Below are 57671 nucleotides of genomic sequence, written 5' to 3'. Positions count from 1 at the left end.
TCAGGCGCGGGTCTTCTTCGCGCATCGCATCGCGCCGCTGCTCTTCGTCTACCGTACGCTGGCCGAACACTTCGTCGACCAGCAGCGCCACGTTGCCGTTGCCCTGGCGCACGATCAGCAGACGGGTGCGATCGGTAAGCGGCGTGCGCTCGCCGAACAAAAACCGCGCAAAGTCGATCACCGGCACCAGATTGCCGCGCACGTTGGCCACGCCAAGCAGCCACGGCTGCGTACCGGGCACCGGCGTGAGCGCCGGCACCGCCAGCAGCTCGTTGATCTCGTCGATGCCGCTGACCAGCAGGCGTGCGCCGACGCGGAAGCCGATGCCGCGCCACAGGCCCGGCGCTTCGAGCTTGTCGCGCGTGTCGGACGCGTGCGCCAGCGAAAGCCGCTCATAGCGCGCCAGAATCTCGAACGGTGTCAGGTTGACGGCCGGTATGCGATGAGCGGGTTGGTTCATGCCGCACCCGGCAGGAGGTCGTTGATGCAGGTCAGCAGCTCTTTTTCATTCACCGGCTTGGTGATGAACGCACGCGCACCCTGGCGCAGACCCCACACGCGGTCGGTTTCCATCGACTTGGTGGTAATCATGACGATGGGTACAGCCGCCGTAATCGGATCGCGGCTCAGTGTACGCGTAGCCTGAAACCCGTTCATGCCAGGCATGATCACGTCCATGATCACCAGGCTCGGCAGGTCGGCCCGCGCCCGCTCGATGCCTTCTTCGGCGCTGTTGACGGCAACGACCTGATGACCGGCACGCTCCAGCAGCGTGGTGAACACGCGTACGTCGGTCGGTGAGTCGTCGATGATGAGAATATTGGCCACAGGTTCCCCTCAGAATCTGCAGTTAGCGACTTGCAGGCACGGTGCTGACATGACGATGGATGGCACCAAGCAATTCGTCACGTGTGAACGGCTTGGTCAGATATTGCTCGGCGCCTACGATGCGCCCGCGCGCCTTGTCGAACAGGCCGTCTTTCGAACTGAGCATGATCACCGGCGTACCGCGGAACTGCGGGTTGTTCTTGATCAGCGCGCAGGTCTGATAACCATCGAGCCGCGGCATCATGATGTCGACGAAAATGATCGCGGGCTTTTGGTCGGAGATCTTGGCCAGCGCCTCGAATCCGTCAACGGCCGTCACCACGTCGCAACCTTCCTTCGCCAGCAGGGTTTCCGCCGTGCGACGGATGGTTTTTGAGTCGTCGATCACCATGACCTTGAGACCGGTCAAGTCATTAGCACTAACGTTCAAATTCACTACTCCCCCCGGAACTCGCGCGAGCTCAGGTCAATCACGAGTTCAAGCAACTAGTGTGCCGTCATTCGCGCGTATCGGAAATCACGAAACCCAATGTATCGAGGTCCGCTCTGCGGCGGCGCTTGATAAACCATGTTGTGTACTGCCTGCCCCTCGAAACTGTCAAGCAATAATCGCGCAGACTCAACGTTCAGCGCGCACAACGTGACCTATATTGGCACCATCGGGCCGATGGCGACAGCTCCAGCCGGATCGAGCTTGTCGCCATCGATCGTCTCGGCGACCATCGCACCTGTTGATGTCAATCTGACGAATCAGCTCGGCCCGATCGGCCGATACGTCGTCGGACCGTTTTTCGAACCCTGTATTTGAGCACTTACGGAGAATCGCCATGACCCTTTCGGTCGCCGTGCTGATGGACCCCATCGGCGCGATCAAGGTTGCCAAGGACACCAGTCTGGCCATGCTGCTGGAAGCCCAGCGGCGCGGGCACACGCTGCACTATTTCGAGCAGGGCGATCTGGCGCTGCGCGATGGCGAGCCGTGGGCGCGCAGCGCCACGCTCACCGTACGCGACGATCCGAAGGACTGGTACACGCTGGGCGAAGCGCAATGGCGTAACCTGCGCGGGATCGATGTGATCCTGATGCGCAAGGATCCGCCGGTCGATGCCCAGTTCATCTACGACAGCATGGTGCTGGAGCTGGCTCAGCGCAGCGGCGTCATGGTGGTCAACGACCCGCAGTCGCTGCGCGACTGCAACGAAAAACTGTTCGCACTGCAGTTTCCGCAGTGCATCGTGCCCACGCTCGTGTCACGCGACGCGGCCGAACTGCGCCGCTTTACCGCCGAGCACGGCGAAGTGGTGCTGAAGCCGCTGGACGGCATGGGTGGGCGCGGCATTTTCCGGGTCAGGGCCGGCGACAGCAATCTCAACTCGATGCTCGAAACCCTGCTCGCCGGCGGCGCCCACGGCGAGGGGCGGCAGCTGACCATCGCGCAGAAGTACATTCCCGAGATCACGGCCGGCGACAAGCGCATCCTGGTGATCGACGGCGCACCGGTGCCGTATGCCCTGGCACGTATTCCCCAGGGCAACGAATTTCGCGGCAATCTTGCGGCGGGTGGCCGCGGCGAAGGCGTGCCGCTGTCCGACCGCGATCGCTGGATCGTCGAACAGGTGGCACCGGAACTGCGTCGGCGTGGGCTGCTGTTCGTCGGACTGGACGTGATCGGCGATTACCTGACCGAGATCAACGTCACATCGCCGACCTGTGTGCGCGAACTGGATGCTCAGTTCGGGCTTAATATTGCCGGCCAGCTGTTCGACGTCATCGAGCAGCGCGTTTCGGGACATCGCACCGCGTGAGTCAGCCTGCCACTGCCGCTCTCCAGCCGACCAGCTCTACCCGAGTGGTCGGCGAGGCGCCCAACCCGATCAGCGCCACGCTGCTGTTTTCGCTGCTGCTGCACGGCGTGCTGTTGCTCGGTATCACCTTTCATTTCGCCAAGTTGAAACCAAGCCTGCCGACGCTGGACGTGACCCTGGTCAACGTGGCCAACCAGGAGGCCCCGGACAAGGCCGACTTTTTGGCCCAGGCCAACAACAGCGGCGGCGGCCAGAGCGACAAGGCGGCGCGGCCATCAGACCTTTTTTCCGGCCCGCTGCCGCAGCCGAACGAGGGCACCGCAGCCGCGGCGGTTGCGGCGGCCGTCGCGCAGCCTCGGGACGCCACGCCCACCCGTATGGTGACGACCAGCGGCAAGACCGACTTCAGCGTCGACAGCGACACCGCCCGGCAGCAGGTCGATCCGCAGGACGCGGCGACCGCCGCCGAATCGCAGACCGAGCAGGACATCGCCAAGCTCTCCGCCGAAATCAACCGCAAAAAAGTGGCCTATGCCAAGCGACCCAAGATCAAGTTTCTTACCGCCAACACGAAAGAATATGCGTACGCCGCGTACATGCGCGGCTGGGCCGACCGGGTCGAGCGGGTCGGCAACCTCAACTATCCGGAAGAGGCGCGCCGGCGCGGTCTGCATGGCGACGTGCTGCTTACCGTGGTACTGCGGCTCGACGGCAGCATCAAGAGTATCGAAGTGATCCACAGCTCCGGCGAAAAGCTGCTCGACCTGGCCGCCGAACGCATTGTGCGGCTGGCGGCGCCGTTTCCGCCGGCGCCGCAAAGCGGCGAGAAGATCGACGAACTCAATATCACCCGCACCTGGCAGTTCCAGCCCAGCAACGTGTTGCAGACACGCTGAGACAACGAACAGTCTCTGAAGCACGATGTGCGTGAGGTGCTTACAATGAGGCCATGAGCACCGTCGTCCCCCACATCCTCACCGGCCATTTCCTGATTGCCATGCCGGGGCTGGTCGACCCGCCGTTTTCGCGCGGCGTCGCCCTGCTCTGCCAGCACGACGAAGGCGGCGCGGTCGGTCTGCTGGTAAATCAGCTGTCGGAGTATCGCTTCGGCGACGTGCTGGCGCAGATGAAGCTGGAGTGCCCGGACGGCGATCTGGCCGACGCACCCGTGCTGATCGGTGGACCCGTGCAGCAGGAGCGCGGATTCGTGCTCCACCGTGAGCACGGCGCCTGGGAATCGAGCTATCGGATCAACGCAGCATGGTCGGTGACTACCTCGCGCGACATCCTGGTCGCCATGGCCGCTGGCGAAGGGCCGAGTCAGGCCGTGATGGCACTGGGCTACGCCGGCTGGGATGCCGGCCAGCTGGAGCAGGAGCTGATGGCCAACGCCTGGCTCACCGCCGAGGCCAGCGCCAGCATCGTGTTCGACACGCCGCTGGAGAATCGCTGGAGTGCCGCCGCCGGCCTGGTCGGCGTCGACCCGCGGCAGCTTTCCAGCTACGCAGGCCACGCATGAGCTGTGTGCTCGGCTTCGATGTCGGAAGCAAGCTCACCGGCGTGGCCGTCGGCAACCCATTCACCGCCAGCGCACGCGCGCTCACCACGATCACCGTGCGCGACGGCGAGCCCGACTGGCAGCGTATCGACGCGCTGCAGAAGGAGTGGCTGCCGAACACCTTCATCGTCGGCCTGCCGCTGACGCTGGACGGCGGCGAGCAGCCGGCCAGCCGCGCGGCGCGACGCTTTGCCGACCAGTTGCAGAAACGCTACGGGCTGCCGGTGGCCTTCGTCGACGAGCGACACAGCTCGCAGGACGCCGCCCATCGTTTCGCCGAAGCACGCGCGTCCGGCCTCAAGCGCCGACGCGACGCCGCCCACATCGATGCCGAAGCGGCTGCAGTCATTGTCGAGCGCTGGCTGATCGAGTCGCCCGCCCAGCCTGCGATTGATCACTGACACTCCATCTCACTCTCAGAACCGACGCCATGAGCCCACGCCTGCGCCACCTCACTACGCTGGAAACTATGCCGCGCGATACGATCGAGCGTCTGCTCGATCGTGCCGAAGCACTGCGCGACGCCTGCGCACACGGCACGCGCAAGCTCAACGTGCTGACCGGGCGCACGGTGCTGAATCTGTTCTTCGAACCATCCACGCGCACGCGCACCTCGTTCGAGCTGGCAGCGCGCCGCCTCGGCGCGGACGTAGTCAACTTCGATATCGGGTTTTCGTCCACCAGCAAGGGCGAGGAACTGTTCGATACCCTGCACACGCTCGAAGCCATGCACCTGGATGCCATCGTGGTGCGGCACAAGCAGTCGGGCACGCCGGATGAACTGGTACGCCACGCGATGAGCGGCGTATCGGTGATCAACGCCGGCGACGGCAATCGGGCGCATCCGACCCAAGGTCTGCTCGATGTGTTGACGATTCGCCAGCACCGGCCGGATTTCGAGAATCTGATCGTAGCGATCTGCGGCGACATCAAGCACTCGCGCGTGGCGCGCTCGGATATCCACGCACTCAGCGCGCTGGGCACCAAGGAGATCCGCGTCTGTGGCCCCTCCACACTGATGCCTTCGGCCGAGGAATTCCCCAAGGTCCACTACGTCGAAAACTTCGACGAGGCGATTCAGGGCGCCGATGCGGTGATCACCCTGCGCCTGCAGAAGGAGCGCATGGCAGCCATCGACCTGCCCGACGAGGCGGCCTACTTCAACCTCTATGGCCTGGACCAACGCCGCCTCGCCCTGGCGGCGAAGGGTTGCCTGGTCATGCATCCGGGCCCGATCAATCGCGGTATCGAGATCGCTTCGGATGTGGCCGACGGCGCCCAGTCGCGCATCCTAGAGCAGGTTGGCAACGGCGTATTCGTGCGTATGGCCGTGCTCAGCGAGCTGCTGGCGCGCTAGCGGGTTGCTCCATGGACCCAAAGCTCCCCGGCGACCGATCGCAAATTTATCGTTAAATTGCCGCACCGCGGCAACCCGCGACACGGCATAATGTGCCCGCGACACTCAATAAACCATGGGGATGATCATGCGATCGACGACGCGCTTCATCGCGCTGAGCTTGGCTGGCTTTGCGCTGGCAGCTTGCGGACACAAGGACAAGGACGCGCCGCTGGCCTTTGCGCCAGCCGACACACCCTACGTGGTGGCCAATCTTGACGTACTGGACGACGACACGCGCAAGGCGCTGCTGACGCAGGCCGATATGCAGCTGCCTTCGCAGCTGGCGCAGCTCAACGCCGCCGCCGATCAGATGGCCAAGAAAGATCCCGATGGCGCCCGGCTGATGCATGCGCTGGCGGCCGAATTCAACGGCAAGACGATCGAGACCTTCGCGCAGAATGCCGGACTTGATCTCAAAGGCTATTCCGCACTTTACGGTATCGGCCTGTCGCCGGTGCTGCGCATCGGCCTGAGCGATCCGAAAGCGTTCGACGGCTTTGTCGGCCGGCTGGAAACCGCCTACGGCAAGAAACTCGACGTCGTCAGCATCGGTACGCAAAGCTACCGCAAGTACACGTTCGCCGCCTCCGGCACCGAGGCCATTCTGGCCATGGTCGGCAAGCAGGCCGTACTGGCACTGCTGCCGGCCGACGCCGCGCCGGCGCTGCTGCGTCAGACGCTCGGCCTGGACCGACCTGAAAAGAGCCTGCAGGACGACGGCCGCCTGGTCACGCTGGCCAAGGCCAAGGGCTACCAGAACTGGGTGGTCGGCGATCTCGATCTGACCCGCGCGCTGCCACTGGCCATCAGCGGCAGCGACCCGCTGTTCGCCTCGATCATCAAGGCGCACGCCGCGGTCGAATCGGCCAAGACCGGCGAGCCGGTCGCTAACCAACTGCAGACCTCGCCCAGCTGCGCGCCCGAAGCGACCCGCATTGCGGCGCGTGTCCCGACGATCAGCTTCGGTTACACCCAGCTCGATACCGGTCACCAGAGCGTGCGCTTCGACATCGCGCTGGCCGACGACATCAGCAAGGCCTTCTCCGATCTGAAGGTGGATCTGCCCGGCCTCGGCAGCGCCGGCACCGCGCCGTTCGACGTCAGCATCGCGCTGCCGGTGGCACAGCTGCGCACGTTCTGGTCGGCACAGGCAGACGCCGTCGCCGCCAAGCCATTCACCTGCCCGGCGCTCACCGATCTGAATGACGGCTTCGCCAAAATCGGCCCGGCGATGCAGAAGGCGGCGATTCCGCCATTCGGCGACATGCTGGGACTGCGCATCGTGCTAGACACGCTGGCCCCCGCAAAAGACGGCGGCATGCCGGTCTTCACCGGCCGCATCGTGCTGGGTACCAACAACCCGACCGGCCTGCTGGCGATGAGCCAGATGATGGTGCCGGCGCTGGCCCAGCTGAAGCTCACGCCCAATGGCCCACCCGCCGCGCTGCCAAAGGACATGGCCGGCATGCTCGGTCAGCCGGCCTGGATCGCGCTGGGGGATAAGGCCGTTGCCATTGGCATAGGCGCCGGAGAAGACGCTCAGCTGGCCGATACGCTGAAAGCGCCAACCGGCGATGCCGGCCGCACCGGCCGCATGCACCTGACCGGTGCGATGTACATGACCTGGCTGCAGCTGATGGAGGCAAAGACCGACAGCCTCTCCGCCACGGCGACCGCACTGGCCAAGAACAACGATGAACCGTCTCTCGACGGTGCCGACAATGGCTCGGACGACCCCGCCCAGATCGCTGCCGACGCGGCACGCTCGAAGGCGCAATTCGCTGCGATGAAAGCTCAGGCCGCGCGCGTTGACAGCATCGACGCGCAGACGCATGTGGAAGCCGACGGTATGGTGATCACCAGCCAGACCACATTGAAATAAGCGTGCCCTAGGCCATGACGCGAAAACCGGAGTGCTCATGCACTCCGGTTTTTTTTGCCGTTTTTCCAAGCTGGATTGCCAACCATAAGCAAGCGGGCCGATGCATCGGTCGAGCCATGCGCGCGGCATCACAGGCCCCGCCACTTGCTGAACAGAAGTGGCGCACCGCCACATCATTTTCACGCATCGACTGTTGCCATACGCGTCACGGAAGCCGATGACAACGGCATCCCACTGTCGTTCCGACAGACTTTTACCACCAAGGAGATAGCCATGCGTAAACATTCACTGATTCGTAGCAGCCTCATTGCCGCCGGCCTGATGGTCGCCTTCGCAGCTGTTCCGGTTAGCCAGGTCATGGCCCAGGATTCGGCGACCTCCAACCAGACGGTGCCGGAAAAGGCCGCTGACGGCCTGATCACCACCAAGATCAAATCCGTCCTGGCTACCACCAAGGGCATCAAGTCCACCGATATCTCGGTGACCACGGTCGACGGCGCCGTCACCCTGACCGGTACCGCTACCAGCAGCAAGGAAAAGGCGCACGTAGTTCGTGTGACCAAGAAAGTGAAGGGCGTAAAGAGCGTCGACGCTTCGGGCGTGACGGTTGCCGCGGCCCCGGCCTCGAGCTCCAGCAGCGGCATGTAATGGCGCTGACGTCGCGCTCATACCGACGCGATAGATCAAAGAAAAAGGAGCCGCAAGGCTCCTTTTTGTGATGTGCCGGACGAAATCAGCGGTTGAGCAGGTTGCTACCGCCGCCAAAGTTCTGCGAGCTGCGCGTCTCTTCCAGCTCCACGCCGTCCAGTCCCTGCGACAGGGTGTGCGCGTCGCCACCCTGGGCCAGCTTGATGCGCAAGCGCACTTCGTTGGAGCTGTCGGCGTAACGCAGCGCGTCCTCGTAGGAGATCTCGCCGGCGTGATACAACTCGACCAGGGACTGGTCGAACGTTTTCATGCCGAGCAAGGTCGACTCCTTCATCACGTCCTTGAGCTTGTGCAGATCGCCTTGGCGGATGTAATCCTGCACCAGCGGCGTGCCCAGCAAGACTTCCACGGCGACGCGACGCGCCTTGCCATCCGGCGTGGGGATCAGCATCTGCGCCACGATACCCTTGAGGTTCAAGGACAGATCCATCAGCAGCTGTTCGCGACGATCCTCGGCGAAAAAGTGCAGGATGCGGTCCATCGCCTGGTTGGCGTTGTTCGCATGCAGCGTGCACAGGCAGAGATGGCCCGTTTCGGAAAAGTTGATCGCGTGTTCCATCGTCTCGCGCGTGCGCACCTCGCCGATCATGATGACGTCGGGGGCTTGGCGCAGCGTGTTCTTGAGGGCGTTTTCCCAACTGTCGGTATCGATGCCGAGTTCGCGCTGCGTGATGATGCAGCCCTCGTGCTTGTGCACGTACTCGATCGGGTCTTCGATGGTGATGATGTGCCCGGTCGAGTTCTGGTTGCGGTAGCCGATCATCGACGCCAGCGAGCTCGATTTACCGCTGCCGGTGGCGCCAACGAAGATGATGATGCCGCGCTTGGTCATCGCCAGCTGCTTGATCACCGGCGGCAGGTTCAGCTCTTCGGGCGTGGGAATCTTCGACTCGATCCGACGCAGCACCATGCCCACGCAATTGCGCTGATAGAAGCACGATACGCGGAAGCGCCCCACGCCCTGCGCGGAAATCGCGAACTGACATTCGTGGGTTTTCTCGAACTCCTCACGCTGCCCGGGCGTCATCACGTTGAGCACCATGTCGCGCGATTGCTGCACGCTGAGCGGGCTCTGGGTGATCGGCACGATGCGGCCCTGCACCTTCATCGAGGGCGCCACGCCTGCCGTGATGAACAGATCGGACGCCTTCTTGTGCACCATCAACTTCAGGAACGAGGTGAAATCAAAATCGCTCATGGCGACGCTCCGCGAAAACAGTAAGTGCAACTAGGAAACGGGGGACAAAATAGGCAATCAGAGCGCCAGAGCTGTCAGTACCCTGACTCTACCTTCGTTTTGCTTACTTGAACGTGTCCTTGTTCTTCGCATAGGTCGAGGCTTCCTGGCGCGACACCAGGCCACGCTTGACCAGATCCTGCAGGCACTGATCCAGCGTCTGCATGCCGAACTGCTGGCCGGTCTGGATCGACGAATACATCTGCGCCACCTTGTCCTCCCGGATCAGGTTACGGATCGCCGGAATGCCGACCATGATCTCGTGCGCCGCAATGCGGCCACCGCCCACCTTCTTCAGCAGCGACTGCGACACCACCGCGCGCAGCGACTCGGACAGCATCGAGCGCACCATCGGCTTTTCGCCGGCGGGGAACACGTCGATGATGCGGTCGATCGTCTTCGCGGCGGAACTCGTGTGCACGGTGCCGAACACCAGATGGCCGGTTTCCGCGGCGGTCAGCGCCAGACGAATGGTTTCCAGATCGCGCAGCTCGCCGACCAGAATGTAATCGGGATCTTCGCGCAGCGCCGAACGCAGCGCTTCGTTGAAGCCCAGCGTATCGCGATGCACTTCGCGCTGATTGACCAGGCACTTCTGCGAGGTATGCACGAATTCGATCGGGTCTTCGACCGTCAGCATGTGGCCGTATTCGTTCTTGTTGATGTGATCGACCATCGCCGCCAGCGTGGTCGACTTGCCCGAACCGGTCGGGCCGGTCACCAGTATAAGACCCTGCGGCTGCTCGATCAGCTGCTTGAACACCGGCGGGCAGCCCAGGTCTTCCAGCGTCAGCACTTCCGACGGAATGGTTCGGAACACCGCACCGGCGCCGCGGTTCTGGTTGAACGCGTTGACGCGGAAGCGCGCCAGGCCCGGAATCTCGAAGGAGAAGTCGGTTTCGTAGAATTCTTCGTAATCGCGGCGCTGCTTGTCCGACATGATGTCGTACACCAGCGAATGCACCTGCTTGTGCTCCAGCGCGGGAATGTTGATGCGGCGCACATCGCCGTCGACGCGGATCATCGGCGGCAGTCCGGCGGAAAGGTGCAAATCCGAGGCCTTGTTCTTTACCGAGAAGGCAAGCAGTTCGGCAATGTCCATCTATCTGTTCCCCTGAACCAATCGTCTGGATGACTTGAATTTATGGCGGTATCGGCGCCGCATCGCGCATGCATGACGAGGATGTTCGCACGGATAGGCCACCGTCGCGCATGCGGCACGCGCCGCTTGTCTGTAAACGAAGAACCCCCGGCCCCCTTGCAGCTCGTTCGATACTACTCGCGCAACAGGCTGTACGGCCAGTCTTTTTCCGCACCGGAAAGGTGAAGTAAACAGACGCTCTTTGCAGGATTTTCGCAAAACCGGAGCGATCGCTGCGGACTCGTCGAAGCCAACCGGCCAAAGCGGCTCCGTCGCGATTGCCGACGGCAACAAGGAGGCATCGCCAAAGGCTCGGCTCCGGTAAGGTAGCGGCCTGGACAAATGCTCTTTGAGGAAAACCTGCATGGCACGACTAGCCTTTATCGGCGGCGGCAACATGGCGCGCAGCCTGATCGGCGGCCTGCTGAAAACCGGCATGCCGGCCGCCGCCATCAGCGTGGCCGAACCGCTGGCCGAGGCGCGTCAGGCGCTGGGCCGCGAATTCGCCGTCGCCTGCTACGCCGAAAACCACCTCGCCGTCGCCAAAGCCGAGGTTATCGTGCTGGCGGTGAAGCCGCAGATCATGCCGGCCATCCACACCGAGTTGCGCGACACCTTGCAGCGCAATCGCCCGCTGCTGATCTCCATCGCCGCCGGCGTGCGGCTGGATCAGCTGGAGCGCTGGTTTGGCGCGCACCTGCCGATCGTGCGCTGCATGCCCAACACACCCGCCCTGATCGGCGCCGGCGCCACCGGCCTGTGCGCCAACCACCGGGTCAGCCCGCCGCAGAAAGCACAGGCCCAGCACATTCTTGACGCTGTCGGCCTCACCCGCTGGATCGATGACGAAACGCTGATGGACACCGTCACCGCGCTGTCCGGCTCCGGTCCCGCGTATTTTTTTATGCTGGTCGAAGCGCTCGAGGCCGCCGCCGTCGCGCAGGGCCTGCCGCGCGACGTCGCCCGCGCGCTGGCCGCGCAGACCTGCCTCGGCGCCGGCCGCATGCTGGTCGAGGGCGGTGAAGACCCCGGCGTGCTGCGCCAGCGCGTCACCTCGCCCAACGGCACCACCCAGGCCGCGCTGGAAAGCTTCAGCGCCGACGAACTTCCACGTATCGTGGCCCGCGCCGTTGCCGCCGCCACCCACCGTGGCACTGAACTGGCCGCCAATCTGGACACCATCTCGTGAGCTATCTGCTGAACGCCGTTTCCCTGCTGATCGAACTGGCTTTCGATGCGGTCATCACTTTGCTCGTCGTGCGCTTGCTCGCCGAAGCCTGCCGCGCCGATTTCAACAACCCGCTCAGCCAGTTCGTCTACCGCTATACCAACCCGGTGCTGGCGCCGGTGCGTCGCGTCATTCTCAACTGGCGCCGCATCAACCTCGCCGCGCTGCTGCTTGCGTGGCTGGCCATGCTGCTGAAGCGGCTCGTGCTGTTTCTGATTATCGGCGTGATGCCGCACCCGCTCGGCCTGGTGCTGCTGGCCTTCGCCGAGCTGCTCGATTTTCTGCTGCTGTTCTATCTGGTGCTGATCTTCGCCTGGTCGCTGATGAGCATGCTGGCCGTGGATCGGCGCCAGCCGGCGCTGCGCCTGGCAGGCTCCATCGTCGAACCCTTGCTGCGGCCGCTGCGCGGCAAGCTGACGGCGGGGAATATCGATTTTTCGCCGACGGTGGTGATGGTGGGCCTGCTACTGGCGCGCATGTTGATCGCGGCTCCGTTGCTGGATCTCGGAACACGGTTGGCTTTGGTCGCCTAGAGCCTGTTTAAGGTCTCCGTGTGGCCCACATCGGGTTGCCTTGCCGTGGCCGCCGAGCGGCAGCGCGAGCTAGTCGGAGACTTGCTCTTTGAAAACCAACCGGCCCTGTCGGCAGGGGCGCGCGCTCAGTAAACCCCGCACAGATTCATTAACCGTCAACCGGCCTTCAGCGCGAACCTTCAAGCGACGGATCGGCTGCTGCCGGACCGGGGATATGGCTGACGCTGCCGTCGTCGGCGAACGTAAGCACAATGCGATTGCTGCTGCGCAGTTCGATGGCACTGACATGATCCACGCTCAGCAGCTGGGCCATCGCGGTCATGGAAGCTGGCGGCCGTCCGCGCCGGCGATCCAGCTTGTGAAAGCGCTTCCAGTTGTAGGCTGACCACGATGAAATGACCAACGCGCAGCCCAGGGCCAACCAGAGCAGGTAGAGCAACTGGCCCCACCCTGCGGTATGGTCACGCTGGAACAGCTCCACGTAGCTGGTATGCAAACCGAACCACCACGCCAGCGCGGTAATCAATGGCAGCCACAGGGACACCCACGCTATCCACGCAACCAGCGTGAGCAGTCCGAATATCGCCCGACTCGCTCGCCGCTGCCGATGAGGCCTATGGATCAAAATAGCTTCGGCTTTCATCGCACGCCCCGATCTGGACTGGTCCAGATGGCACGGGTACCCTTGCGCTTCAACAAGGCCTTGGGCAGAGCGACGATGCTGGTGAATGTGTTGATCAACCAGTACGCCAGCGGATACCAGATCATCCAGTAGTAATTGCGGCCAATGGCCGTCTCGTAGCGACGATCAATCATCAGGCTGACCAGGAATTGGGTGAGGCACACCAGTCCCAGTACAACACCGTTCCATTGCGGCAACATGGTGGCTATATACAAGCCAGGCGGCATCGGCAGAAACAGTCCGAGCACCCACAGCGTCAGCACACAAAGCATCACATACGCCCAAAGCATGCTCAGCATGTATTCCAGGACGACCAGCCAATTGCGGCGCAGGCGCCAATGCAACATGTCGCGGGTGTAACGCAGGATCACCTCGGCACCGCCCTGCGCCCAGCGCAGACGCTGCTTCCACAAGCCGCCAATCGTCTCGGGCATCAATATCCAGCAAAGCGCGTTGGGCTCGTAGCGGATATCCCAGTGCTTCATCTGCAGGCGCCAGCTGATGTCGATGTCCTCGGTCACCATGTCGGTGCTCCAGTACCCGACATCATGCAAGGCGCTCTTACGGAAGCCGGCGATCACGCCCGATATCGTGAACACGCTGCCGTACACCCGCTGCGCTCGCTTGATCAACCCGATGATCGAAGAAAATTCGCCGACCTGCAGCTTGCCCAGCAAGGTGGAGCGATTGCGTATGCGCGGGTTGCCCGTGACCGCCGCCACGCGCGGACTGCTGATCAAGTGCGTCATCAGCCAGTGAGTAGCGTAGTCGTCCAGCAAGGCATCGCCATCGATGCACACCAGATACTCGCCGCGCGCCGCCATGGTCGCCATGCGCAGTCCCATCGCCTTGCCCTGATTACTGGACAGGTGAATCACCCGCAGTTGCGGAATGTGCTGCTGCAGCTCATCCAGCAATGCGCCGGTGTTATCGGTGGAGCCGTCGTTGACGGCAATGATCTCGAATGCCGGGTAGCGTTGCGCGGTCAGTTGCAGGATCGTTTCGCGCACCTGCTCGCCTTCGTTATGACATGGCACGATCAGGCTGACGAGGGGATATTCGGCAAGCGCCGGCGGCTTCACCCGGGATGGGCTGGTGCGTTCCCAGCGCAGAAAATACAATACGCTGCCGATCATCCAGATGATCGACATCGTCAACGGATAAAAAAACGCAAAGTCGAGCAAAACGCGCAGAGTGCTGTCCATGCTCAAGACCTCAGCGTGACTTGTACGGAAAGTCGGACCCAGAAATGAACGGGCGAATGGCCTCAAGCGCCGGCTGTCCATTGACGAAGTCATCGGGGTAATAGCCGACATCTCGCGCGCCGCGCTCCTGCAGCAGACGTATCTGTTCGCCCAGCACCTGCGCCGGAATCGGCTGGCCGTTTCGCCAGTCCTTGCTCGCCAGCTCGAACACCGTGTGATCGAGGCCGCTTTTTTCGCGAGCTACCGCATCGACCAACTGCTGGAACCACTGATCGGTTGGCGAACGCTTGTCCAATTGCGGCATGGCCATCAGGCCGACGTAGTCATAAGCCCTCAGAAAGGCCGGAAGACTCTGTGCGAACCACGCTTCCGCCTCTGGCCGAAGCACTGGCGTGGCGTACAGATTGCGTGCCGTCCTGATCTGCGATCGCCACTGTTTCACGCGCGCCGTCAGCGCGGTGGTGAAGTCGATCAGATCTTGCGTGCGCTGCGCGGGCGTGTGCGCCGCCCAGGGGCCCAGATGGTCGCCATCGCGCATCAACGCATCATCGGAAAACAGCACGCCGGAAAAATTGGCGTGCTGTGCCAGATCTTCGTAGACATCGCCGATCATACGGCGCACGCGGGGGTCCCAGGGGGCCAGCCGGTACACGTCGTCGCCGGCTTTTGGCATGGCGGCCCCAAGGCTGGGCAGGCCCGGCGCCTCCTTGAAACGATAAGCCAGCACCGGCAGCCAGGCATACACCCTCACCCCACAGCGGGTCTGCAGTTGCCAGGCCACGCGCGAAAACAGGTCGGCCCGCATCGGCAGATGCCGGTTGGGAAAGTACACCGACTCCGCGACGCCGTTGCCATCCGGGTCGGCGTAGGCCTGCAGCCATATCTGGGTCGGCGCCATCCGCTTGATGCGATCCAGCAGAGCGGACAGGTTTCGTTCCTGCTGCGCCGGGTTCGGGTCGTAGACGTAATCCAGATCGACCTGCACCACTCGCTGCGGTTGCACCTCGTGCCGGTCGTAGATGAGCGCCGCCAAGCCATCCACACCGATATTGTCGGGAATGAGCACGCGTGGGATGGTCTTGTCCGGCGCCAGCGAAGGACTGGCGTCATCCAGACTCAGCGAAAACGCCAGCCCCACCGAATCGGCGACCTGCTTCGCCACTTGGTTAAAGGTGCCGTATGGCCACACCACCGCCCGCGGTCGCCGGCCCGTCTGGCGCTGTATTTCATCGGCGCTGTGCTTCAAATCGGCGTACAGGCGAGCGCGATAAGTCGCGGCGTCCTCGTATTTTGCGGCGGCGGCATCGTAGGCCGACGTCACAGCCGCCGGCATCACGTTACCCTGCGGATTGGCGACAATGCCGCGATGGAGATCCCAGGTGTGCGAAGCGATCTCAACCAAACCAGACACCTGGATCTGACGAACCTGCGCCCAATCGAGAAAGCAATGGCGATCGCAGCGCTTGCCGTTGTAGTCGAACGATTTTCCTTCCGGCAAGTCCATCCACGAGCCTTCCAGCGCCATCAACGCCGGATAATGGTAGGCACGCAGCAGCGGCAATACGCGGGTGTAGGCGCTCTGCAGTCCGTCATCGAAGGTAAGCAGCACGGCTTTGGGCGGTAACGCGCGCGATCCTTCAACGGCTGCCACCACGTCATTGAAACTGACCATGTGAAAGCCGTTGGTCAGCAGCCAGTCGAAATGCGCAATCAGATGATCGGTGGTGATCGCGGTGCTGTCGTTCGGACCGGCTTCGCGCAGGTCGTCGACCACGTCGTGATAGTTCAGAACGGTAAGCGCCGGCAGCGGGGGCGTAACCCGTATCGGATGCACCATCGCATCCGGCACAGGTCGCGTGGCCGCTACGGCGGCCACCGAAAAGAACAGCAGCGGCAACAGCAGGACTCTGTTCAATCCATACATCTCATTCTCCCCAATGCATGGTCAAATCCAGCGTGACTCGTGAGTCGCGCTTGCCGTCATAAGGCTGGCTGCTCCAGCCCAGCTTCCAGCCAAAGGCCAGGCCGGCACGCGGCTCGATGCTTTGTCCATAGCCTGCGCTAGCCATCCAGCTGGAGCCAAGGCCTCGCTCGTCATAGGTGCCCGCCTGGATATCGATCCTCTGTCGCCACGTTTGCTCGTAGCGCTGGAACAGCAAATTCTGCAGGCGCAAGTCGACCGCCGCCCAGCGAACGTGCCCTGGGCTGTAGTAGGGAACGTCGACATTGCTGTTGTGACTGCTGCCAGCCTCCAGGCCACCGTCGATCGTCATCTGCGGCACGGTGAACAATCGCTGCATCACGTGCGATTGCCAGCCTTTGCTGCTGTTGTTGTCGCTGAAGTGCACGCTGTTGACACCGAAACCTGCCTCGGTGAGCTCGCTGGCGCGCCACTGCACGCTGGCATGCACCGCTTCGGCGGTAATACCGTAATAGCTCGCACGGATCGGCAGATCGGTGTCGCCATGCTTGTTCCAGTCACCGGCAAACACCCAGTGATCGCTCGGTGCCCAGGTGGCGCCAGCCTCCAGCGCCGTGTCCTTCGCCCGGCCGCCAGCTGCGCCCAGCACGTGGGCATAGAACTGCAGATCGCGCATGTAACCCAACAGGCCCAGCCCGGCCCGGTCGCGCTCGATAGGACCTTCCGGAAGGTTCGCCGAGGTCTGGTTGATCAGACCCTCCACGCGCCAGTGGTCGTCCAGCAACGGACTGGCCAACGTCGCCTGCGTCTGATGATCGGAGTCACCCAGGTTGGGCGTACTGCCGCGTCCACGATCATGCTCGATATCGAACTGCCAGCCGCGCTCGCGATCCCACGACTCGCGCTCGCGCTGCACTTCGGGACTGCGCGGCAGCACGGTTTCAATCTTGGTCAGCGTCGGCTGCACCAGCGAATAGTCATGCAGCTGACGCCAGTCATCGAGCACGCCGAGCTTGGTGGACAGGTCGTTGGGATCGATGCCGAGGGCAATGGTCTGGCTGCGCTCGGCGGCGCGCGGCCAGCCCCGGGCTCGCTGCAGAGTGCCGAACTCGCGCCATAGCTGCGCGCTCATCGGCGCCTGCTGCAACAGCGGCTGCAAACGGCTCTGCGCGTCGGGCAGCAGGCCGCTGTACTCACGCACCAGTACCGTATTCAGATCGGCCTGCAGCTTTGCCTGATTGCGCACCGGTAGTGCGATGCCATGACGAGGCTTGAAGGCACTCAGCGAGTCCGCCGTTTTGTCAGCCAGGGCAATCGCCTTGGTGTTGCGGCCTGACTCAAGATAGGCATACATCAGACCGGTACGTGGATCTGTCTCGCCTGAAGCATAAGGCCCCGGCAAATCGTGAATGCTCTGTTCGTAGAGTGTCGCCGCCTCAAATGGATGACGCTGCTGCAACAGCGCATCGGCCGCGGCAGCCTTGGCGTAACTTGGCAAAGGATGGTTGTCGGCCAGCAGCTGGCGATACGTATCGACCGCGGTGGCGCCATGGTCTAACTGATCGTCGACCATCAGGCGATCGGTGCGCGCCCGCACCGCCAACGCGGGCTGATTTTTGTCAGCCTCGGCGATGACTTTATTGATGTCCGCCACAGCCCGATCGACGGAAACATAGGGCTGCCGGGGATCAGCAGGCGTCGCCGTGGCCCAGCGAATTTCATGCGTCGCCAGGTCGGCCTGCAACGTCCTGCTGGTTGCCGCATCGGGTGGTGAAGACATCCCTTGCGCCAATTGCCACGCGCGTGCGGTGGCGCCCAGATCGGACAGAATTTGCCACTGCATGCGGCGCGCAGGTACGTCGTTCGGCCATTGCGCCAACAGTTGTTCGCACGCCGCCAGGGCAGGCAAACGCCGCCCCGCCGCCAGTTCTGTCTGAGCCCGCTGCCATAGTGTCTGGCGCGTTTCGAGGTTTGTGCGGTTGATCGGCAACGGCGCTGCCGTCGTCTCATGATCCGGCGTTGCCGCTGCGCTGGACGACCGCGCCGGGGGCGCCATCGTTTTGTAGGAACGCTTTCGATCGGCAGCATCGGCGGCAGCAAAATGCGCGCTTTGCGCCGCGCCCGACATCGCCGAAGGCGCTGCTGCCACCTGTGCCTGCGGTGATTTCGACGGCGGCTGCTCTGACGGTTTCGTCGTGGCTACCTCGGCCACTGGCGGTGTTTTTCTCTTATCGGCGCGCTCTGCGGCGTGCGTCGCAGACGTGGCTACGCTGGCGGAACGGATCTCCTGGTGGTCACGCCGCAAAGCCTGCGTTTTCGGCGCTGGCGACCGTGTGACGGGGGGCGACGACGCCGTGCGGACGTTTGCGCGCACCGCAACGGGGGCGTCCTGGCCAGCGGCGGAGCGATTTTGTCCGGGCGACGCGGCATCGGGCGCGCTGTATTTGGCGACCAGCGACTGCAGGTCATCGAGCTTTCCGTCACCGACCGACTGCGCGGAGGCTCCGGAAACGAACAAGGCTCCGCTGGTGCCGACAAGCGCTGCCATCAGCAGCTTGTTGCTCGATCCCGACTGTCGCCCATCCGCTGTGCCGGTGGCGCTGCCGTGGCATCGAGATGCCAGTTCCGATGCGACGACCAAAACCCGGCGTGAGCGGCACCAGACGAGACGAAAAATGTGATTCATAGCCGATCCATAACAAAACAGCCACAGATGCGGCTATCGGCAGCAACACCCAGAACACAACACTCGTTCATCCAGCAACTCGCCTTGACTCGCAGCAATTCCATCGCACTACCTTCCGTCAGCGGCCTATGCCGGATTGATGCTGATCAAGCAGATCCAGCGCGCATAACTGACGTGATGCAGGCCAGCCAAACTTTCAATTCTATCTCTATCGCTGCAGGCCTCCAACCTCATGGCCCAAACATCGCTATGCATCCGTCGGCTCGGTATCGGGCAAAACGATTGTTTAGCTTAATGCCCAGGTCGCGATGATCCGATGAATCGCATCCAGCCCATCGAACAGCGCCGCGGGCCCGGGCTGCAGGATGATCGGAGACTTGATCTCGTAAAGATCGCCATGGATCACTGCCGGAATGGTTTCCCAACCGGGACGCACCGCCACCTTCTCCGACCGGAAGCGTTTGCCGCACCACGAGCCGAGGATGATGTCGGGCGCGCGGCGTATCACTTCGTCGCCGTTGGCCAGAATGCGCTGCTTGGCCAACGGTTCGCTCGCGAGTTCGGGGAAACAGTCGTCGCCGCCGGCGATACCGATGATCTCGGCGACCCAGCGGATGCCGGTAATGATCGGCTCGTCCCATTCCTCGAAATAGACCTTGGGTCGGCGCGGCAAGGCAGCCGCCGACGCGCGAATGTCGGCGATATGCCGCTCGGCGCGTTGCGCATACGCCTCGGCTTTCGCCGCGGCACCGACCATTGCGCCGAGGCGGCGAATATAGGCGAGGATGCCGTCGACACTGCGATGGTTGCTGATCCACACTTCGACGCCGCATTTGATCAGCTCGCGCGCGATATCGGCCTGGATATCGGAAAAGCCGATCGCCAGATCCGGCTCCAGCTTCATGATCTCGCCGATCTTGGCGCTGGTGAAGGCGGAGACTTTCGGCTTTTCCTTGCGTGCACGCGCAGGACGCACGGTAAAGCCTGAGATGCCGACGATGCGATGCTCCTCGCCGAGCGCATACAGCACTTCGGTGGGCTCTTCGGTCAGACAGACGATGCGCTGCGGGTAGTGATCGGCACTTTCGCGATCAGCCATATGCCAGGCGTCCCGCGCTCATTGCCCCAGCACCGTCACGGTGACCTTGCGCTGGTGTGGACGAGTGCGATGCTCCCATAGATAAATGCCCTGCCAGGTGCCCAGCTGCAGGCACCCATCGCTGACCGGCACAGTCAGCGTGACACCGCTCAGCGCGCAGCGGACGTGCGCCGGCATATCGTCAGGGCCTTCCGCGTCGTGCTCGAACAGAGCATCGCCATCGGGCACCGCGCGCGCAAACCAGCGCTCCAGATCGCGGCGCACGGCCGGATCGGCGTTTTCGCTGATCAGCAACGAACAGCTGGTATGCGCGGTGAAGATATTGGCGATGCCGGTTTGCACCGTGCTCGCAACAACCAGGTTATCTACCTGCGCCGTGATGTCGGTGAAGCCGCGGCCGCGCGTCGGCACCACCAAGCCGTGCTGTGCAACCTGCTCGACAGGCACCGCCCGACTCATGGATAAAGCAGCCTGCTGGTCCAGGTCTGGCCGTGGCGATTCCAGCGCACGCGCTCGTGCAGGCGGAACTCGGCGCCGTACCAGAATTCGACCATGTCCGGCTCGACCAGGAATCCACCCCAATGCGGCGGACGCATCACATCGCGACCTTCGAATTCCTTTTCGTACTTGGCCACGCGCTGCTCGAACGTGTCGCGATCGGGCAGCGTCTGCGATTGCAGCGAGGCCCACGCACCGATCTGGCTGCCCCGGGGCCGACTGGCAAAATAGGCGTCCGACTCGGCCGGCTGCACTTTACGCGCCACGCCCTCGACACGAACCTGAACCCCGTGGCGAAGCTGCTTCCAGTGGAAGCACAGGGCGACCTGCGGATGCGCATCGAGCTGGCTGCCCTTGTCGCTCTGGTAATTGGTATAAAAGCGGAAGCCGCGTTCGTCGACCTCCTTCAAAAGAACGATGCGCGAGGCGACACGGCCCGAGGCGTCCACGGTGGACAGACTCAGGGCCGTGGGTTCACGGTCGTCGCTGGCTTTGGCTTCATCCAGCAGGCGCACAAACGTACTAAGGATTTCGGGGTTGAGCATGGCGGTCAAAACTTTCCTTTTGCATCGTGGTCAACTCGCGCCATCATGGCGCAGATGAACACTTCCGATGATAGTGCAACGCGTCATCTATCCCGTATCGCCCATGCAGGCGACGTGATGGCGTATTGCCGCGACCCTCTGTTACAGGGCATCCGCCTGGCGGTGGCCAGCGCGGGTTGCAAACCAGGCTTCGCGCCATGACGGCAGTACAGGGCGGCGCGCAAAACGAGGCCCTGGCCGGCCACCTGCTGGATCAGTACGCCGGTCGCATCGCACGCTCGCGCCGGCCGTACATTCTCGGCCTGTCCGGCTTGCAGGGCAGCGGCAAAAGCACGCTGGCCAAGGTGATGAAGGCGCAGGCCGAAGCGCGCGGCTGGCATACCGAGGTGCTGTCGCTGGATGATTTCTACTACTCGCGCAGCGATCGCGAGGCGCTGGCGCATCAGGTGCATCCGCTGCTGCGCACTCGCGGCGTGCCGGGCACGCACGAGATCGAGCTGATGATGTCGGTGCTCGCCGCGCTGCCGAAGGCCTCGGACAAGCTGCCGGTCGCGCACCCGCGTTTCGACAAGGGCCGCGATACGCGCATTCCGCCCTCGCGCTGGCCGCGCTCGACCAAGCCGCCCAAGCTGGTCATCGTGGAAGGCTGGGCGCTTGGCATTCGTCCCCAGAGCGAAGCGGCGCTGGCCGAACCGATGAACGAACTGGAGCGCGTCGAGGATCCCGACGGCAGCTGGCGCCATTGGGTCAACAAGCAGTTGCGCGGCTATCAGCCGCTGTGGCGCAAATTCGATGCGCTGATCGTGCTGCAGGCGCCGAGCTGGGACATCGTGCGCCGCTGGCGCAGCGAACAAGAAGAGAATCTACTGGCCCGGCATGCGCCGCTGGCCATGGAGGCCGAGGCGATGGTGCGCTTTCTGGCGCACTACGAGCGCCTGAGCCGGCATGCGCTGGCGACGCTGCCCGCGCTGGCCGACAGCTGCGTCGAATATGACGACGACCGCCACGTGATCGCGCTCAATCACGGCTGATCGAATCGTCGCGCTGCAATCAGCGATGCTATTCCACCAGCACCGCCGTTCCGTACGCCAGCACCTCGGTCACACCTTCCGCCACATCGTTGGCGTCATAGCGCATCGCCACCACCGCGTTGGCGCCGAGCGCCGCCGCATGCTGCAGCATCAGTTCGAACGCGTCCTCACGCGCCTTCTCGCACAGCTCGGCATAGATCGAGATATTGCCGCCTACAAGGGTCTGCAGGGCCGCACCGAAATTGCCGATCACGCTGCGCGAGCGCACGGTAATGCCGCGCACGATGCCGAATGATCGAACGATCCGACGACCGGGAATGTCGTTGGTGGTACTGACTTGGTGATGCGCAATGCTATTGGCCATGATGCTTCTCCTGCTGCATTAGTTGAGCGTGTTCAGGTGGATGAGCTGGCTACCGCGGCAGCATAACCCTCGCGCGAATCCGGCCAGCGCGGCACGAAGCCGCTGGCGCGCAGTCGCGCGTTGCTGAGCCGTTTGCTGCCGATGCCGGCGGGCGGCGGTCCGTCCTGCGGCGGATCAACCCCCATCAGCGCCGCCAGCGCGTCGTACAAAACGTCGAGCGGCAGCGGCGTGTCGTCGGCGCCCAGATAGAGCGAAAGGGGACAGTCGAGCTGCAGCAGATGCACGATCGCCGCGGCGGCGTCGTCGGTATGGATACGGTTGGCCCAATGTTTCGTCTGGCGCGGCACGCGAACCTGGCCGGCGCGCAGGCGATCGAGCAGGTGCAACTGGCCTGGACCATACAGGCCGGCCAGCCGCAGAGTGATCGAGCTGACCGGCTGCGTCGACAGCCACTGCTCCGCGTCCAGGAGCACCTTGCCATTGAAGCCGTACGGTGCTGTCGGCGTCGCTTCATCCACCCAGCCACCGTCGTGATCGCCGTAAACCGCACTGGAAGAGACGAACAACACGCGGTACAGCGTGGCGCGATCAAGCGCCGCCATTACATGACGCAAGCCGTCGACGAACGTGGCGCGATAGGCCGCCTCGTCGCGCCGATCGGGCGTGGGTAGATACACGAGCTGGGTGATGCCGCGGGGCAGCGCGCGCAGGCTATTGGCGTCAGTGAGATCGCCACTCAGCCACCGGATGCCGCTGTCGTCGCTGGGCGGTGGTCGACGGCGTAACGCCCACACCTGATCGCCACGCGCCAGCAACTGCTTCGCCACACGCAGGCCCACGTTGCCACAGCCCGCCACCAATACGCGTTCGCTCATGCAGCCTCCTCCCCAGCAACCTCGCTACAGCCGCCGTCGCGCGCCCTGTTAGCATTTACCCATGAATCCGTCGCACAACCTGTTCATCATCGGCCCGACCGGCGCCGGCAAAACGTCCATCGGACGTCGCCTTGCCGTGCATTATGGACTGCCGTTCGTCGATATCGATCAGGAGATCGAGCGCCACTGCGGCGTCGATGTGAGCACCGTGTTCGAGCTTGAAGGCGAAGTGGGCTTTCGCCAGCGCGAGAGCGCCGCCATCGACGAGTGCAGCCGACGCGGCGGCGTGCTGATGGCGACCGGCGCCGGTGCCGTGCTGGCCGCGCTCAACCGCAGGCACATGATCGAACGCGGCTACGTGGTATGGCTGCAGGCCAGCATCGCGCAGCAGCTTGAGCGGCTCGAGCGCGACCATCATCGCCCACTGCTCGAGGTCGCCGATCGGCACGAGCGGCTGCAGGCGATGGCGCAGATTCGGGAACCCTTGTATCGCGACATCGCCGACCTTGCCGTACCGGGCGAACACGGCAGCGTGACCAGCGCCACCGAACGCAGCATCGCGCTGATCGATCATGACTGGCAGCGCCTTCCGCTCACCTCACAGCAGACCGCATGAACCTTCCTGCCATCGAAACCGTCACCGTTGCGCTCGGCGAGCGCAGCTATCTCGTCTCCATCGGCAGCGGCCTGCTGGCCGATCATGCGCTGTGGCGCGATTCGCTGCGCGGCAAGCACGTGTTGGTCATGAGCAACACCACCGTCGCGCCGCTGTATCTCGATCACGTGGCCAAAGGGCTGGAAGGCCTGTCGTGGTCGTCGCTGCTGCTGGAGGATGGCGAGGCGCACAAGAGCTTCGCCAACATCGGCGTGGCGTTGGACGCGCTGGCCAAGCTCGGTGCCACCCGCGACGCCTGCATCATCGCGCTCGGCGGCGGCGTGATCGGCGACATGGCCGGCTTCACCGCGGCGTGCTGGATGCGCGGCATCGATTTCATCCAGATGCCGACGACCCTGCTGGCGATGGTCGACTCCTCGGTCGGCGGCAAGACCGGCGTCAACTTGCCGGCCGGCAAGAACCTGGTCGGCGCGTTCCATCAGCCGCGCGCGGTGTTTGCCGATATCGATACGCTGATCACCCTGCCCGACCGCGAATACCGCGCCGGGCTGGCCGAAGTAGTGAAAGGTGCGGCGATCGGCGACGAGCCGTTCTTCCACTGGCTGGAACACAACGCCGACCGGCTCGCTGCCCGCGACAGCGCGACCCTGCTCGAAGCCATTGCGCGCAAGGTGCGCTACAAGGCCGGCGTGGTGGCACGCGACGAAACCGAACAGGGCGAGCGCGCCCTGCTCAACCTCGGCCACACCTTCGGCCACGCGCTAGAAACCGCCGGTCACTACACTACCCTGCTGCACGGCGAAGGCGTGGCCGTGGGCATGCTGCTGGCCGCGCAGCTGTCCGAGCGCCTGGGCATGAGCGAACCCGCCGACACCACGCGCCTGCAGGCCCTGCTGCACATGCTCGGGCTGCCGACGGCGATTCCCGCCGGCATGGATCCGCACCAACTGCTGGCGCTGATGCGGCTGGACAAAAAGAACACCGCCGGTTCGCTGCGGCTGATTCTGTGGCACGGGATCGGTCGGGCGGAGATCGTTTCGGGTGTGGATGAAGCGGCTGTGCTGGCGACGCTCGAAGCGGCTATTGCTCGCTGAGTCACTGGGATTTGCATCGCGCTTCATAACCATCGTCGATATGCCTAACCGTGGTGTCCGCTGACCTCGTTTGCCGACTCGCTCGCTACCGAGGCGCCAGCCTTCTAGAATGTCAGGCTTTGCGGAATCTCTCGCCGCATCGCCCCTCGGGAAACCATGCGCCTCTACATGCAAACCGTGCCCGGAAATACCGACGCACCGCGTTATGTCCAGATCACGCTGGAGCAGGATCTGCTCGGGGGCTGGACGCTGTACCGCGAATCAGGCAATCAGGGCGGTCGCGCCTCGCTCAAGCGCGAGCAGTTTCTGGAGCGCGACGAGGCCATGGTCGCGTTCGAAAAGGCCCGCGACGCGCAGCTCAAGCGCGGCTTCCGCGTGATGTTTGCGCAAGGGCAGGAAGGCCCGTACGGGCGCTGAAATGAATACCCTCAAGAACGACCGCTTCCTGCGCGCGCTGCGCCGCGAGCCGACCGACACCACGCCGATCTGGGTGATGCGCCAGGCCGGCCGTTACCTGCCCGAATATCGCGCCACCCGCAGCCGCGCCGGCAGCTTCATGGCGCTGGCGCAGAATCCCGAGCTGGCCTGCGAAGTCACCCTGCAGCCGCTGGAACGCTTCGATCTGGACGCGGCAATTCTGTTTTCCGACATCCTGACCATTCCCGATGCGATGGGCTTGGGCCTGACGTTTGCGCAGGGCGAAGGCCCGCGCTTCGCGCATCCCGTGCGCACGCGCGGCGACATCGAGAAGCTCGCCGTGCCGGATATGGACGCCGAGCTGCGCTACGTGATGGACGCGGTGCGCTTGATTCGAAAAGAACTCGATGGCCGCGTGCCGCTGATCGGCTTTTCCGGCAGCCCGTGGACGCTGGCCTGCTACATGGTCGAGGGCGCCGGCTCGAAGGATTTCGCCACGCTCAAAGCGATGTGCTGGAACGAGCCGAAGCTCGCGCACCAGCTGCTCGACACCCTGGCGCAGGCCGTCGCCGCCTATCTCATCGCCCAGGCCGCCGCCGGTGCGCAGACGCTGATGGTGTTCGACACTTGGGGCGGCCTGCTGGGACCCGCGCCGTTCCGCGAATTCTCGCTACGCTATATGGCCCGCGTCGTCGATGCATTGAAAGCCAGCCCGCACAGCGCCGAGCTGCCGATCGTGCTGTTCTCCAAGGGCGCCGGTCAGCATCTGGGCGCACTGGCCGACACCGGCTGCACCGCGCTTGGCGTCGACTGGACCATCGACTTGGCCGATGCCCGCGCCGCGGTCGGCGGCCGCGTGGCGCTGCAGGGGAATCTGGATCCAGCGATCTTGCGCGCCGGCCCCGACGTGATTCGCCGGGAAGCGCGCGCCGTACTCGACAGCTACGGCCGTCATCCCGGCCACGTGTTCAATCTCGGCCACGGCATCACGCCGGAAGTCGATCCCGAGCATGTAAACGTACTGGTGGATGAAGTGCACGCCTACGGGAAAACGCTGCGCGGCTGATACTTTGCCCCTTCCCCCTTGGGGAGAAGGCCGGGATGAAGAGCTGGTGCTTGCCAGGATGCGCCGGCTTTTCCGCAACACGCCAGTGGCTCCCGTGTTGAGTTCATTCCGATACTCGGATAAGCCATCGGCCTGCGCCGCTTTACGCCGCCATGACCGCGGTCCTGATATACCTCGCACTCTTCGAGCCACTATCGGGACAACCTCATGGATCTGCAGCTTGCCGGCAAACGCGTACTGATCACCGGTGGCTCCAAAGGCATCGGCCAAGCCGTTGCCGAGCTGCTGGCGAGCGAGGGTTGCGATCTTCGCCTGGTCGCCCGCGACGGCGCCGCGCTGGAAGAACTCGCCACCGCGCTGCGCGCTCGTTTTCCGGTGCAGGTGGAAACCATGGCGGCCGACCTGTCGACGGATGCGACCGTGCGTGCGGTCGCCGACTGGGCCGGCGAGATCGACATCTTGGTCAACAACGCCGGCGCGATTCCGCCCGGCACGCTCACGGCCATCGACGACGCGGCCTGGCGCAACGCGTGGGATTTGAAAGTCTTCGGCTATATCTCGCTCAGTCGGGCGGTCTATCCGACGATGGCGAAACGCAAGCAGGGCGTGATCGTCAACGTGATCGGAGCAGCGGGTCAATCGCTGCCGCCGGGCTATATCGCCGGCGCCACGGGCAATGCGGCGCTGATGGCCTTCACCAAGGCGCTTGCGCGCGGCAGCCACGTCGACGGCATTCGCATCGTCGCCATCAATCCGGGCCCGGTTGAAACCAAGCGACTGGAAACCATGCAACGCGCCAATGCGCAGCGCGAGCTGGGCGACGCCGAGCGCTGGAGCGAGATGTTCAATACCATGCCCTTCGGACGCCCCGCCAAGCCGTCGGAGATTGCAGCCGCCGTGGCGTTTCTCGCCAGCCCGCTGTCGGGCTACACGTCTGGCACGGTGTTGACGATCGACGGTGCGGCATAGCCGAAAAATACGACGCTTGGTAGGTTGGCGATGCTTGGTGGGTTGGCGGTGAACGAAGTGAATCCCAACGTCCAGCGACCTGCCAGCGTTTTCGCCGCGTGCCGTTGGGCATCGCTTTGCTCAGCCCAACCTACGGCGTGATCGCGCCCAAACGCACGAACTCTCGCCGTGGAAAATCAGTGCTTGTCGGCACTTGCCTTCGTCCATACCGCCACATAGTCCACCAGCATCGGGTGCCCCGGCTCGGTCTTTTCATTGGGCGTCGGCACGCCGCCCGCCATGGCATACGAAAATCCACCGCCCATCGCGACGTTCAGCAGAAGAAAATAGCCGCCCTGACCGGTAATTTCGTTCCATGTCGCCGCTGGCAGCTGGTTTTGCGATACGTGGTCGTAGAGTTTGCCGTCGACATACCAGCGGATTTGCATGGGCGATACGCTGCGATCCCATTCGAACGTGTAGACATGGAACGCCGCCTGGCAGGTGGTGGCATCGCATGACGCGCGACGACCCAGGCCATTCGGCTCACCGCATGGGCCGCCGGGATAAACGCCACAGTGCAGGATGCCCCAGACACTGTTGATGCCGTTGACGTTTTCCATGATGTCGAATTCGCCCGCCTTGGGCCACAGACCATCCTTTCGATAGCTCTGACCAAGCGCCCAGAACGCCGGCCAGTAACCCTGGGCCGCCTGGTCGGCGACATAAGGCATCTGGATGCGCGCTTCGATGCGCAGCACGCCGTGTACGGGCGGCTTGAAGTTGCCTTGCCGGGTCTCGAGGCGGGCCGAGGTCCAGTTGCCGGATTTATCGCGAAGCGGCGTAATGCGTAAATGACCCTGCCCGTCCAGACCGACATTCGCCTTATTGGCGGTATAGGTCTGGATCTCCCCCGTGCCCCACTGTGGCGGCCCCGAGGGATATCGATGCCCGGTGTCGAGCAGCCAGCGCGTGCGCGAGGGCAGCCTGTCGGCGGCGCCATTGAAATCATCGCCGAACTGCAGCGTCCAGCCCGCAGGCTTGGGGATGGTGGCGTGTGCGCTCGGGATGCCCATCGCCGTGCCGATGCCGATGGCACCGCCGACCAGTATCCGCAGCACACGCTGCCTGGGCCAGCGACAACATAACTCCATGGTTTCCAGCAAATAATTGGGGGTCGATCGCACGCAAAAACCTTTTTGAAATCGAAATCTTTTTGCTCGCACCACACCCCGATCCAGCCGAAGCCCGTATCGGGATGTTATTGCCACATACGGCGACCTCAAGATTGAGGACGCGCGATAGCTCTATGCCTGCCTATAGTCCCGGCTCAAAACATAGCCTCGGGTGAACGCCGATCTCCCGAGCGCTTGCCAACGCGCCGACCGATCACGCTGGCATGCCCTCGACGAAGGCTTTGGCAGCCCTATCCGCGCCCCGTACAATGGGGTTTTGCCGTTGCCTACCCGTGCGCCTTCGACGAGGCGCCATTGCGAGTCCCCATGGAAAAGAGTTTCGAACCCGCCCAGATCGAGTCCAAATGGTACGCACACTGGGAAGCCAGCGGTGCGTTCAAGCCTGCGGCTCCTGACGACAAGAGCCGGGGCGAGCCGTATTGCATTCTGCTGCCGCCACCGAACGTCACCGGCACCCTGCATATGGGTCATGCGTTTCAGCAAACGGTGATGGACATGCTGGTGCGCTATCAGCGCATGCGCGGCATGAACACGCTGTGGCAGGTGGGCACCGACCACGCCGGCATCGCCACGCAGAAGATCGTCGAAAACCAGCTTGCGGTGGAAAATCAGACCCGCCACGACCTCGGCCGCGAGGCTTTCGTCGAACGCGTATGGAAGTGGAAGGAAGAATCCGGCTCCACCATCACCCACCAGATGCGCCGCATCGGCACCGCAGCCGACTGGTCGCGTGAGCGCTTCACCATGGACGAGGGTTTGTCCGCCGCGGTGCGCAAGGTGTTCGTCGAATGGTATCGCGCGGGCCTGATCTATCGCGGCAACCGGCTGGTGAACTGGGACCCGGTGCTGGGCACGGCGGTGTCCGATCTGGAAGTAAACAACGTCGAGCGCGATGGGTCGATGTGGTACGTCCGCTATAAAACCGTTGACGGCAACAATGAAGTAGTTATTGCCACTACTCGGCCCGAGACCATGCTCGGCGATGCAGCCGTTGCCATCCATCCTGAAGATGCACGCTACAAGCACTTGCATGGCAAGCGATTGCGCTTACCTATCACCGGTCGAGAAATTCCGGTCATTTTGGACGAATACGTTGATCCAGAATTCGGTACAGGCGCTGTAAAAATTACTCCTGCACACGATTTCAATGATTACGCCATCGGAAAGCGCCACAACCTACCGCAGTTCAACATCTTTAATTTGGCGGCAAAGGTTGTCAGCGACATAGATTGGATGGACAGAGTTGGTAAACCGGGCGGCGCCGGTAAAGTCCGCACGAACTATATCGATATGGCCGTAGATATTGGCATCCCTGAAAAATATCAGGGTTTAGACCGCTACGACGCGCGCAAGCTCATAATCGCCGAGCTAGATTCGCTCGGTCTTTTGGTAGAGATCAAACCGCACAAGCTGCAGGTACCGGTGAGCGATCGCTCCGACGCGGTGATCGAGCCGATGCTGACCGACCAGTGGTTTATCGACCTCACGACGGACGTCCAGACGGATGGACGTCCGGGCGGCCGCAAGGCGATCACTGAACCGGCGCTCGACGCCGTGCGTTCGGGTGACATCAAATTTGTGCCGGAGAACTGGACCAGCACCTATACCCAGTGGCTGGACAACATCCAGGACTGGTGCATCAGCCGCCAGCTCTGGTGGGGCCATCGCATTCCGGCCTGGTACGACGAAGCGGGCAACATCTTCGTCGGCGAAGACGAAGCCGATGCGCGCGCCAACGCCGACACGCCGCCGGTCGGCGCGCTGCGCCAGGACGAGGACGTGCTGGATACGTGGTTCAGTTCGGCGCTGTGGCCCTTTTCCACGCTCGGCTGGCCGGCCGACGGACCGGTGAAAAACGAGCGCGGCGAGGTCATCGCCAACTGGGCGGAGGACAAGATTTTCCTGCCCAGCGCGGTGCTGGTGACCGGCTTCGACATCATCTTTTTCTGGGTCGCGCGCATGGTGATGGCGACCAAGTACTTCACCGGCCAGATTCCGTTTCGCGAGGTGTACATCAACGCCATCGTGCGCGACGCGGAAGGCAAGAAGATGTCCAAGTCCAAGGGCAATACGCTGGACCCGCTCGATCTGATCGACGGCATCGAGCTGCAGCCGCTGCTGGAGAAATCGACCAAGTCGCTGTTGATTCCTCAGGTGCGCGAAAAAGTCGAAAAGCGCATCCGCAAGGATTACCCCGACGGCATTCCGTCGATCGGCACCGATGCGCTGCGCTTCACCTTTGCCGCGCTGGCCAGCTACAGCCGCACCATCAACTTCGACATCAAGCGTGCCGAGGGCTACAAGGCGTTCTGCAACAAGCTATGGAATGCGGCGCGCTTCGTGCTGATGAACGTAGCGGAAGGTGAGATCGCCGCGGCCGCCAGCGCACCGGCCACCGAAGCGGAGCGCTGGATTCTTACCCGCCTCAAGCAGACCCTGGGTGAAGTGGAACAGCACTTCGCCAGCTATCGCTTCGACCATCTGGCGCAGGCGCTGTACGAGTTCGTCTGGAACGAGTTCTGCGACTGGTTTCTGGAACTGTCCAAGCCGGCGCTGGCTGGAGACGATACGGTCGCCGCGGCATCCACCCGCCGCACCCTGCTGGTGGTGCTGGAGTCGGTGCTGCGTGCGCTGCATCCGGTCGTTCCCTTCATTACCGAGGAGATCTGGCAGGAGTTGCCCGCGACCGCGAAGAGCGCAGGGGCATCCACAGCAGCAGCGTCCAGCGCGCTGATCCTCGAATGTGCGTACCCACGGGCAGACGACTACGCCGGCGACGACGCGGCCGCCGCCGAGGTCGAGTGGTTCAAGAACGTGCTCGGCGGCGTCCGCCGGATTCGCTCGGAGATGAACATCTCGCCTGCGAAAATCATTCCGCTGCTGCTCGCCGACGGCGACGCCAGCGATCGCTCGCGCATCGCCAAATTCGCCGCGCAGATCGGCTTTCTCGCCCGCGTCGAGGCGCCGCAGTGGATCGACAGCGGCGCCGCCGAGCCTGCCGCCGCGGCCGCGGTGGTAGGCGCACTGCGCGTCATGATTCCGCTGGCCGGCCTGATCGATCTGGACGCGGAAAAGTCGCGGCTGACCAAGGAAATCACGCGCATCGAAACCGAAATCAAAAAATGCGAAGGCAAACTCGGTAACGCCAACTTCGTCGCCAATGCCCCGGCGGAAGTCGTGCAGCAGGAACGCCAACGCATCGCCGACTGGACCCAGCAGATCGTCGCTTTGCGCGAACAGGCGCAGAAACTTGGTTAAGGTGGCTCTGAGGCTAGCGAGAGGGAGAACCCAAAGCGCGGCTTTCAAGTCAAAGCGGCGCCCAGTTCCAGCACCATCACGATCGCATCCTCGCGTCCGTTCTTCGCCGGGTAGTAGCGCGGCCGCCTGCCGATTTCCTTGAAGCCCAGCGACTCGTACAGGCTCTTGGCCAGCGGATTGGACGGTCGAACTTCGAGGAAGACGCGCTCGGCGCCGTTCCAGCGCGCAATATCCAGCAAGCGGCGCAGCAGATGCCGGCCCAGACCCTGGCCGCGGTAATCCGGGGCGATGCAGATATTGAGTATGTGGGCTTCGTCGGCACCGATGGAGAGAATGCCGTAGCCGGCGACCAGGGCGTCCACGCACAGCACCCAGCAGGGATGGCCGGCGCGCAGGCAGTCGGCGAACACGCCCTGCGACCAGGGAAAATCGTAGGAAGCGTTTTCCAGTTCGCCGACCCGGGAGAGGTCCTCGTTGCGCATCGCGCGCACCTGGATCACCGGCTTGACCACCGCCGCCACCGCTCAGTGCTCCACGACAGCCAGCGCGCGGCGCAGATTGCGCAGCGCACTCCACAGCCGCCGTTTGGCCTCGGCAGCGGTCAGCACCTGTACCAACTCATCGGCCAGAACGATTTGCGCACTCTGCATGGCGGCCGCGGGCAAAGCTCGCCCCAGCGCATGGGCCTGGGCCTCGCCGAAAACCAGATAGGCCCGCGCATGGGGCACCTCGGCCAGCTGGCCGTCGGTGACCCGCACGCGCGCGGCGCGCGCCAATGTCGAACCGCAGGCGTTGAGCAGGCGACCCAGCAGATCCAGTTCGCGCGTCGCGCAGCTCTGGGGCAACACCACGACGCAAGCGACACCGGCGGCCAGATCGGGCAACGGTTGCGACGGCTCGGCGACGGTTGGCCCAGCCCTCGTCGCGCGTTGCACCCATGGCGTCACGCCCAACGCCCGCAGCACACGAGAGCGCTGGCTCAGGGTGGCAGACCGAGGGGATGCCGATGCGTTCACGCCACGCCCCGACGAACGCGCCGACGATGCGTGGCCAGCCGGCACATGGTCCAGACCGGCCCGGAGAGCAGATACAGCGTGAAACCGACAAACAGCACCCATGCCGTATCGAGCACCAGCAAACCGAGCAGCAGCACCGCGCCCACCATCCAGCCGAACGGCACGTGGCCGCGCTCGCCCATCGGCAGCGACTTGAAACTGAAATAGCGAAACCGGCTGACCATCAGCAGACCCACGATGACGGCCATCACCGGCGTGATGAAACAGAACTCGCTGCCCGGCAGGCCGGTCTTGTCGACCACCCACACGAACGACATGCATACCGCCGCGGCCGCCGGACTGGCAAGGCCCTGGAAATAGCGCTTGTCGGCCACGCCGACCTGGGTGTTGAAGCGCGCCAGCCGCAGCGCCGCGCAGGCGACGTAAATGAAAGCGGCAGCCCAGCCCAGCTTGCCCCACAGCGGGCCGAAATCCTTCAGCGTGGACAGCGACCAGGCGTACATCACCAGCGCCGGCGCCATGCCGAAGCTGATCAGGTCGGATAGCGAGTCGTACTGCACGCCGAATTCGCTCTGCGTACCGGTGAGCCGCGCCACGCGGCCATCCAGGCCATCCAGCACCGCCGCCATGAAAACCGCCACTGCCGCGTCGGTGTAATGACCACCGATGCTGGCAATAATCGCGTAGAAACCGGCGAACATCGCCCCGGTGGTGACCAGGTTCGGCAGCAGATAAATGCCGCGATGAGGCGGCTGGCGGGCGGGCATCGCGTCGTTCATGAAACAATCCGTGACAACATACGCTCAGTGTAAACCATCGCTCGCTTGAGTCCGGGCGGTGGTGGATGTTAACTAGGCAGCCGGATTGGCCGATTGGCCATGTGCCATTCCGTTGCGCAGCGCTCGCTCATCGTTTGTCGTCGAATAACCCAGGGGGAAAACCATGCATCGTTCGATGATTGCGCTGGCACTGCTGCTGATGGCTCCGCTGGTCGGTGCCCAGGTCTACAAATGGAAGGATGCCAACGGCACCGTGCATTACTCGCAAACGCCGCCCTCCAGCAATGGCACCAAGTTCAAGGAAGTGAAGGCCGATACGTCGGTGCCGCCCACGCCGGCAGCCAGCACTGCTGCGCCAGCCGCCGCTCCCGCCCCAGCGCAGCCGACCACGACCACCGTAGCCGACACGCCGGAAAACCGCGCGAAACTGTGCAGCTCGCTGCAAACCAATCTGGCCGCGCTGCAAAGCGCGGCCCCGGTCGTGATGCAGCAAGGCGGCAAACAGACCGCGCTCGACGACAGCACGCGCAAGCAGCAGGCCAGCGCGGTACAGGCGCAGTACCAGCAATACTGCGCCAAATAATTCCGGGTAATCGCGGATATCGGCGCCCAGCAGCGCGCCGGCAAGAGCGCCTGGCGAACGCTTAAGAGCCTGTTCAACGTCTCCGCGTGGCCCGCGCCGGGAACGGTTGGCGCGCAGGCCAAGTAAGAACGAGGGTAGGCGGGGAGGCGCCATGAATGGCGCCGGCTTTGAGGAGCGAGGAGTGGACGCCCGTCCACGACCAGTGATGACGCCGGATGGCGGGCAAACAGACCCGGCCCTGCGGGTTGCCTCGCCGTGGCCGCCAGGTGGCGCAGCGCTTGCCTGGCTGGCAAGTCAAACCGCGCACCACCACCTGGCGGCCACGGCGAGGCAACGCGAGCGACGTGGAGACGTTGAACAAGCTCTAGGTGCCGCCGCTCCGACCGGTGCCGCCGGCAGGCCGCTACAATTGGCGTCTTTCATCACGCCGGAACAAACCCGCATGCGCCTCAGCCAATTCCATCTGGCCACCGTCAAGGAAGTCCCCGCCGACGCCGAAATCGCCAGTCACCGACTGATGTTGCGCGCCGGCATGATCCGCCGGCTGGCCTCCGGCCTGTATACCTGGTCGCCGCTGGGCCTGCGCGTGCTGCGCAAGGTGGAGAGAGTCGTGCGCGAGGAGATGAACCGTGCCGGCGCCATCGAGATGCTGATGCCTTCGATCCAGCCGCGCGAGCTGTGGGAAGAAACCGGCCGCTGGCAGAAGTTCGGCGGCCAGCTGCTGAAGATCAAGGACCGCAAGCAGCAGGAGTTCTGCTACGGCCCCACGCACGAGGAAGTGATCACCGACTTCGCCCGCAACGAGCTGAAAAGTTACAAGCAGCTGCCGGTCAACTTCTACCAGATCCAGACCAAGTTCCGCGACGAGATTCGCCCGCGCTTCGGCGTGATGCGCGCGCGCGAATTCCTGATGAAGGACGCCTACTCCTTCCATCTCACGCAGGAATCGCTGGCGCAGACCTACCAGGCGATGTACGAGGCCTATACCCGCATCTTCACCCGACTGGGGCTGACCTTTCGCGCAGTGCAGGCCGATACCGGCGCCATCGGCGGCAACGCCAGCCACGAGTTTCAGGTGCTGGCCGATTCGGGCGAGGACGCCATCGTGTTTTCCGATGGCTCCGATTACGCCGCCAACATGGAGAAGGCCGAGGCGCAGGCGCCTGCGGGTGACCGCCCCGCGCCCGGTGCCGAGCTGCAGCGCGTCGACACCCCGAAACAGCGAACCATTGATGAAGTTTCGGCCTTTCTTCAGGTCGCTCCGCAGCAATGCATCAAGACCCTGCTGGTGCGCGGCCGCGAGGGCCTGGTCGCGCTGTGCCTGCGCGGCGACCACGAGATCAACGAGGTCAAGGCGGGCAAGCTGATCGAACTGCCGGACGAATCGGTGCTGGCCTCCGAAGAAGAAATTCGTGCCGCCACCAGCACGCGTCCCGGCTTCATCGGCCCGGTGGGACTGCCCGACGCCATTCCGGTCGTCGTCGATCGCGATGCCGCCGTGCTGGCGGATTTCGTCTGCGGCGGCAATGCCGACGGCACGCACTACACCGGCGCCAACTGGCTGCGCGATGCGCGCGTCACGCGCGTGGCCGACCTGCGCAACGTGGTCGAGGGCGATGCGTCGCCCGATGGCCAGGGCACGCTGCACATCGCCCGCGGCATCGAAGTCGGGCACGTGTTTCAGCTCGGCCAAAAATACGCCGAGGCACTCAAGGCCACCGTCATCGACGACCAGGGCAAGCCGCAGGTGCTGACCATGGGCTGCTACGGCATCGGCGTCAGCCGCATCGTGGCAGCCGCGATCGAACAGCGGCACGACGACGCCGGCATCGTCTGGCCCGACGCGATGGCGCCCTGGCGCGTGGTGGTGTGCATCATCAACCCGAAGAACCTGCCCGAGGTCGGCGCCGCGGCCGAGGCTTTGTATCAATCGCTGATCCAACGCGGCATCGAAGCGGCGCTGGACGACCGCGGCCTGCGCCCGGGTGGCATGTTTGCGGACATGGAGCTGATCGGCATTCCGCACCGCGTGGTGGTGAGCGAGCGTGGCCTGGCCTCCGGCACACTGGAATATCGCGGCCGGCAGGACGCCGACAATCGCGCCATGACCCAGGACGAGCTGTTCGATCTGCTCGATTAATCAGCCCCCTCAAGCGCCGCTGTGGCGCAGCCGCCCCTGCGCCGGCGCACGGCAATCCTCATCAACGCCCATCAAAATGGCCGCCTAGCGCGGCCATTTTCGTTTGCGCCATTGCCCGCATACGCACCGTTTCAATATCCGGCGATAACGTTTTATACCTGGCAGCATAATCGGCGGCGCATTTAAAAAAACGGCGTATTTCGCCATCAGTCTTTACAACGGTTTGATAAATCAGCCAGAATCATCCCTGCAAGACCATTAACCGGGCTCGGCTTCCCCACTTATCTGCCGCCCTCTCCATTAAACACATCTAATTAATCGATCCAGCGATCTCCCTCGGAGATCCTTACCCCCGGAAACCAACATGGCCGTCGATATCAAAAACCTCAATCACTCCCAGCTCAAAGACCTCATCAGCAAGGCGCAGATTCGCCAGAATGAATTGAGCAAGGAAAAAGTTGCCAAGCTTCGCGACAAGGTGCTCGCGTTGATCAAGGCTGAGGGTTATACCTTCGAAGAAATTTTCGGTCAGGCACGCAGCAAGGCCAAACGCGCCAGCAGCCCGGTGGCACCGAAATACCGCAACCCGGCCAACCCCGCGCAGACCTGGTCCGGCCGTGGCAAGCGCCCGCACTGGTTCAGCGACGCGCTGAAGGCCGGCAAGAAGGAAAAAGATCTCGCGATCTGATCGCAGCTCTCCGACGAGTCGACCTGACGTCGATTATCGTCCTGCCCTTCGACATAAAAAACGCCGGCTATCTGCCGGCGTTTTTTATTCGCAATAACCGCCGTTTCCAGGTAACGGCCGTGAAAATACGTCGATTCTTACAACGATCGCCGCGGCGAAACCAGCAACTCGCCAAACATCAGCCCGCCGACCAGGGACACCAAAAGGGTCACCAGCAGCAAACCGGTATCCATACCCAACGAGGTATCGCGCTGCAGCAGAAAGGACATGCTGCGAAAACCCACGCTACCCGGTACCAGCAGAATAATCCCGGGCTCGCGAATCAATGCGCCGGGGCGATGCGCGTATCGCGCATAGGAGTTGGCCATCGCGCTCAGCAAAAAGCCGCCGAGGAAAACCCCGAACGGCGCTGCCGGCAGCGAGCCGGAAATCTGCCCACCCCAGCGCGTGGCGAGATAACCGACGATAACCGCGCCCATTACGATCAGCCAGTCGCGGCGCGCGGCGCGAAACAAAATGGCGAAACCGAACGCGCCGACCAACAGGGCTGGCAGTTCGGTCCAGCCCGGCAACGGCGGCAGCGCGTAATCGCGCGGTTCGATACCCACCGCCGCGCACAGCGTCGTCGCCGCTACCGTGCCGAAGGTGAGCTTGAGCAGGGTCGCCACCGCGCCGCCCATGCGTGCCATGCCGGCCACTAGGTGCTGGCTGGAGATCTCGCGCACCGCCGTGGTCAGCGACATGCCCGGCACCAGCACGATCAGGCTGGCCAGCACCACGGACTTGATCGCCAGCGGCACCACGAACGCACTGACGACGGTTGCCACCGTGGTCGCCACCAGCGCGCAGATCGCATCGCTGGCAATCGACAGCTGCGGCCGCTTGGCCGCCAGCACCGTGATGCTGCCGATGATCAGACCGATGAAAGCCGCGGTCAGCAGATCCGGCCAGGCGCTGTGCAGAAACAGTGCGACCACGCACGCCGCAGACAGTCCGTAAGTAGCGACGACGGCGGCCTGCGCGCGACGCGAATCGGGCCGCCCCAGTGCGCGCAGCCGCTGGAAACCTTCGCGCAGACCGATTTCACCGGCAACCACCTGATCGGCAATGTCATCGGCCTCGCACAGCCGCGCCAGGTTCACATCGCCCGGCGCCAGACGCATGACTTGCGTGGTTTGCGCCACGCCCTCCTCGCCTTGCCCAAGGTCCGTAAACGAAATGATGACCGCCGTAGGGCTGGACCACACGTCCGCACTCAAACCCAGTCGCTGCGCCGAACTCGAAATCGCCATCTCCAGCCGTGGCGAAGCGGTGCCGTACTGATGTAGCCGCCGCGTCAGCTCGAGCAAAAAGGCGATGCGCGTGCTGATCGCCGTCGTCGCGAACGATGGATGGATGCTCGCCGTGCCGACTGCGCTCGCACTCATGTCGCCGCGCGCACCTTCAACGTGGTGCCATCGACGGCGATCACTTCGACCAGACTGCCCAGCGGCAGATCCGGTCCGTTGACCAGCCACTGGCCGTCGCCGACGCGCGCCTTGCCGCGGCCGTTGACGATCGGCTCGATCAGCTCGTAGCGCTGGCCGATCATGCGCTCGCCGCGACGATTGAGCGTTTCGCTGCCCGGCTCGCTTTTATCCAGCTTCGGCCGCAGCACGCGGGCGTAAAGCACGCAAGCCGCGAAAGCCAGCAGCGCAAACAGCACGGCCTGAATCAGCAGTCCGAGCGGCGGCACTACCAGCAGCACCACACCGACGGCTGCCGCGGCCAGACCGATCCACAACAGGAAATAACCCGGCAGCAGCACTTCGCCGCCGATCAGCAGCAGCGCGAGGATCCACCACAGGTAATGCACGGGAAACGCCATGGCAGAATCCTCAGCGCAGCGGCGGCTGGAACGAGCCCGAAGCCGGCGGCGCGACCGAACGCTGCTGCTGGCCTAGCGACTCTTTCGCCAGCTCGGCAATACCGGCCAGCGACCCCAGAATGCCGGTGGCCTCGATCGGCAGCAGCAGCATTTTCTGGTTCGGCGATTTGGCCATCTCTTTCAGCGCTTCCACATAATTGTTGGCGACGAAGTAGTTCAGCGCATTGACGTTGCCGCCGGAAATCGCGTCGGACACCATCGTGGTGGCCTTGGCTTCGGCTTCGGCGGAACGCTCGCGCGCCTCGGCGGCACGGAACGCCGCTTCTTTCTCGCCCTCTGCCGCCAGGATCACCGACTGCTTTTCGCCTTCGGCCTTGAGAATCGCCGCCTGCCGGAAGCCTTCCGCGTCGAGAATATTCGCGCGCTTCTCGCGCTCGGCCTTCATCTGCCGCGCCATCGCGTCGATCAGGTCGCGCGGCGGAGCGATATCCTTGATCTCGATACGGTTGACCTTGACGCCCCATGGATGCGTCGCCTCGTCCACCACGCGCAGCAGTTTGGCGTTGATGCCGTCGCGCTGGCTCAGGCTCTCATCCAGATCCATCGAACCGAGCACGGTGCGGATATTGGTCATGATAAGCGCCAGCGAGGCCTGCTCCAGGTTGGAGACTTCGTACGCCGCCTTCGACGCATCCAGCACCTGATAGAACACCACGCCATCCACGCGCACCACGGCGTTATCCTTGGTGATCACGTCCTGTGAGGGCACGTCGAGCACCTGCTCCATCATATTGATCTTGCGCCCGACCGTTTGATAGATCGGAATCAGCAGATGCAGACCCGGGCTCAACGTATGCGTGTATTTGCCGAACGTTTCCACCGTCCACTCGAAGCCCTGCGGCACGATGCGCACCAGCTTGGCCAGAATGACCACGACCACCAGCACAATGACCAACGCGAGAATCTGACCCATGACCTGTCCCCATCCGTGACGAAGACATCAGTATAGGCGAGCTGCTGTTACGCGCGCGGCCGCGCCAACCCGCGGTTTAACGCAATGCCGCCTGCGGCAACAGCAAGGTGACGCGCAACCCGCCATCTTCGCGATTGGCCAGCAGCACGCGGCCGCCATGCGCCTCGGCGATTTCACGAGTCAGCGCCAGGCCCAGCCCGGTGCCGGCACGCTTAGTCGAATAGAAAGGTAACAGCGCCTGCGCCAGTACGGTGTCGGTCATGCCGGGACCGCGGTCGGCGACCTCGATGCGCAGCTCGCGGCCGACTTCCGTAATGGACAGCGTGACGTCGTCTTCGCCGCTGCCGGACTCATGCGCATTCTTGATCAGGTTGATCAGCACCTGCTCGATCTGCACGGCGTCGAAATAACCCGGCCGCGTCGGCGCGGGTGGCACCAGGCGATACTGGCAGTGCAGCGACAATCCTTCCAAAAACGGCGTCCACTCAATGGCGACCGACTGCGGCGTGGGCAATTTGGCGAAACTGGCGTAACCGGAAATGAAACTGTGCAGGTGCTTGGCGCGCTCGCTGATGGTGGCGAACACGCCGGGCAATCGATCCACGTTGCCGCGCCGCGCCAGCTCCGCGCCGGAATGGGCGAGCGAAGAAATCGGCGCCAACGAGTTATTGAGCTCGTGACTGATCACCCGGATCACCCGTTTCCATGTCGCCACCTCCTGGCGCGACAGCTCGCGCGTCATACGTCGAAACAGCTGCAGCCGATGCGGCCGACCCTGCAGGCGAAACGCGCGCTGCGAGATGTGGAACGTTTCCTCGCTGCCGTCCATTTCCACGCTGAGCAACGCATCTTCGCCGTCTTCCACCGCGCGGCGCAGCGCCTCGGGCGCACCGTCCAGCAGCCGGGCGAATTCCAGCCCGTGCAGGCTGCGACCCTCGTTGAACAGATGCCGCGAGGCGATGTTGGCGTACGCCACCCGACCGATGCTGTCGGTCAGCACAAGGGCCACCGGCGTGTTCTGCACTACGGTATCCAGCAGCAGTTCGCGCTGAGCCAGATGCTGACGCTGCTCGCGCAGGGTCTGGCCCAGCGCATTGTGCATCTGGATCAACTCACCGAGCTCGTCGCGGCGATGAATGCCGATCGATATGCTGAAATCCCCGTCGCGGTAACTGGCGACCGCGCCCTCCAGCGCACGCAGCAGCCGGCTCACCGGCGCCATGGCCTGACCGGCCAGCCAGAACGCCAGCAGCAACAGCAGCACCGCACAGATGCCGAGCGCGCCGTAGATGCCCAGATGGGTCACCGGCAGCGCCTTGGCGGCGACCTGCACTGAAGGATCCTTCACCGTCAGCTCGGTCTGCATCCATACCAGCAGCTGCGGCAACGGCCACTGCGTGACGCCGGCATAGATCAGCGCACCCGCCACGCTAGCCAACGCCAGCAGCAGGGTCAGCCGCGTACGCAGCGAATTCAGCCAGCGCCACACGCGGCAGACCTCGCGAACAGAGCCATTATCGTCAGATCATTTAGCCGTCCATATGCCATCACGCCGGCGCTGCCAGCCCGTAGCGCTCCATACGTCGATACAGGGCCTGGCGCGACAGGCCGAGGCTCTGCGCCGCGCGGCTGACTACACCGTCGGCCTTGTGCAGCGCTGCCTCGACGGTTTCACGACTGGGCTCATCGAGATTGCGCGTGGCGGTGGACACGTGCGCCGCCAGATTGAGCAGCTCGGGCGTAATCGGGCCTTCGCCCGAAAGCAACGCCGCGCGCTCGATCGCATTCTTCAGCTCGCGCACGTTGCCCGGCCACGGATAGTTGAGCATTGCATCGCGCGCCGCATCGCCCAGCTCGGCGCGCCCGTCGAGAAAGAACTCGGCCAGCGGCAGGATGTCGTCGCTGCGCTCGGTCAGCGGCGGCAGATTCACTTCGATCACGTTGAGGCGATAGTACAGATCTTCGCGGAAGGTGCCGGCGCGGATCATCGCCTTGAGGTCGGCGTTGGTCGCGCTCAGCACGCGCACCTTGACCTGCCGCGTGCGGCCGGAGCCCAGCCGCTCGAACTGGCCGGTTTCCAGTACCCGCAGCAGTTTCATCTGACCCGGCAGCGGCAGGTTGCCGATTTCGTCGAGAAACAGCGTGCCGCCGTCGGCCAGTTCGAATCGACCCTCGCGCGCCTTGTTGGCACCGGTGTAGGCCCCGGCATCGGCGCCGAACAATTCGGCCTCGATCAGCTCGCCGGGCAGCGCGCCGCAGTTCACAGCGACAAAGGGACCCCGCCGCACGGCCGAATTGGCGTGCACGATCGCCGCGATGCGCTCCTTGCCGGTGCCGTTGGGCCCGGTGATCAGCACCGGCACGTCGGCCTTGGCGACTTGGCAGGCCAGCTCCAGCGTTCGCGCCATCGCTTCGGAGGCGAAGACCAGATTATCCAGCTCGTACTTACCCTGCAGCGCCTCGCGCCGGCGCTTGCGCTCGCGCCGCGTGCGCGTCACTTCGCGATTGGACTCGGACAGTTCGAGCAGGTTTTCGACCGTGGCGATCAGCTTGTTGTCGTCCCACGGTTTGGCCAGATAATCCGCTGCGCCGGCCTTGACCAGCTCCACCGCGGTTTCCAGATGCGTCCACGCCGTGAGCAGGATCAGCGGCAGATCCGGATGCTGCTCGCGGATCGCGCGGAACAGCGCCACGCCCTCCTCGCCCGAGGTGGTATCGGCGGTGAAGTTCATGTCCTGTATCACCACGTCGATGGCCTCACGCTGCAGCATGGCCAGGCCTTCGTCCGGGGTGAGCGCGGTGAGCGGCCGGATGTCGTGCAGGGACAACGCCAGCGAAAGCGCCTCGCCCACGGCCGGGTTGTCGTCGATGATGAGTACGCTACGCGTCATTTTTTTTCTGCACATGCGGACATAGATGCCGCTCCGGCCGCAAAGGTTTGCATGACTATCGGACTACTGGCCAGCGATGGCAACGAAATCGATACGTGATGTCGTTCATGGATGGTTTTCGAGCACTATGGCAATGCCGGCGAAATGAGGTCCGCGTAGTCGACCGCCGCCACAGTGATGTCCACGGACGAACCACCGCGACGCAGCTGCAGCTTCACCGCCGCGGGCCGGCTGGCACGAAATCGGTCCATCAATTCGCTGACGTTCTTCAAAGGCGTACCGTCGGCCGCCGTGATCACATCGCCGTCCTGCAGACCCCATAGCGATTCGGGGACTACCTTGGTCACCGTAATACCCGTGGCCTTACTCGACGTCAGCTGCAGCGCGTGGTCAGTGTTGCGCCAGCTCAGGCTGTCGTCGGTCGTATGTTCGTAGGTATACCGGCCGCTGTCTATTGTGGGCGGAGGCGGCTGAGGTTCTGGCGGAGTCGGCGGTATGGGCGAAATGACCTGGCCGTATTCTGCCGCCGTCACGCTCAAAGCGAGCGGCGCACCCGCGCGCCGCACATGCAGCACCACGGTGGCCGGCTTGCTGGTACGCAGCCAGTTCATCAACTCACTGACATGCTTCAGCGAGTGATCGTCCACCGCAACGATCACATCGCCCTCGTGCAGACCCCACACGGGCGCCGTGCCGACCTTCGTTACCGTGATGCCCGAGGTATTATCGGAATGCAGCTTCAACGCGTGGTCGGCGATGCGCCAACTCAGGCTATCGTCCGAATTGAGCTGATAGACCCAGCCAGCCAGCGCCGGCCGTGCCAGCGCGCTGACCAAGACGAACATGCCGCCGAGTAACAAACGTCTCATCATCGTTCCTCCGGTAGACCTGAGCAGAGGCGCCGACCGGATCGAGGCCGGCCAGCGCGCTCGATTCAACCGGCAGGCGCCGCCGGATGTGCCGGCGCCTTGCCGGCTTTCACCGCCGCAATCCACGCATTGACGCGCGTCTCCAGCACGTCCAGCGGCAGCGCGCCGCCGTTGAGAATCTCGTCGTGGAACGCGCGAATATCGAACTGGCTGCCCAGCGCCTTTTTCGCCCGTGCGCGCAGCTCGAGAATCTTCAGCTCGCCGGTCTTGTAGGCCAGCGCCTGGGCCGGCCAGGTGATGTAGCGATCGGTTTCGGCCTGCACGTCCGGCTCGTCTTCGCTGGAATGCGCGTGGAAGAAATCGACCATCTGCTGACGCGTCCAATGCTTGTCGTGCACGCCGGTATCGAGCACCAGGCGATCGGCGCGCAACAGCTCATCGGACAGGCGGCCGTAATCCGACAGCGGATCCTGATAGAAGCCGATGTCTTTGCCCAGCTGCTCGGCATACAGCGCCCAGCCCTCGATATACGCGGTATAGCCCGCCTGCTGGCGGAACGGCGGCAGCGCCGGCAGCGTCTGCGCAATCGAAATCTGCAGGTGATGGCCGGGGATGCCCTCGTGATACGCGGTGGATTCGATCGTCAGCACGCTGCGGTTAGCGAAGTCGCCGGTGTTGACGAAAATCTGCCCGGGACGCGAACCGTCCGGCGTACCCTGATGGTATTCGGCCGCTGCAGCTTCCTTCTCGCGGAAAGGCTCGACCGGCACCACCACCACCTTGGTCTTCGGCAACAGCCCGAACAGCTTGGGCAGCTGCGGCTGCATCTGCGCCAGATAATTGCGGTAGCGGTTGAGGATGTCGTCACGCGAGGTGGCATGCGTCTTCGGATTGGTTTTCAGCGAAGCGCGGAAGCTGGCCAGATCGGCAAAACCCTGCGACTTGGCGATGGCCGTCATCTCGCCTTCGATACGCTTCACCTCGGCCAGGCCCAGCGCGTGGATCTGATCCGGCGTTTCCTCGGTGGTGGTCATCTGTTCGACATCAAAACGGTAGATCGCATCGCCGTTGGGCAGGTTCCAGATGCCCGGCTCGGCACGCCCGTGCGGTGCGTAATCCTTGGCCACGAATTCGCCGAGCTTTTTATAGGCCGGGCGCACGTCGTGCTCGATCGCCGCGAGAATCGCATCGTGCAGCCGCTTCTGATCGGCGGCGGATACCGACTGGGGGAAATGCTTCAACGGCTCGGCGAACACGCTATCCATGCCGGCGGATTTTTCGATGCTGTCGATCTGCACAACTACCTTTTCCAGCACGTATTTCGGCGGCATCATCTTGTCACGCAGGCCTTGCTTCGCCACTTCCGTCACCTGATCGAAAAGCTTCGGCACAGCCTTCAGGCGGGCGAGGTAATCGTCGTATTCCTTGGTGTTGTCGAACGGAATCGAGCTGACAAAACCGGCCAGCGCGATATGCGCGCCGCCCATCTGATCCAGCGGCATTTCGTACAGCTTCAGATCGTAGCTGTGCAGGCTGTCGCGAAGTTGTCGCACCATCAGCTGCTGGTTCAGTGCGTCGGTATCGGAAAAACCGGCGGTATCGATCGCGCGGAACCGATGCAGAAAATCGACGGTCGCCTTGTGCTCGCTTTCTGCATGCGCCAGCGATGCATCGCTCCATTGGCTGTTATAGCGTAGATCGCCCAGCGTGGTCGCAAACTCGGGGCTGGTTTCCAGCTGATGCTGCCACTGCTCGGCCAGCAGCGCGTTCAGCGCCGCCACCCGGCTGGCCACATCGGTGGTTGCTGCCTGTGCCGCAGGCGCAGCCTGTACGGCGGTAGCAACGGTCACGGAGCCCAGCAGGCTCGCAGCGATCAATAACGGCAACGTTTTCATCAAGTGTCTCTCCCCAAGGTTGTACCTGGATTGTGATCGTCATCGCCCCGATCCTCCCGTGCCAGAGTGCATGGTTTGCGGAGCGGAGGTGGACTGGGGCGTGGGGCGAGGAAGAATTTAAGCTGTGACCACACTTCATTCACACGCTTGCCGCACTCTTTTCCAAGCGCATCGCCATAGCCTAAACACCGCGCGTTGCGATCACGGGCGGCACGGCGGCCGCACGCAGCGCCGGCCCCAGCACGGCGAGCTGGCCGAGCAGCCATAACACCAACGCACCGATCGGCAGGTAGTACAGCGGCAGACGCGGCAGCTCGTAGAACTTCATCAGCGTGAGGTTCAGCGCAAACGCCAGCAGCATGCCCAGCACGATGCCGAAACTGACAATCAGAAAATTCTCGGTCTGAAAATAGCGCAGGATGTTGCCGCGCGTGGCGCCGATGGCGCGGCGGATGCCAATGGTGCGACGTCGCTGCTGCACCCAGAAGTTGGCCAGGCCGGTGATGCCCAATGCAGAAACGAACAGCAGGCCTAGCGCCGAGGCGAACAGCAAGCTGATCATGGTGATGTCGCGCTGGAAATACTTCGCGCGTATCTGCGTATAGGTCTGCACCCGGCCCGGGTCGATGAGGCGGTTCGGGTTAATCTTCAGCAGCGTAGCCGCCGCGGCTTTCAGCACGCGCTGGCGATCCTTCGGCGCGCTGCGCAGCACGTAGAGCACGCTGGAGCCGTCCGGTCGTTGCGGCCAGATCATGCTGTCGTCGTCGACACCCGGTTTACGCAGGTTTGGACGCAGAAACCTGTCAACGACGCCTACGATACGAATGTAGTTATCGCCGTCGTACATGCTCTGTCCCAACGCCTGTTTGTCCGGATACAAATGCTGCGCCAGTGCGCGGGTGATAATGGCAACCGTTGGCTTGCCCGTGCTCACATATTCGTCCGGCCGGAAGTCTCGCCCTGCAACCAGACGCAGGCCCAGCGTGTTGATCAAACCAGGCGTGCCGTCGTATTGCGTCGGCTGCATGCATCCGCTGCCCTCGATCGAATTGATTTGCTCCGCTCGGTCCAAAGCTTGCTTGCTTGGGCAGGTGCCGCGGGACGACTCGCTTTGATCCAGCGGCAACGAATAACTGACCGCCACCGCGGACTGCACGCCGGGAAGTCCGCGCAGCGCCGCCAGATCGGCGGCATGTTGGGCCTGCTGATTCTCTCCCTTCTCGATGCTCGTGCTTTGGATCACGGCCAACTTGTCCTCGGCCATGCCAGTGGGCACGCTGATCCGCTGCACGCGACTGGCGATCATGAACGCTACGTTGCAGACGATGGCGCAGGTAAACGCTACCTGCAGCGTCAGTAATGTCGCAGTGAGTTTGTGCCGACGCAGGGTCGAAAGTATCGGCCGCATTTGCATGCTGTATATCCTCATGACGTTTTCAACTGCAGCGCGGGTTGTACGCGGCAGGCCCGCCACGCAGGCAGCAGGCCAGCCACCACGCTGGCGATGATGGCCAGCGCCAGCGTGCCCAGCAGCATTGGCATATCCATCTGGGCGAGCTGCGCATAGTCGTCGGGGCGATGGCGCACACTCCAAAGGCCGATCTGGGCGATCACCAGTCCGAGCACGCCGCCGGCCACACCGATCAGCGCCGACTCGATCCCCAGCTGCAGGAAGATGTCGCGTCGTCGCGCCCCGAGCGCGCGGCGCACGCTGATCTCGCTGCTGCGACGCAGGAACTTTGCCAGCAGCAACGCCACGATGTTGACCATGCAGACGAACAGGAAACCCAGCGCAAGCCACAGTTGCAGGCGCACGTCGTTCGGCACCAGATTCTCGTGCTTCAGCCAGCCCATCAGGCTGTACAGCTTCGCGTCGGTGGACGGGCGCTCAAATCGGCCCTGCGCCTTCTGCTGAGCCGAGTAGTCGACAAGAAACTGACGATACGCCTGCGCCTGCGCAGGGCTGTTCAGTTGCACCCAGAATTGCAGCCACGTCATGGTGGCGCCGGTAAGACTGGTGGAGTCATCGTTCTTGCCCCAACCGGATTGATTGCCATTGGTCGACAGCTTCAAATCCACTGCCGCGGACAGCGGCAGGAAGAACTGGTCGACATCGCTGTAATGCTGTGCTCCCGGATCCGCATAGAACATCGGCTTAGGCTGCCAGTCAGCTGTAACGCCGATCACGCGAAAATCGTGCTCGCCCAGTCGAACGTCCTGACCGATACCGCTACCGTTGCCAAAGAGTTTGCGATACAGCGTGTCGCTCAGTACCACCACATGGGCGCGCGCCGCGTCGTCCGCCGCCGACCAACTCTGCCCGTGCTCGAACGGCATACCGAACATTGCGAAAAAGTCCGCCGTGGCATAACGCCCATCGACATTGAACGGCCGCAAATCGGCGCGTGCCGGACGCACCAGCAAGGTACCGCCCGCCATCGCCGCCTGCCGCTCGGCCCGGTGCGCCTTGAGCAGCGCCATCGCGTCCGGCCAGGTGACGTTGTCGGCTGCATCGGGGCTGTCGCCACCTTGCTTGTAGTTCAGCGGCAACGGATCGAGATGCGGCGTGAACAACTGCGAGCTGCGTCCCGGCAGCGGATCGTCCGTCAGCACGTGCAACACCGTGATCATCGTCATGCTGGCACCGATGCCCAGGCCGATGGCCAGCACCATCAGCGCCGTGAGTATCGGATTGCGCCTCAGGCTATGCCAGGCCAGGTCGAGGTAGTAGGCAAACATGATCAGGCTCCAGCGAAGGACAGGAAACGAGGAACACATTGCGAGGGCATAAGTACGAAACCATGATCGCCCTCAATCAGCTCGCATGCCCCGACATCAGCGGTGGCGACCAGCACTTCGACCCTAAACACTGCGGGTCGCCACGACAGGCGGCACAGCGGCCGCACGCAGCGCCGGCCCCAGCACGGCAAGCTGCCCGAGCAGCCACAGTGCGACGGCGCTGGCCGGCAGGTAGTACCAGGGCATGCGGTCCATCTCGTAGTGGTGCATCAGATAGATATTGATGCCAAAAGCCAGCGCCATACCCAGCACCACGCCCATGCCGGTGAGCAGAAAGTTTTCGGTACGAAAGTAGCTGAGGATGTCGCCGCGTGAAGCGCCCACGGCCCGACGGATGCCGATCTGCCGGCGCCGCTGCGCGACCCAGAAGCTGGTGAGGCCGACGATGCCAAACGCGGTGACGGCCAGCATCACCACGCAGACCAGCACCAGCATCCAGGCCATGCTGCTCATGTCGGCGAAGTACTGGCCGCGTATGTCGTCGAAGGTTTTCCCTTTGGCGACGGCGGCCGGATTGATTTCTCCGAGCTTCTGCTCCGCTGCGCGCACGATGCGAGCGCGATCGTGCGGCGCGCTGCGCAATAAGTAGTAACCCAGCGTCGCATCCGGCTGCAGCGGATAGAAGGTGCTGGCATACGACCGCTGTGTGCTATGGATACTGGCCTGCGGCCGCACGACATCCGCCACCACGCCGACGACGGTGTAGTAGTACGGCTTGGAATAAATCGACTGACCCAGTGCCGCCTTGTCCGGCCACAGCTGGTGGGCCAGACTCTCGGTGACCAGGACAACATGCGCGGAAGGCAGGGCCGAGCCGCCAAGCGTGCTGTCGGCGTATTCGTCGGCGTTGAAAAAACGCCCCTGCTTCAGCTGCAGGCCAAGCGTCTGATCCGCGCCGACACCCAGAAAATACAGCGATACGTTGAAGGTGTTCTTGTCGGTCATGGCCGAGTCCGATTTGAGGCCGAAACTCCAGCCCCAGTTGTTTCTGGAAAGTGGCAAGGTGCTGGTCACCCCGACGGACTGAACGCCGGCGATGGTGCGCAACGCCGCGATATTGCGCGGTATGTCGCTGGCCGCGAGCTTGGGGTCGGTGCCATTCAAGACGACGACCGAAAGGCCCCTCTCATCGATCGCGTTCGGTATCTGGATATCGCCGATGCGTTTGCCGATCATGAAAACGGCGTTGCACAGCACCGCGCAGGCCAGTGCAATCTCCAGCACGATCAGGATGGCCGGAATGCGGTGCTTGCGCAGGCTGGCGAAAATGGGGCGAATTTCCATCTGAGCTTCCTTGGAGAGTGCAGCCATAGATGGCCGCTTTCACGCTGGGGGAAAACGCGTCAACTGGCTTTCAGTTGCGGGGCAGGTGCCAACACACAGGCGCGCCAGGCAGGCAGCAGCCCAGCGACCAGACTGGCGACGATGGCGACAACAAAGGTAAGCGCGAACATGCTCACATCCAGATGCGCGAGGCTGGCGTACTCGGCCGGCTGATGACGAATACCCAGCAACCCAAGCTCGGCGAATACGAGTCCGAGCAAACCGCCCGCCAGCCCGACGATGCCCGCCTCCACCATGAACTGGGCGAATATCGTGCGCTGCGTGGCCCCCAGCGCGCGGCGCACCCCGATTTCCTGCGAGCGACGCAGGCATTTGGCCAGCAACAGGCCGACCGTGTTGATCACACAAATCAGCAGGAAACCGAAGGCCAGGCCGGCCTGCAGGCGCACGTCGTCCGGCACCACCTGTTCGTCGCGCAACCACCGCATCAGGTCAGGCAAGCCGGTATCCGGGCGGTGAAAGCGACCTAACGCGATCTGCTGCCTGGCATAGTTGGCGAGAAACGCTTTGTAGTCGGCCACGGCCGCGCTGTTGTCCAGCTGCACCCACATGCCCAGCCAGATGCACGGCGCCGTCTCCAGATGCTTGAGGTCCTTGATTTCATCGAAGCAATTGGTATTGCCGGCTGCCATGTCGGCAGCGCGCGCCGACTGTAGCGGCAGGAACACCGCGTCCCCGTCGCCATAGTCGCGACCGCCGAGATCCAGCGAGTAGAACCGCGGCTGCGGGGCCCAGTGCTTCAACACGCCGACGATGCGAAAATCATGGTCGTTGATGCGCAGCGTCTTGCCGACGCTGTTGGCGCCACCGAACAATTTGTCGTTGAGGAAATCGGCAATCACTACCACTCGCGCACGGCTTTCGTCATCGCTCTCGGTCCACCCGCCGCCATACTGGAATGGCACATCGAACATGCCGAAAAAGTCGGATGTGGTCATCACCCCATCGCTGTAGAACGGATGCGCGTTAGCTTGCTGCGGCGCGATCTTGGCTCCCGTCGTCGTCATCACCGCCTGATGCGTGGCCTTACGCGCATGCAGCAGGTTCATCGCATCGGTATAGGTCATGGTTGGCTGCGGTTTCGTCTCCCCCGCCACATAGCCATCCATCGGAAAAGGATCGACCTGCGGATAAAAGAGCTGCGCGCTCTTCTGCGGCAGCGGATCGCCCGACAACAACTTGAGCACCGTCAAGGTGGTGATGCATGCGCCGATGCCCAGGCCCAGCGCGAGCACCATCAGCGTCGTCAGCACCTTGTTGCGCCGCAGGCTGCGTATAGCCAGTTCGAGGTAGTAGGTAAACATGTTCAGACTCCGCTGAGAGGTGAGGAATCAGAAACGCGTTGCAAGGGGTTCGATGCAAAGCCGTGGCCATGAGCGATCGACACCAGCGTGCCACCCTCGCCCCAAACGACTCGCCCATCGTTCCTGCGCTTCATCACACACTCCTCGTTGCTTCGACCGGGGGCACCGCAGCGGCACGCAGCGCCGGCCCCAGCACAGCCAGCTGGCCGATGGCATACAGACTCAGCGCGCCGATCGGCAGGTAGTAAAGCGGCAATCGCGGCAATTCGTAGTGCTGCATTAGCAGCAGGTTGATCGCAAAGGCCAGCAGCATGCCCAGCACGATGCCGCCGCTCACGATGAGAAAATTCTCGGTCTGAAAATAAGCCACGATGTCGCTACGCGTAGCGCCCAGCGCGCGCCGCACACCGATCTGTCGGCGGCGCTGCTGCACCCAGAAACTGGCCAGTCCCACGATGCCGAGTGCGGTCACCAGCAGCAGTGCGCAGATCACGCCGAGCAAAATGCCGGCCATCAGGCGATCTTGCCGAAAATACTTTTCGCGCAGTGTGCCGAGCGTCTGGCTGTTCTTGCTGTCCACCACCGCGTCAGGTGCAATGGTGGCGATGGCTGCGCGCGCATCGCGCAACACGCGCGGCGACTCGGCCGGGTTGACGCGCAACAGATACGTGCCTGCGAGCTGACGGCCTGCTTGTGCAGGCACGTAGACCGACCAATCAATCGTGCTGGGACCACCCTCTCCACCCCAAGGGCGAGCCAGGTGCGCCAGCACGCCGCCCACGCGAAAGTGGAATTGGTCGGTCCAGAACTCCCTGCCCAATGGATCGGTATCGGGCCACAGATGTTCGGCCAGCGCGCGCGTCACCCAGACCGTGGCGTTCTTCGGAACGAAGCTGTCGAGTGGTTGGGCGTCGCTGGCCTGCGGCATGCTGCCAGCAACCAGCTGCAGTCCCAACGCCTTGAAACTGCCTGGGTTGCCGACATAAAAATCCACCACCCCAGCGAAATGCTTGCCGGCGGCATCCGTGGAGATACCCGCGGTGCCCGCGTGGTCACCAAACGGCACGGCATTGATGACGTTGACCGACTGCACACCGGGAATCTTCGCCAAGCGGCTGAGCACTCTGGCGTTGAGGTCGACACTGCTGGCCGGGTCGTAGCCCGTCAGCTTCACGGCAGCCAGGGCGCTCTCGTCGACACCGCTGTCGACATGCGTATGCTGGACCCGGCTGATGATCAGGAAACAGGCGTTGCACAGCACGGCGCACGCCAGCGCGATCTCCAGCGCGAGCAGCAAGGTGGCCAGACGATGTTTGCGCAGGGCGGCAAAAATGGGTTGGATCTGCATGGGGCAAATCCTCACAGCGTCTTGAGTTGAAGCGCCGGCGCAATGCGGCTGGCGCGCAGCGCCGGCAGCACGCCGGCGAGCAGGCTGGCGGCGATCGCCAGGGCGAAGGTCAGCCCGAACATCGAGGGGTCCAGATGAATCAGCTCGGCGTATTCGACCGGCTGACGGCGAATCAGCCACAGCCCGAGCAGAGTCAGCAGCAGGCCGCCCAAACCACCCAGCAGGCCGATCGTTGCGGCCTCGACCAGACACTGCGCAAACACCGCCGCTCTGCTGGCCCCCAGCGCACGGCGCACGCCGATTTCGCCGGCGCGGCGCAGAAACTTCGCCAGCAGCAGGCCGATGGTGTTGAACAGGCAGATCGCCAGAAACGCAAACGCGAGCCACGTCTGCAGGCGCACGTCGCTCGGCACCACGCGGTTGAAATCAAGCCATTGCATAAGATCGAACATGCGCGTGTTGTCGGCGCGCGCAAAGCGGCCCAGAGCCTTCTGCTGCTCGGCATACGACGCCAGATAATCCCTGTAGCCACTCACCTTGGCTGCGCTGTCCAGTTGCACCCAAAGGGCCACCCACACGCACGGCGAATTCTGCAACTTCACACCGGGATCCGGCGCATTCCAGCAGGTGAAGGGATTGAACCCGCCATCGTTGACTTCCAGCGAACTGAAGAACGGCATGAACACGTCCTCCGGCCGACCGTAGAAGCTGGCCGTGTCGCCGTCGGAGAAGCGGCCTCCCACCACCTCGTAGAACTGCGGCGACGGGCGCCACGGCGCCAGTACCCCGACGATGCGCACGTCGGCATCCTTCAGCCACAATGTACGACCCACGCTGTCGCTTCCCTGAAACAGCTTGTTGTTGAGGTCCGACGAGATCACCGCCACCCGCGCATGTCTGGCGTCGTCCTGGGCGGTCCATGCGTTGCCATATTGGAATGGCACTGCGAACATCGGGAAAAAGTCGCTGGTGGTCGACAGCATCTGCGCCATCAACGCCGGCTGATGCACCGTCGGCGCGGTCAGTCGCAATGCGCTGACGGTGATGAGCGCCTGTCTATCAGCGCGCTGCGCGCTCCACAGGTCGACCGCCGAGTGATAGTCCATCATGTCGTACGGCTGCGAATGCGGATTCAGACGACTGGTCGGATCCACCTGCGGATAGAAAATGTGCTGACTGCGGCCCGGCAGCGGATCGCCGGACAGCAGATGCATCACCGTCAACGTGGTCATGCTCGCGCCAATGCCCACGGCAATCGCCAGCACCATCAGCGCGGTAAGCACCGGGCTGCGACGGAGGCTTCGCAGGGCCAGATCCATGTAATAACCGAACATCGTTTCACCCCTTTGGTTTTGTCTGAGTGGCGAGCGACGAGTAGCGAGTGGCGAGGCCACAAGCCCAAACCCGCACCGCTCCCCTGCTCACCCGCAATCCGTCGCCCCTGCTCCTCATCACATGCTCCGCGTTGCCACGACCGGTGGTACTGCAGCCGCACGCAGCGCCGGACCGAGTACCGCCAGTTGGCCGAGCAGCCACAGCACGGCAGCGCCGATGGGCAGGTAATACACCGGCAGTCGGGGCACCTCGTATTGCTGCATCAAAATCAGGTTCAACATCATCGCCAACAGCAGGCCGAGCACGACGCCACCGCTGACGATCAGGAAATTCTCGGTCTGGAAGTAACGCAAAATATCGCCACGGGTCGCACCGATGGCGCGACGGATGCCGATGGTCCGGCGGCGCTGCCCGACCCAGAAATGCGCCAGTCCGGCAATGGCGACGGCGGTAACGAAGGCGAGCGCGACAGCCGCCGCCAGCAACAGGCCCACCATCGTGCGATCGCGGTGAAAATAGTCGGCACGCAACTGGGCGAAAGTGCTCGGCTGCCGAACAATGCGATTGCCGTCGAGGCGTGTCAGTGTCGCCTTGGCGATCTCCAATACATGCTTGCGATTCCGCGCCGCGGTACGCATGACATAGGTGACCTCGGCGGTATCGGGCAGCAACGGAAACAGCGCGCTGTAATCTTCTGCACCAGCGTCGTGCGGCCCCGGCCGCGACAGGTGATCGACGATGCCGACGATACGCGCCGGCTGCGAAAACGGATAGACGCTCTTGCCCAGCGCATTACCCGCGGGGAACAACTTGTCCGCCAGCGCGCGCGTCACGATGACGGTAGAAACCTTGCCAAGGCCTGCGCCATCGTGCGCGCTGTCCAGTGGCAGGTATTCCCCGGGCAGAAAATCGCGGCCGGCGATCAGGTTCAAGCCAAGCGTCTGCAGCTCGCCGGGCGTGCCGTTGTATACCGATGCCGAAGCCGCGTTGGCATCGGAGTCGGGCTGCGTGTTGAGACTGCTTGTCCAGTCGCTTCCATTGAACGGAACGGCATCCACCGCAACCGCGGAACGGACCCCAGGAATGGCTCGCAAAGCGGCAACGTCCTCCAGGTGGCGCATCTGGGGATTGGTGTGCGGGTCGACCTGGACACTGTCGATCAGCACGACCTCGTCCTCGGCAACGCCGCTGGGCGCACTCATCCGTGCGATGCGTTCTTCAATCATGAAGGCAACGTTGCAGACGATGCCGCAGGTCAGCGCGACCTGCAGCATAAGCAGCATCACAGTGAGCTTGTGCCGGGTGAGGCTTGAAAGTATCGGTCGCAGAATCATGGGGCGCCCTCGTCAATGTGCCTTGAGCTGAATGGCCGGCGCGATACGACAGGCCCGCCATGCCGGCAAGAGCCCGGCCAGCACGCTGCCGCCTATGGCCAAAAGAAACGTGCCCATCAACATGGACACATCCATGCTCGCCAACTGTGCGTAACCATCCGGGCGCTGTCGCACGCTCCATAGCCCCAACTCGGCAATGGCCAGCCCCAGTACGCCGCCCAACACGCCGATCACGGCTGACTCGATGCCGAACTGCAGAAACACCTGGCCGCGCCGCGCGCCCAATGCACGCCGCACACTGATCTCGTTGCTGCGCCGCAGGAACTTGGCCAGCAACAGGCCAACGATGTCGACCATGCACACACCGAGAAAACCCAGCGCCAGCCACAGCTGCAAGCGCACGTCGCCGGGCACCACGTTTTTGTAGGCAAGCCAGTCCATCAATCGATAAAGCTTCGGATCGACCGACTGCGGAAACCGCCCGTGCGCCTGCTGCTGGCGCCAGTAATCGGCGAGAAACTGCATGTAAGCCGACACCTGCTTCGGATTTTCCAGCTTCACCCAGAACTGCAGCCAAGTGCAGCGATCGGTTGTACGATCGTCACCGCCGTCGCCGTGGCAGCTGAGGCTGCCACGAAAATCGAGTTTCAGATCCAGTGCCGTCTGCAGTGGCAGGAAAAAAGCGTCGGACCGCCCGAACGCCCGACCATTCACGTCGGCATAGAACATCGGCTGCGGGTGCCAGTCGTCCAGCACACCGATCACGCGAAAATCCTCATCGCCCACCCGCACCGTTCTGCCGATGCCGGGGCTGTCGCCGAACAGCATTCGATTCAGCGCACTGCTCAGCGCGATGACGCGCGCGTGCCGCTCATCATCGGCATGCGTCCATCCACCACCTGCGCGGAAAGGCACACCGAACATCGAAAAGAAATCCGCCGTCACGTAGTGCCCTGTTTCAAGCAACGGTTGGGCGTTGGGCTGTTCGCTGTGAATCGATATCGCTGCACCGGACATGGCCGCCTGCCCGGGAGCCCGCCCCGCGCGCAACAGATTCATGGCGTCCGGCAATGTCAGATTGTCGCTGGCATGCGGATTCGTCGAACGACCGTGCGGTGCGGGCCACGGATCGATATGCGGGTAGTACAGCTGGCCACTGCGTTCGGGCAGCGGATCGTCCGACATGACGTGCACCACGGTGATCATTGTCATGCTGGCACCGATGCCCAGTCCGACGCAGACAACCATCAGCACGGTAAATACCTTGTTGCGCCGGAGGCTTCGTAGCGCCAGATCGAGGTAGTAGGCAAACATCATCGGACTCCCAGGAATGGTGAGGGACGAGGGGCGAGTAGCGAGGGCGCGAGTCCGTGAGATAGCCGTAATCCATGCAATGGGAGAACGTCGCCAACCTCGCCCCGCGCACCTCGCCCCTCGTCCTTACGCCCCATTACACGCTCCTTGTCGCCACCACCGGTGGCACTGCCGCGGCACGCAGCGCCGGGCCGAGAACCGCCAGCTGGCCTATTACCCACAATGCCACTGCACCCACCGGAAAATAGGCGACCGGAAGTCGTGGAAGTTCGTAGTGCTTCATCAAAAACAGATTGATACCGAAGGCGAGCACCATGCCGATCGCGATGCCGATCGTCGCCAGCAGAAAATTCTCGGTCTGGAAGTAATGCAGAATGTCGGCGCGGGTGGCACCAAGTGCGCGGCGCACACCGATCTGTCGACGACGCTGCGCGACCCAGAAACTGGCCAGACCCACGATACCGAGCGCCGTGACGACAAGCAGCGCGACACAGACCGCAACCAGCAGGCCGGCCATCGCGTGGTCGTTCTGGAAATAGCTTTCGCGTATTTCATCCCATGTGCGCTTCTGCAGCACGACGCGTTTGGGATCGAGCTTTTTCAGTGCGGCAAGTGCAACCTTCAGCGCGCGCTGCCGCTCTGATGGCGCGGTACGGATCACATAGCTCGAATCACCCTCGCCGGTGAGCCGAACTGGCAGCGCCATGCTGTATTCCGAACCGAGCGAAAAATTATTCGGCCTGACCAGATGTGCCACAACCCCGACTACCGTTATCGGCACCGGCCCGAGATAAATCTGCTTTCCGAGTGCGCTTTGGCCGGGCCATAAGCGGTCGGCCATGGTTTGCGTCAAAACCACGACCTTGGGCATGCGCGCATCGTTCGGGTCACCGTCAGCGGCGGCTTTCATCACAGAGTCAAAGTCGCGATAGTCGCCGTCGCCAAGATTGCGCCCTGCCACAAGCTGGGTGCCCAGCGCTTGCAGCAGGTTCTGACCCTGATACATGGTGGCATTGATGGTCGCCATCTTCTGCTTCGGGTCCAGCATGATGCCGTTATTGGACGAGCTGTTGCCCAGAGGCAGCTGGCTGGCCACACCCACCTGCGTCACTCCGGCGATACGTCGAAGCGCGGCGAGGTCCGCCTCGACACGTGCCTTGGCATCCGGATGAAGGCCTACATCGGCCACCTTTATTTCCACCAGCTCATGCTCGACAACGCCACTGACGATGTTCATGCGATCCAATCGCTGACTGATCAAAAACACGGCGTTGCAGACAATCGCGCAGGTCAGCGCCATTTCGATGATCAGCAGCCATGCGGTGATCTTGTGCCGACGCAACGATGAGACAATCGGACGAATTTCCATGTC

At 63.3% G+C, this 57671-nt stretch carries 54 protein-coding genes (2 of these 54 only partly in view); 19 read left to right on the top strand and 35 right to left on the bottom strand.

Annotated features, from left to right (window positions below; translation table 11 throughout):
* The 3 genes in view from HDE76_RS17760 to pilG are tightly spaced (at most 22 nt apart) and all read right to left on the bottom strand, a layout consistent with a single transcriptional unit that may run on beyond the window.
* Window positions 1-460, bottom strand: partial view of a chemotaxis protein CheW gene (locus tag HDE76_RS17760; protein WP_184509503.1) — the 5' portion only. 98 nt of this gene lie to the left of the window's left edge; the window shows 460 of its 558 coding nt (coding positions 1-460); its start codon is at window positions 458-460; the stop codon falls past the left edge of the window.
* The gene (locus tag HDE76_RS17755; protein ID WP_179477457.1) at window positions 457-828 is read right to left on the bottom strand and encodes a response regulator; all 372 of its coding nucleotides are present in this window, start codon (window positions 826-828) and stop codon (window positions 457-459) included. The genes HDE76_RS17760 and HDE76_RS17755 overlap by 4 nt, the downstream gene beginning before the upstream one ends.
* A gap of 22 nt (window positions 829-850) precedes the next feature.
* On the bottom strand, window positions 851-1264 hold the full coding sequence (gene pilG / locus HDE76_RS17750; protein WP_343205733.1) for a twitching motility response regulator PilG: 414 nt from the start codon (window positions 1262-1264) through the stop codon (window positions 851-853).
* A gap of 391 nt (window positions 1265-1655) precedes the next feature.
* Here pilG and gshB point away from each other — a divergent pair, with 391 nt between their 5' ends.
* From gshB to HDE76_RS17715, 7 genes are all read left to right on the top strand, one after another.
* Window positions 1656-2633 carry a glutathione synthase gene (gene gshB / locus HDE76_RS17745; RefSeq protein ID WP_179477458.1) on the top strand — a complete coding sequence of 326 codons (978 nt, stop codon included), beginning with the start codon at window positions 1656-1658 and terminating at the stop codon, window positions 2631-2633.
* Between the two features lie 44 nt (window positions 2634-2677).
* Window positions 2678-3529 carry a TonB family protein gene (locus HDE76_RS17740; RefSeq protein ID WP_343205734.1) on the top strand — a complete coding sequence of 284 codons (852 nt, stop codon included), beginning with the start codon at window positions 2678-2680 and terminating at the stop codon, window positions 3527-3529.
* A 53-nt stretch (window positions 3530-3582) separates the two neighbouring features.
* The gene (locus HDE76_RS17735; protein ID WP_179477459.1) at window positions 3583-4152 is read left to right on the top strand and encodes a YqgE/AlgH family protein; all 570 of its coding nucleotides are present in this window, start codon (window positions 3583-3585) and stop codon (window positions 4150-4152) included.
* On the top strand, window positions 4149-4592 hold the full coding sequence (gene ruvX / locus HDE76_RS17730; protein WP_184509501.1) for a Holliday junction resolvase RuvX: 444 nt from the start codon (window positions 4149-4151) through the stop codon (window positions 4590-4592). The genes HDE76_RS17735 and ruvX overlap by 4 nt, the downstream gene beginning before the upstream one ends.
* 29 nt (window positions 4593-4621) lie before the next feature.
* Window positions 4622-5548 (top strand): aspartate carbamoyltransferase catalytic subunit, encoded by a 927-nt coding sequence (locus HDE76_RS17725; RefSeq protein ID WP_179477461.1) that lies wholly within the window; start codon window positions 4622-4624, stop codon window positions 5546-5548.
* Between the two features lie 127 nt (window positions 5549-5675).
* Complete coding sequence (locus HDE76_RS17720) at window positions 5676-7472, top strand: hypothetical protein (RefSeq protein WP_184509499.1); 1797 nt, start codon at window positions 5676-5678, stop codon at window positions 7470-7472.
* A gap of 273 nt (window positions 7473-7745) precedes the next feature.
* Window positions 7746-8120 carry a BON domain-containing protein gene (locus HDE76_RS17715; protein WP_179477463.1) on the top strand — a complete coding sequence of 125 codons (375 nt, stop codon included), beginning with the start codon at window positions 7746-7748 and terminating at the stop codon, window positions 8118-8120.
* Window positions 8121-8205: 85 nt separating this feature from the next.
* Here HDE76_RS17715 and HDE76_RS17710 read toward each other — a convergent pair whose 3' ends face one another.
* Both HDE76_RS17710 and HDE76_RS17705 read right to left on the bottom strand, forming a co-directional pair.
* On the bottom strand, window positions 8206-9378 hold the full coding sequence (locus HDE76_RS17710) for a PilT/PilU family type 4a pilus ATPase (RefSeq protein WP_184509497.1): 1173 nt from the start codon (window positions 9376-9378) through the stop codon (window positions 8206-8208).
* Between the two features lie 103 nt (window positions 9379-9481).
* Entirely contained in the window at window positions 9482-10519 is a 1038-nt protein-coding gene (locus HDE76_RS17705) for a type IV pilus twitching motility protein PilT (RefSeq protein ID WP_179477465.1), read from the bottom strand.
* 403 nt (window positions 10520-10922) lie between these two features.
* On the opposite strand from HDE76_RS17705, the gene proC reads away from it, so the two are divergent.
* Together proC and HDE76_RS17695 are read left to right on the top strand one after the other, a co-directional pair.
* Window positions 10923-11747, top strand: coding sequence for a pyrroline-5-carboxylate reductase (gene proC / locus HDE76_RS17700; RefSeq protein ID WP_184509495.1), 825 nt, complete (start codon window positions 10923-10925; stop codon window positions 11745-11747).
* Window positions 11744-12319: a YggT family protein gene (locus HDE76_RS17695; RefSeq protein ID WP_184509493.1), complete on the top strand. Its 576-nt coding sequence runs from the start codon at window positions 11744-11746 to the stop codon at window positions 12317-12319. Before proC ends, HDE76_RS17695 begins: the two co-directional genes overlap by 4 nt.
* 166 nt (window positions 12320-12485) lie before the next feature.
* Here HDE76_RS17695 and pgaD read toward each other — a convergent pair whose 3' ends face one another.
* From pgaD to pdxH, 7 genes are all read right to left on the bottom strand, one after another.
* Window positions 12486-12962: a poly-beta-1,6-N-acetyl-D-glucosamine biosynthesis protein PgaD gene (gene pgaD / locus HDE76_RS17690; RefSeq protein ID WP_184509491.1), complete on the bottom strand. Its 477-nt coding sequence runs from the start codon at window positions 12960-12962 to the stop codon at window positions 12486-12488.
* A complete protein-coding gene (gene pgaC, locus HDE76_RS17685) occupies window positions 12959-14206 on the bottom strand; it encodes a poly-beta-1,6-N-acetyl-D-glucosamine synthase (RefSeq protein ID WP_184509489.1) in 1248 nt (415 codons plus the stop codon). Before pgaC ends, pgaD begins: the two co-directional genes overlap by 4 nt.
* Before the next feature lie 10 nt (window positions 14207-14216).
* Window positions 14217-16121, bottom strand: a complete 1905-nt coding sequence (gene pgaB / locus HDE76_RS17680; RefSeq protein ID WP_184509487.1) for a poly-beta-1,6-N-acetyl-D-glucosamine N-deacetylase PgaB — start codon at window positions 16119-16121, stop codon at window positions 14217-14219.
* 10 nt (window positions 16122-16131) lie between these two features.
* Entirely contained in the window at window positions 16132-18675 is a 2544-nt protein-coding gene (locus HDE76_RS17675; protein ID WP_255481658.1) for a hypothetical protein, read from the bottom strand.
* Window positions 18676-19099: 424 nt separating this feature from the next.
* Complete coding sequence (locus tag HDE76_RS17670) at window positions 19100-19912, bottom strand: ABC transporter substrate-binding protein (RefSeq protein ID WP_184509483.1); 813 nt, start codon at window positions 19910-19912, stop codon at window positions 19100-19102.
* 18 nt (window positions 19913-19930) lie between these two features.
* A complete protein-coding gene (locus HDE76_RS17665) occupies window positions 19931-20371 on the bottom strand; it encodes a secondary thiamine-phosphate synthase enzyme YjbQ (RefSeq protein WP_184509481.1) in 441 nt (146 codons plus the stop codon).
* Window positions 20368-20955: a pyridoxamine 5'-phosphate oxidase gene (pdxH, locus tag HDE76_RS17660; protein ID WP_179477586.1), complete on the bottom strand. Its 588-nt coding sequence runs from the start codon at window positions 20953-20955 to the stop codon at window positions 20368-20370. The genes HDE76_RS17665 and pdxH overlap by 4 nt, the downstream gene beginning before the upstream one ends.
* Before the next feature lie 197 nt (window positions 20956-21152).
* Between pdxH and HDE76_RS17655 the strand changes: the two genes are divergently transcribed.
* On the top strand, window positions 21153-21986 hold the full coding sequence (locus tag HDE76_RS17655) for a kinase (protein WP_184509480.1): 834 nt from the start codon (window positions 21153-21155) through the stop codon (window positions 21984-21986).
* Window positions 21987-22014: 28 nt separating this feature from the next.
* On the opposite strand, the gene HDE76_RS17650 is transcribed toward HDE76_RS17655, so the two are convergent.
* Both HDE76_RS17650 and HDE76_RS17645 read right to left on the bottom strand, forming a co-directional pair.
* The gene (locus HDE76_RS17650; RefSeq protein ID WP_179477474.1) at window positions 22015-22350 is read right to left on the bottom strand and encodes a YbjQ family protein; all 336 of its coding nucleotides are present in this window, start codon (window positions 22348-22350) and stop codon (window positions 22015-22017) included.
* Between the two features lie 32 nt (window positions 22351-22382).
* Window positions 22383-23225, bottom strand: a complete 843-nt coding sequence (locus tag HDE76_RS17645; RefSeq protein ID WP_184509478.1) for an SDR family oxidoreductase — start codon at window positions 23223-23225, stop codon at window positions 22383-22385.
* Between the two features lie 61 nt (window positions 23226-23286).
* Between HDE76_RS17645 and HDE76_RS17640 the strand changes: the two genes are divergently transcribed.
* The 5 genes from HDE76_RS17640 (at window position 23287) to HDE76_RS17620 (ending at window position 27387) form a co-directional block, all read left to right on the top strand.
* A complete protein-coding gene (locus HDE76_RS17640) occupies window positions 23287-23841 on the top strand; it encodes a shikimate kinase (protein WP_184509476.1) in 555 nt (184 codons plus the stop codon).
* Window positions 23838-24935, top strand: coding sequence for a 3-dehydroquinate synthase (aroB, locus tag HDE76_RS17635; protein ID WP_184509474.1), 1098 nt, complete (start codon window positions 23838-23840; stop codon window positions 24933-24935). Before HDE76_RS17640 ends, aroB begins: the two co-directional genes overlap by 4 nt.
* A 156-nt stretch (window positions 24936-25091) precedes the next feature.
* On the top strand, window positions 25092-25352 hold the full coding sequence (locus HDE76_RS17630; RefSeq protein ID WP_179477479.1) for a WGR domain-containing protein: 261 nt from the start codon (window positions 25092-25094) through the stop codon (window positions 25350-25352).
* A 1-nt stretch (window position 25353) separates the two neighbouring features.
* Entirely contained in the window at window positions 25354-26418 is a 1065-nt protein-coding gene (gene hemE, locus HDE76_RS17625; protein ID WP_184509472.1) for a uroporphyrinogen decarboxylase, read from the top strand.
* Between the two features lie 207 nt (window positions 26419-26625).
* Complete coding sequence (locus HDE76_RS17620) at window positions 26626-27387, top strand: short-chain dehydrogenase/reductase (protein ID WP_184509470.1); 762 nt, start codon at window positions 26626-26628, stop codon at window positions 27385-27387.
* 176 nt (window positions 27388-27563) lie between these two features.
* On the opposite strand, the gene HDE76_RS17615 is transcribed toward HDE76_RS17620, so the two are convergent.
* The gene (locus HDE76_RS17615) at window positions 27564-28553 is read right to left on the bottom strand and encodes a glycoside hydrolase family 16 protein (protein ID WP_343205732.1); all 990 of its coding nucleotides are present in this window, start codon (window positions 28551-28553) and stop codon (window positions 27564-27566) included.
* A gap of 315 nt (window positions 28554-28868) precedes the next feature.
* On the opposite strand from HDE76_RS17615, the gene HDE76_RS17610 reads away from it, so the two are divergent.
* Window positions 28869-31820 carry a valine--tRNA ligase gene (locus tag HDE76_RS17610; RefSeq protein WP_184509469.1) on the top strand — a complete coding sequence of 984 codons (2952 nt, stop codon included), beginning with the start codon at window positions 28869-28871 and terminating at the stop codon, window positions 31818-31820.
* Window positions 31821-31864: 44 nt separating this feature from the next.
* Here HDE76_RS17610 and rimI read toward each other — a convergent pair whose 3' ends face one another.
* The 3 genes from rimI to pssA all read right to left on the bottom strand — a co-directional run bounded on the left by rimI (window position 31865) and on the right by pssA (window position 33615).
* Entirely contained in the window at window positions 31865-32341 is a 477-nt protein-coding gene (rimI, locus tag HDE76_RS17605; protein ID WP_184509460.1) for a ribosomal protein S18-alanine N-acetyltransferase, read from the bottom strand.
* 3 nt (window positions 32342-32344) lie between these two features.
* A complete protein-coding gene (locus tag HDE76_RS17600; RefSeq protein ID WP_343205731.1) occupies window positions 32345-32767 on the bottom strand; it encodes a hypothetical protein in 423 nt (140 codons plus the stop codon).
* Between the two features lie 65 nt (window positions 32768-32832).
* Entirely contained in the window at window positions 32833-33615 is a 783-nt protein-coding gene (gene pssA / locus HDE76_RS17595; RefSeq protein ID WP_179477484.1) for a CDP-diacylglycerol--serine O-phosphatidyltransferase, read from the bottom strand.
* A 163-nt stretch (window positions 33616-33778) separates the two neighbouring features.
* Here pssA and HDE76_RS17590 point away from each other — a divergent pair, with 163 nt between their 5' ends.
* The 3 genes from HDE76_RS17590 (at window position 33779) to HDE76_RS17580 (ending at window position 37026) form a co-directional block, all read left to right on the top strand.
* The gene (locus tag HDE76_RS17590; RefSeq protein ID WP_179477485.1) at window positions 33779-34198 is read left to right on the top strand and encodes a DUF4124 domain-containing protein; all 420 of its coding nucleotides are present in this window, start codon (window positions 33779-33781) and stop codon (window positions 34196-34198) included.
* Between the two features lie 442 nt (window positions 34199-34640).
* Window positions 34641-36338: a proline--tRNA ligase gene (locus tag HDE76_RS17585; RefSeq protein ID WP_184509455.1), complete on the top strand. Its 1698-nt coding sequence runs from the start codon at window positions 34641-34643 to the stop codon at window positions 36336-36338.
* Window positions 36339-36702: 364 nt separating this feature from the next.
* Entirely contained in the window at window positions 36703-37026 is a 324-nt protein-coding gene (locus tag HDE76_RS17580; RefSeq protein WP_179477487.1) for an H-NS histone family protein, read from the top strand.
* 137 nt (window positions 37027-37163) lie between these two features.
* On the opposite strand, the gene HDE76_RS17575 is transcribed toward HDE76_RS17580, so the two are convergent.
* From HDE76_RS17575 to HDE76_RS17495, 17 genes are all read right to left on the bottom strand, one after another.
* A complete protein-coding gene (locus tag HDE76_RS17575; RefSeq protein WP_184509453.1) occupies window positions 37164-38453 on the bottom strand; it encodes a threonine/serine exporter family protein in 1290 nt (429 codons plus the stop codon).
* Window positions 38450-38893: an NfeD family protein gene (locus HDE76_RS17570; RefSeq protein ID WP_184509451.1), complete on the bottom strand. Its 444-nt coding sequence runs from the start codon at window positions 38891-38893 to the stop codon at window positions 38450-38452. The genes HDE76_RS17575 and HDE76_RS17570 overlap by 4 nt, the downstream gene beginning before the upstream one ends.
* Before the next feature lie 10 nt (window positions 38894-38903).
* A complete protein-coding gene (locus tag HDE76_RS17565) occupies window positions 38904-39866 on the bottom strand; it encodes an SPFH domain-containing protein (RefSeq protein WP_179477490.1) in 963 nt (320 codons plus the stop codon).
* Between the two features lie 76 nt (window positions 39867-39942).
* A complete protein-coding gene (locus HDE76_RS17560; RefSeq protein ID WP_184509449.1) occupies window positions 39943-41355 on the bottom strand; it encodes an ATP-binding protein in 1413 nt (470 codons plus the stop codon).
* A gap of 58 nt (window positions 41356-41413) precedes the next feature.
* A complete protein-coding gene (locus tag HDE76_RS17555; protein ID WP_184509447.1) occupies window positions 41414-42757 on the bottom strand; it encodes a sigma-54 dependent transcriptional regulator in 1344 nt (447 codons plus the stop codon).
* Between the two features lie 125 nt (window positions 42758-42882).
* A complete protein-coding gene (locus tag HDE76_RS17550; protein WP_184509445.1) occupies window positions 42883-43626 on the bottom strand; it encodes a PDZ domain-containing protein in 744 nt (247 codons plus the stop codon).
* Between the two features lie 65 nt (window positions 43627-43691).
* The gene (locus HDE76_RS17545; RefSeq protein WP_184509443.1) at window positions 43692-45521 is read right to left on the bottom strand and encodes a DUF885 family protein; all 1830 of its coding nucleotides are present in this window, start codon (window positions 45519-45521) and stop codon (window positions 43692-43694) included.
* Window positions 45522-45702: 181 nt separating this feature from the next.
* Window positions 45703-46935 (bottom strand): FtsX-like permease family protein, encoded by a 1233-nt coding sequence (locus tag HDE76_RS17540; protein ID WP_184509441.1) that lies wholly within the window; start codon window positions 46933-46935, stop codon window positions 45703-45705.
* A gap of 11 nt (window positions 46936-46946) precedes the next feature.
* Window positions 46947-48260, bottom strand: a complete 1314-nt coding sequence (locus HDE76_RS17535; RefSeq protein WP_184509439.1) for an ABC transporter permease — start codon at window positions 48258-48260, stop codon at window positions 46947-46949.
* A 123-nt stretch (window positions 48261-48383) separates the two neighbouring features.
* Window positions 48384-49604: an FtsX-like permease family protein gene (locus tag HDE76_RS17530; RefSeq protein ID WP_184509437.1), complete on the bottom strand. Its 1221-nt coding sequence runs from the start codon at window positions 49602-49604 to the stop codon at window positions 48384-48386.
* 59 nt (window positions 49605-49663) lie between these two features.
* Window positions 49664-50968: an ABC transporter permease gene (locus HDE76_RS17525; protein WP_184509435.1), complete on the bottom strand. Its 1305-nt coding sequence runs from the start codon at window positions 50966-50968 to the stop codon at window positions 49664-49666.
* A 133-nt stretch (window positions 50969-51101) separates the two neighbouring features.
* Window positions 51102-52316 (bottom strand): FtsX-like permease family protein, encoded by a 1215-nt coding sequence (locus HDE76_RS17520; RefSeq protein WP_184509433.1) that lies wholly within the window; start codon window positions 52314-52316, stop codon window positions 51102-51104.
* An 11-nt stretch (window positions 52317-52327) separates the two neighbouring features.
* Entirely contained in the window at window positions 52328-53650 is a 1323-nt protein-coding gene (locus HDE76_RS17515) for an ABC transporter permease (RefSeq protein ID WP_184509431.1), read from the bottom strand.
* Window positions 53651-53767: 117 nt separating this feature from the next.
* Complete coding sequence (locus tag HDE76_RS17510) at window positions 53768-54985, bottom strand: FtsX-like permease family protein (protein WP_184509429.1); 1218 nt, start codon at window positions 54983-54985, stop codon at window positions 53768-53770.
* Between the two features lie 12 nt (window positions 54986-54997).
* Window positions 54998-56299: an ABC transporter permease gene (locus HDE76_RS17505; protein ID WP_184509427.1), complete on the bottom strand. Its 1302-nt coding sequence runs from the start codon at window positions 56297-56299 to the stop codon at window positions 54998-55000.
* A gap of 136 nt (window positions 56300-56435) precedes the next feature.
* Window positions 56436-57668 (bottom strand): FtsX-like permease family protein, encoded by a 1233-nt coding sequence (locus HDE76_RS17500; RefSeq protein WP_184509425.1) that lies wholly within the window; start codon window positions 57666-57668, stop codon window positions 56436-56438.
* Window position 57669: 1 nt separating this feature from the next.
* Window positions 57670-57671, bottom strand: a 2-nt sliver of a protein-coding gene (locus tag HDE76_RS17495) for an ABC transporter permease (protein WP_184509423.1). The gene runs 1297 nt beyond the window's last position; only 2 of the gene's 1299 nt are visible here; its start codon lies beyond the right edge, outside the window — the gene reads right to left on this strand; the stop codon is cut by the window's right edge — 2 of its three bases fall inside, at window positions 57670-57671.

Origin of the sequence: Rhodanobacter sp. ANJX3 (assembly GCF_014200755.1) — a bacterium.
Classification (GTDB): domain Bacteria; phylum Pseudomonadota; class Gammaproteobacteria; order Xanthomonadales; family Rhodanobacteraceae; genus Rhodanobacter.
This window is presented reverse-complemented; position numbering and strand designations above follow the sequence as displayed.

Excerpts from the sequence above, each read along its gene's own strand:
- HDE76_RS17590 (WP_179477485.1), top strand. The coding sequence starts at position 33,779 with ATGCATCGTTCGATGATTGCGCTGGCACTGCTGCTGATGGCTCCGCTG.
- gshB (WP_179477458.1), top strand. The coding sequence starts at position 1,656 with ATGACCCTTTCGGTCGCCGTGCTGATGGACCCCATCGGCGCGATCAAG.
- ruvX (WP_184509501.1), top strand. The coding sequence starts at position 4,149 with ATGAGCTGTGTGCTCGGCTTCGATGTCGGAAGCAAGCTCACCGGCGTG.
- HDE76_RS17630 (WP_179477479.1), top strand. The coding sequence starts at position 25,092 with ATGCGCCTCTACATGCAAACCGTGCCCGGAAATACCGACGCACCGCGT.
- proC (WP_184509495.1), top strand. The coding sequence starts at position 10,923 with ATGGCACGACTAGCCTTTATCGGCGGCGGCAACATGGCGCGCAGCCTG.
- HDE76_RS17675 (WP_255481658.1), bottom strand. The coding sequence starts at position 18,675 with ATGGCAGCGCTTGTCGGCACCAGCGGAGCCTTGTTCGTTTCCGGAGCC.
- HDE76_RS17505 (WP_184509427.1), bottom strand. The coding sequence starts at position 56,299 with ATGTTTGCCTACTACCTCGATCTGGCGCTACGAAGCCTCCGGCGCAAC.
- HDE76_RS17525 (WP_184509435.1), bottom strand. The coding sequence starts at position 50,968 with ATGTTTACCTACTACCTCGAACTGGCTATACGCAGCCTGCGGCGCAAC.
- HDE76_RS17610 (WP_184509469.1), top strand. The coding sequence starts at position 28,869 with ATGGAAAAGAGTTTCGAACCCGCCCAGATCGAGTCCAAATGGTACGCA.
- HDE76_RS17720 (WP_184509499.1), top strand. The coding sequence starts at position 5,676 with ATGCGATCGACGACGCGCTTCATCGCGCTGAGCTTGGCTGGCTTTGCG.
- HDE76_RS17665 (WP_184509481.1), bottom strand. The coding sequence starts at position 20,371 with ATGAGTCGGGCGGTGCCTGTCGAGCAGGTTGCACAGCACGGCTTGGTG.
- HDE76_RS17555 (WP_184509447.1), bottom strand. The coding sequence starts at position 42,757 with ATGACGCGTAGCGTACTCATCATCGACGACAACCCGGCCGTGGGCGAG.
- HDE76_RS17515 (WP_184509431.1), bottom strand. The coding sequence starts at position 53,650 with ATGTTCGGTTATTACATGGATCTGGCCCTGCGAAGCCTCCGTCGCAGC.
- HDE76_RS17640 (WP_184509476.1), top strand. The coding sequence starts at position 23,287 with ATGAATCCGTCGCACAACCTGTTCATCATCGGCCCGACCGGCGCCGGC.
- HDE76_RS17550 (WP_184509445.1), bottom strand. The coding sequence starts at position 43,626 with ATGAGACGTTTGTTACTCGGCGGCATGTTCGTCTTGGTCAGCGCGCTG.
- pssA (WP_179477484.1), bottom strand. The coding sequence starts at position 33,615 with ATGAACGACGCGATGCCCGCCCGCCAGCCGCCTCATCGCGGCATTTAT.
- HDE76_RS17545 (WP_184509443.1), bottom strand. The coding sequence starts at position 45,521 with ATGAAAACGTTGCCGTTATTGATCGCTGCGAGCCTGCTGGGCTCCGTG.
- HDE76_RS17725 (WP_179477461.1), top strand. The coding sequence starts at position 4,622 with ATGAGCCCACGCCTGCGCCACCTCACTACGCTGGAAACTATGCCGCGC.
- HDE76_RS17580 (WP_179477487.1), top strand. The coding sequence starts at position 36,703 with ATGGCCGTCGATATCAAAAACCTCAATCACTCCCAGCTCAAAGACCTC.
- HDE76_RS17670 (WP_184509483.1), bottom strand. The coding sequence starts at position 19,912 with ATGGCTGATCGCGAAAGTGCCGATCACTACCCGCAGCGCATCGTCTGT.
- HDE76_RS17520 (WP_184509433.1), bottom strand. The coding sequence starts at position 52,316 with ATGCAGATCCAACCCATTTTTGCCGCCCTGCGCAAACATCGTCTGGCC.
- HDE76_RS17710 (WP_184509497.1), bottom strand. The coding sequence starts at position 9,378 with ATGAGCGATTTTGATTTCACCTCGTTCCTGAAGTTGATGGTGCACAAG.
- HDE76_RS17735 (WP_179477459.1), top strand. The coding sequence starts at position 3,583 with ATGAGCACCGTCGTCCCCCACATCCTCACCGGCCATTTCCTGATTGCC.
- pdxH (WP_179477586.1), bottom strand. The coding sequence starts at position 20,955 with ATGCTCAACCCCGAAATCCTTAGTACGTTTGTGCGCCTGCTGGATGAA.
- HDE76_RS17705 (WP_179477465.1), bottom strand. The coding sequence starts at position 10,519 with ATGGACATTGCCGAACTGCTTGCCTTCTCGGTAAAGAACAAGGCCTCG.
- HDE76_RS17715 (WP_179477463.1), top strand. The coding sequence starts at position 7,746 with ATGCGTAAACATTCACTGATTCGTAGCAGCCTCATTGCCGCCGGCCTG.
- HDE76_RS17620 (WP_184509470.1), top strand. The coding sequence starts at position 26,626 with ATGGATCTGCAGCTTGCCGGCAAACGCGTACTGATCACCGGTGGCTCC.
- HDE76_RS17575 (WP_184509453.1), bottom strand. The coding sequence starts at position 38,453 with ATGAGTGCGAGCGCAGTCGGCACGGCGAGCATCCATCCATCGTTCGCG.
- HDE76_RS17565 (WP_179477490.1), bottom strand. The coding sequence starts at position 39,866 with ATGGGTCAGATTCTCGCGTTGGTCATTGTGCTGGTGGTCGTGGTCATT.
- aroB (WP_184509474.1), top strand. The coding sequence starts at position 23,838 with ATGAACCTTCCTGCCATCGAAACCGTCACCGTTGCGCTCGGCGAGCGC.
- pgaD (WP_184509491.1), bottom strand. The coding sequence starts at position 12,962 with ATGAAAGCCGAAGCTATTTTGATCCATAGGCCTCATCGGCAGCGGCGA.
- HDE76_RS17530 (WP_184509437.1), bottom strand. The coding sequence starts at position 49,604 with ATGGAAATTCGCCCCATTTTCGCCAGCCTGCGCAAGCACCGCATTCCG.
- HDE76_RS17510 (WP_184509429.1), bottom strand. The coding sequence starts at position 54,985 with ATGATTCTGCGACCGATACTTTCAAGCCTCACCCGGCACAAGCTCACT.
- HDE76_RS17535 (WP_184509439.1), bottom strand. The coding sequence starts at position 48,260 with ATGTTTGCCTACTACCTCGACCTGGCCTGGCATAGCCTGAGGCGCAAT.
- HDE76_RS17650 (WP_179477474.1), bottom strand. The coding sequence starts at position 22,350 with ATGGCCAATAGCATTGCGCATCACCAAGTCAGTACCACCAACGACATT.
- HDE76_RS17540 (WP_184509441.1), bottom strand. The coding sequence starts at position 46,935 with ATGCAAATGCGGCCGATACTTTCGACCCTGCGTCGGCACAAACTCACT.
- HDE76_RS17500 (WP_184509425.1), bottom strand. The coding sequence starts at position 57,668 with ATGGAAATTCGTCCGATTGTCTCATCGTTGCGTCGGCACAAGATCACC.
- HDE76_RS17570 (WP_184509451.1), bottom strand. The coding sequence starts at position 38,893 with ATGGCGTTTCCCGTGCATTACCTGTGGTGGATCCTCGCGCTGCTGCTG.
- hemE (WP_184509472.1), top strand. The coding sequence starts at position 25,354 with ATGAATACCCTCAAGAACGACCGCTTCCTGCGCGCGCTGCGCCGCGAG.
- HDE76_RS17585 (WP_184509455.1), top strand. The coding sequence starts at position 34,641 with ATGCGCCTCAGCCAATTCCATCTGGCCACCGTCAAGGAAGTCCCCGCC.
- HDE76_RS17655 (WP_184509480.1), top strand. The coding sequence starts at position 21,153 with ATGACGGCAGTACAGGGCGGCGCGCAAAACGAGGCCCTGGCCGGCCAC.
- HDE76_RS17645 (WP_184509478.1), bottom strand. The coding sequence starts at position 23,225 with ATGAGCGAACGCGTATTGGTGGCGGGCTGTGGCAACGTGGGCCTGCGT.
- pgaC (WP_184509489.1), bottom strand. The coding sequence starts at position 14,206 with ATGGACAGCACTCTGCGCGTTTTGCTCGACTTTGCGTTTTTTTATCCG.